A 57515-nucleotide genomic window follows, 5' to 3' on the forward strand; every position below is an offset into this window, starting at 1 on the left:
AAACAGTGGAACACCACTTTCTCCGGGGCACCTTCTTCTTCCAGCACGCGCACCACGTCCTCGTGCGCATCCCGGTCATGGATCTGCAGGGCCAGGCCCAGCCGCTTGGCAATGTCAATGTGCCGCCGGAAGGAATACTGCTGGCGTTCGACGCCGTCGGAACCGGTGCGGAAATAGTCCAGTCCCGTTTCCCCGATGCCCCGCACCCTCGGATGCCGGGCCAGCTCTTCGATTTCCGCCAGGGCCGCGTCCAGTGTTCCTTCGGCGGCCAGGACCGGAGCGTCATTGGGATGGATGGCCACCGCTCCCAGCAGCCGCGGCTCCTCGTCCAGGATCCGCACGGTAAAACGGGAGGACTCAAGGTCGGTCCCCACCTGGACGGCACCGCGCACCCCCGCAGCCTGGGCGGCGTCCATCGCGGCCCGGACTCCTGCAGTGCCGGCCTTGCCCGGAGCGAAGTCCAGATGTGTATGGTTGTCGATCACGGGCACCGGAAGCGGCTCAGGACCCGGGGGGTAAGGCTTCCCGCTCTCCGATCCAAAGTCCAGATAAGCCGCAGGGATATCGCCCGGAACATAAGCACTGTCATTACACATGTCTTTAACCCTAAGTGAGCTTGTAACCTGTATTCACGTGAGGCCGCTGCCCAACGGGGCGGAAGGCCGTCATGTCGCACCACGGGTCCCTGACCACCGGGTTCGGGGCTGCGATTCACCGAGGCTTGGAAGGTATCCATGGACGCTCGAAATCCAGCTGCAGCCGCCGCCCCCTTTGAGACGGATTCCCCCGGCGCCGCGGCACCCGTATCACCGGTTTCCTGGGCTCGTGCTCCCGGAGCAGTGCAGGATGCGGAAGCCTTCCATGAGGCAGCCTCGGGCATTCTTTCCGCTGTCAGCACGGTGATTGACGGCAAGAAAGAAGCGGCCATGCTGGTGCTGACCGTCCTCCTCGCCCAGGGCCATGTGCTGCTGGAAGACGTGCCCGGCGTGGGAAAAACCCTGCTCGCCAAGACCCTTGCCCGGACCATCGACTGTTCCGTCAGCCGGATCCAGTTCACCCCTGACCTGCTGCCCTCCGACGTCACGGGCGTCTCCATCTACAACCAGGACGCCCACCGGTTCGAATTCCGCCAGGGCCCCATTTTCGCAAACATCGTGATCGGCGATGAGATCAACCGGGCCTCTGCAAAGACGCAGTCGGCCCTGCTCGAATGCATGGAGGAACGGCAGGTCACCGTGGACGGCGGCACCTACCGGCTGGCCGAGCCGTTCATGGTGGTGGCCACCCAGAATCCGATTGAAATGGAAGGCACGTACCCGCTTCCCGAGGCCCAGCGCGACCGCTTCATGGCCCGCATCTCCATGGGCTACCCGGACACGGCATCGGAAATAGAGATGCTGGAGACCCATCAGTCCACGTCGCCCCTGGACAAGGTGGGCGCCGTCGTCGACGTCCGTGACGTTGCCGCCATGACTGCCCGGGTGCGGGACATCTTTGTGTCCTCCGCAGTGAAGGAATACACGGTGGCCATTGGCCAGGCCACCCGCGAACACGCGCATCTGCGCCTGGGAGCCAGCCCCCGCGCACTGCTGCAGCTGCTGCGCGCGGCGAAGGCGCACGCAGCCCTGGCCGGCCGCGACTTTGTCCTGCCCGATGACATTTCGCATCTGGCTGACCCGGTCCTGACCCACCGCCTGATCCTGGACCGCAAGGCAGCCAGCTCCGGTGACACGCCCTCGGACCTGCTGGCCCACCTGCTGTCCCGGGTGCCCGTTCCGCGCAGTCCCGCCGGGGAACGAATGCGGCGCTAACCGGCAGTTCGGCCCGCACCACCCGGCACGACCCTTCGGGAAGGCTCCATGGACTTCGCTACTACCGCCCGGCTGCTGACTCCGCGCGGCTGGGGCCTTATTCTGGCCGGCGTCGCCGCGCTGCTGACCGCCCAGATCATGGGGCGCCGCGACATACTGGTGCTCGCCGTCTTCCTCCTGGCCCTGCCGCTGCTTTCCGCGCTGGCACTGCGGATGGTCAAGCCGGTCATCGACGTGGAGCGCACGTTCCATCCGGTCACGGTGGAGACGGGCGTTCCCGTCCGGGTTCTCCTCTCGCTGCGGCCGCCGCGTCCGGTGCGGCAGAGCGCCGCCATGCGCGAAGGGCTGCCGCTCCGCTTTGGCGAGAGCCCGGTGTTCCGCTTTCCGGCGCGCAACCCGGACGCCGACGGCGCCAGCACCTATGAGTACCAGCTGCGGTCAGCGCGACGCGGCATGTTTGTCATTGGCCCGGTGACCGCCGAGTTCACCGATTTGTTTGGCCTCTCCCGGCGGCTGCACACTCTGGGCTCCACACATCCCCTGGTGGTTTCCCCGGCGCCCCGGGAACTGCCCGCCTCCGTGCTGGGCGGACCGCGCGGTGCGGAGGGCTCCGTTTTCAGTCCGCTCCGGGGCAGCCCGAGCGAGGACGACGTGTCCACCCGCGAATACCGGGCCGGAGATCCGATGCGGCGGGTGCACTGGGCGGCCACCGCCCGGCACGGAGAACTGATGGTCCGGCAGGAAGAGCCCGTCACCTCCCCCAGCGCCACCCTTCTGCTGGATGCCCGGGAGTCCTGCTATGCGGGCCGCTATGGTTCCTCGGTGTGGATGGAACCGGCCGGCGGCAACGGACTGTCCACCTCGGAGTCCTTCGAATGGGCCGTGACTGCTGCCGTCTCCGAGGCCGCGTATCTGGTGGACCAGGGTTATTCGCTGCACCTTGTGGACGCGTATGCCCGTCCGGGGCTGTCCCGCTCGCCGTCCGCCCGCAACCCCGCGCAGCGCGATTTCAGCGGACCTGCCGGGCTGCAGGACCTCGCGGACGGGCTCGCCGCGCTGGAGCTGGAGTCCGGCTCCCCGGATCGCCAGAACGACGCCGACGACGCAGTCCGCGCCCGGCGCCGTGCGCGGACTGGAACGCCGGGCCCGGCCCCCATGCCTGAAGACCGCGGAGCCTTTGGCACCGCCCTCCTGGATTCACTGGCCCAGCGCCGGCGCGGTCCCCTGTTGGCAGTTCTGGGAAGATTGAGCCCCGACGACGCCGCCCGGCTGGCACCCGCCGCCGACTACGCCACCCGGGCGTGCGCCGTCCTGGTAGTGGACCGGCTGCAGGATGCGGCGCAGGCCATGGCCATCCTGCGTTCCGGCGGCTGGGAAGCAGTGGCTGCAACACCCCAATCGGATCTGGCACAAACGTGGGCCGCCTTTTCCTCCGCTCCCGTTATGCCTGTTCCTGCAACCCGCACGCGGGAGGATCGTCCGTGACCGCAATGCTCTCCCGTCCCTCACCCAGCGTTCCGCCCCCTCCGCCGCCCGCAGCCCGGTCCCCCCGGCCCCGGGCGCCCTGGGACTGGCCGTCTGCCGGAGCAAGCATCATTGCAGTCCTGCTCTGCACCATCAGCCTGCACGGGGTCTTTGACGGCTGGTCCTGGCTCCCGCCAATGGCCCTCACCACTGCCGTTGTGGTTTCGGCCATGGCAGCGGCACGCCGGTTCCGGTTCCCCACTGCCCTGGTGCCGGCCGCGGGCCTTGCAGCGCTCGTCGTCGTGCTGACCTGGCTGTTCGCAGCCTCCACCGCTTTCCTTGGCCTGCTGCCCACCGGCGGATCGCTGGACCGGGTCAACCAGCTGATCACCGAAGCCCAGGCCACCATCATGAACCAGGTGCCTCCCGTGCTGTCCGATCCCGGGATCGTGTTCATCGCTTGTCTTGGCACCGGCCTTATTGCCCTGCTGGTGGACACGCTGGCCACCACGCTGCGCATGCCGGCGGCGAGCGGACTGGGGCTGCTGTCCCTGCTGATTGCTCCGGCCGTGCTCAAGCCCGAGAGTGTTGGCGTGGTTCCCTTTCTCCTGGCTGCCGCCGGCTACCTGATTCTCCTGGCCGCCGGTACCTGGCAGGAGCGGCCGCGCAGCGGAAACGACGCAGTCCTCTCCCCGCCGCGAAGCCAGGTGGGTACGGCGGCGGGAATCGGTGCAGCCGCCCTCATGGTTGCTCTGGTCCTGCCCGCAGCGCTCCCGGGGTTCACCCAAGGCTCGTTTCCGCAGGGCTCCCGGTTGAACATCTGGACAGGCCAGTCCGGGCTGAACCCGGTGGTGGCCCTGGGCGCGGACCTGCGCCAGCCCTCCGCCGGGGGCCGGATCCGGTACGCCACCGATTCCAAGCAGCCGGTCTACCTGCGGTCCACCACGCTGGAAGATTTCTCCGGCCGGCGCTGGGCGCCTGATCTGCGCGAGGACAGCAGGCGGGGCGGGTTGCAGGACATGGTCCCGGCGGAGGGCAGCACTTCACCGGCGGGAGCCTCCGTCTACACCACGCGGGTCAGCTCCACGTCATACGCCAGCCCGTGGCTGCTGGCCCCGTATGCACCGCTGCAGGTGTCCGGGGCGAACGGAAAGTACAGCTGGGATCCGAAGACCATGACGGTCATCGCCGAGGAAAACAAGAGCACGCCCAGCCTGAACTACGAGGTGCAGAGCTCCGCCCTCAACGTGTCCACGGCTTCCCTGCAGGCGGTAAGGCCGGCGCCCAAAGATGCGGTGGACCCGATGTTCACGTCCCTGCCGGATGACCTGCCGGCCAGCATCCGGGATGCGTCGGCGGAGGCCACCAAGGGCGCCGTGGGCCCGTATGCGCAGGCCATGGCCATCCAGGCCTTCCTGCGCGGGAACCAGTTCAGCTACTCCCTGGACGCACCGGTGGATGGCGGCTATGACGGCAACGGCATTGACGTCCTGGACCGGTTCCTGCAGGAAAAGTCCGGCTACTGTGTGCACTTTGCCGCCGCCATGGCCGTCATGGCGCGGGAAGCAGGCATTCCCAGCCGCATGGCCCTGGGCTTTGCGCCGGGGCGGTCCACCGGGGAATCCGTCACCGGTGAGCAAGGGCAGGAGCTGCGGGAGTACGAGGTCGATTCCCGCGACGCCCATGCCTGGCCGGAACTGTATTTCGACGGCGTGGGCTGGGTGCGGTTTGAGCCCACTCCCTCGCGCGGTTCGGTCCCCTCCTACGCGCTGGCGCCGCTGCCCAGTCTTGCCCAGACGCGCGACGACGACGACGATCTCCGCAGCGTGAATCCGGCGGTCCCGGGATCCACACCCCAGCGTTCCACCGAGGCAGCTGCCCCGGCGGCCCCTGCCGCCGCACCGGCTCAGCCTGAGCAGACAGAGGCCGGCCGGTATGCCGGAGTGGGCCTGGGGCTGGCCGTCGCCGCTGCCGCCCTTCTGAGCCCCTGGATGCTGCGCCGGCGCAGGCACAGCCTCCGCCGCCGCGCAGTGGTTACCGCCGGGACGGGCCCGGGAAGTTTGGGAAGTTTGGGAACTCCGCAGAGCCGCGGCGGCGCCGGATATCCGAGCGGTGCGCCCGCTGCGCTGGCGTGGGATGAAGCAGCAGACACCGGCGTGGACTACGGCTATGTGCCGCAGAAGTCGGAGTCTCCGCGTGCGTATGCGCAGCGGCTGGCGGCCGAGGCAGGGCTTTCGGCAAGCGCCGCCGGTGCCTTGGATAACCTTCGGGCTGCGTACGAACGCGCTGTGTATGCCGCGCCCAGCGCCGGGGCGCGGGACGGCGTTTCCTTGGGCACTGTTCCCTTGGATTCCGTTTCCTCGGACACCGCGTCCTCACCCGCCGGATCCGGGCTCTCCCGCCCGGCAGCACCCTCCGCCGGCCCCGCAGACGAGCAGCGGGACCGGCTCTGGAGGGACGTTGAAGCAGTCCGGGCCGGGCTTGGTGCTTCGGCGTCCAGAGGCGCCCGGCTGCGGGCGCGCTTCTTCCCTGCATCGCTCGCATCCAGGTTCCGCCGCTAGCCGGGAGCGGCCGGCGGCGGAACCTCCCTCATCCGCGGACCTGACTCGGTCCGGACCTGACTCGGTCCGAACCTGATGAGGTCTGCGGACCTGCCCGGTCCGCGAACCTGCTAGTCCGCGGTGGGGTCGGCGATGCCGATGTACTGCGTGTAGAGGTATTCCTCGATGCCTTCGGCGCCGCCTTCACGCCCCAGACCGGACTGCTTCACGCCGCCGAACGGTGCTGCAGCGTTGGAAACGACACCGGCGTTGAGGCCGAGCATGCCGGTTTCCAGCTTCTCGCCAATCCGCAGGCCCCGGTTCAGGTCCTCCGTGAAGACATACGCAACCAGGCCGTATTCGGTGTTGTTGGCCAGGGCCACGGCTTCCTCCTCTGTGGAGAAAGTGACAATCGGGGCTACCGGGCCAAAGATTTCCTCTTTGAGGATCCGGGCGTCGGCAGCCACATTCTTCAGCACAGTGGGCTGGTAGAAGTAGCCCGGACCGTCCACCGGTGCGCCGCCCACCACTGCCTCGGCACCGCCGTCGACCGCGTCCGAAACCAGGGAGTGCACCTTGTCGCGGGACTTGGCGTCGATCAGCGGGCCGATCTTGGACTCGTCCTCGGTGCCGCGCGCCGTGGTCATGGCCCCCACCTTGGCCGCGAACTTCTCGGCGAACTCATCGGCAACGGACTCGTGCACAATGAAGCGGTTCGCGGCGGTGCAGGCCTCGCCCATGTTCCGCAGCTTGGCAGCCATGGCACCGGTGACGGCCTTGTCCATGTCAGCGTCCTCGAAGACCACAAACGGAGCGTTGCCGCCGAGCTCCATGGAGGTGCGCAGCACCCGGTCCGCGGCGTCACGGATCAAGCCCTGGCCCACGGGGGTGGAGCCGGTGAAGGAGACCTTGCGCAGGCGCTCGTCCTTCATGATCGGACCGGTGACATCACCGGCGGAAGTGGTGGACACCACGTTCAGGACGCCGGCCGGCAATCCGGCTTCGAGCATCACGGCGGCAAAAAGCTGGGAGGTCAGCGGGGTGAGCTTGGCCGGCTTGAGCACCATGGTGCAGCCCGCGGCCACAGCGGGGGCAATCTTGCGGGTGGCCATGGCCAGCGGGAAGTTCCACGGGGTGATCAGCAGGCAGGGTCCCACCGGCTTCTTGTTCACCATCAGCCGGGACTTGCCGTCCGGGGAGGTGCCGTAGCGGCCGGAAATCCGGACGGCTTCCTCGGAGAACCAGCGCAGGAATTCGGCGCCGTAGGTGACTTCGCCCCGGGCCTCGGCCAGCGGCTTGCCCATTTCCAGGGTCATCAGCAGGGCAAAGTCTTCCGCCCGTTCGGTGACCAGTTCAAAGGCGCGGCGCAGGATTTCCCCGCGCTCCCGCGGTGCGGTCTTGGCCCAGGAGTCCTGTGCAGCGGCGGCAGCGTCCATGGCCAGGGCGCCGTCTTCGGCACTGGCGTCGGCGATGCTCAGCAGCACCTTGCCGGTGGCGGGGTCTTCGACATCAAATGTCTTGCCGCCGGCAGCATCCCTCCACTCGCCGTTGATCAACAGGCCGGTGGGAACGCGGGCCAGCAGTTCGGCTTCGCGGTCAGCGGTAATACCCATGGGATGCCTCCAAGATTGACGTCATTGCCCGGGCCGGAAAGGCCCGTTATCTGTGTTCACCGTATGCGCGTTCTGTTGGGGCTGTAAATACGGAACTGCACCACGGGAACGGGCTTCCGCTGTGCAGTTGGCCAAAAGGAAAGGCCCGGGTTGAGCTATGCCCGGGCGGCCAGCACCGCCGAATAGAGTTCACGCTTGCTGATCCGGGCATCCTCGGCCACGGTGGCCACGGCATCCTTGAGGCGTGCGCCCTGGGCAACCAGTCCGTTCACTGCGGCCACATGGTCTTCGGGCAGTTCCGGTGCGGCTTCACCGGCGCCGGCCACGACGACGGCGATCTCGCCGCGGATTTCGGCCGCCTCGGCCCATTCCAGCAGTTCGCGCAGCGGGGCGCGGAGCACCTGTTCGTGCAGCTTGGTCAGCTCGCGGGCGACGGCGGCCCGGCGGTCCCCGCCGAACGCAGCGTCCAGCGCACGCAGCATGGGCTCCAGGCGGTGCGGAGCCTCGAAGAACACCATGGTGCGCTGCTCCCCGGCCAGTTCCGCCAGCCGGGCACTGCGCTCACCGGCCTTGCGGGGCAAGAAGCCCTCAAAGCAGAAACGGTCGGTCGGCAGCCCGGACAGCGCCAGTGCGGTCAAGACTGCCGACGGACCCGGAGCCGCGGTGACGGTTAGGCCTTCCTTGGCAGCCGCCTCCACCAGCCGGAAGCCGGGATCGGAGACTGCCGGCATACCGGCGTCGGTCACCATCAGCAAGGTGGCGCCGCCGCGCACCATCTCCAGCAGATCCGCAGTGCGGGTTGCCTCATTGTGCTCGTGGTAGCTGATGATTTTGCCGGTGGTGGTGATCTTCAGGGCCGAGACCAGGCGGTGGAGGCGGCGGGTGTCCTCGGCGGCAATGACGTCGGCGGTCTCCAGCAGCGCGATCAGACGGTTGGTGGCGTCCCCCATGTTGCCGATGGGCGTGGCGGCCAGGACAATCTGTCCGCCGCCGGTGCCGGCGGCAGCGCCGGTCTTGCCGCCGTCGTGCTGGGTGCTTTTGGAGGTGTCCGGGCCGGGAGTCTGCTTGCTGGAATTCACCATCTAACCCTACGCGAGTTGGGGACGCCGCACGCCCGGCGGCCCCGATAGAGTGGGCGGGTGAACCCGACCGTGAGCGAGACTCCAGCCGCCGGAGCAGCACCGCTGGTGCAGGATCCTCGGAGCGCCTTCAGCGTCGGCCAGCTGCGCAACAGGCTGCTGGGCTGGGCGCCGGGCACCACCCTGACGCTGGGCGTGTGGGGCTGGCTCCTGCCGCTGATCTCTGCCGTGATTGGCGCAGTGCTGCGTTTTGTCCGGCTGGGGGAACCCCGCTCGCTGGTCTTTGACGAGACGTACTACGTCAAGGACGCCTACTCCTATCTGGTCTCCGGCTACGAACGGCAGTGGCCCGAAAACGCGAACGATTCCTTCAACTCGGGCATCCCCGACGTGTTGCTTACCGACCCCGAATACGTGGTGCATCCGCCGGTCGGAAAGTGGATGATCGCCGCGGGGATGGCACTGTTCGGCTCGGACAACAGTTTCGGCTGGCGCTTCTCCGCCGCGCTGACGGGCGCCCTCACCGTCCTGCTGGTGGGCCTGATTGCCGTCCGGCTGTTCCGCTCCCCGCTGCTGGGCGGGGTGGCCGGGTTGCTCCTGGCTGTCGACGGCCACCACCTGGTGCTCTCGCGTGCCTCGCTGCTGGATGTTTTCCTGACCTTCTGGCTGGTGGCCGCCTTCGGCGCCCTGCTGCTGGACCGCGACGACGGCCGGCGACGGCTGGCTCGCGCCCTCGCCGCCGGGCCGGGGGGCGGCCGCGGAGACGGCCCGCCGTCGTCGGACGCCCTGGTGTACGGACCGTGGCTGCTCTGGCGCCCCTGGCGCCTGGCCGCAGGAATCTGCCTGGGCCTGGCGGTGGGAACCAAATGGTCCGCGCTGGCCTTCGTGGCAGTCTTTGGCCTGATGACCGTGCTGTGGGACGTCAACGCCCGCCGCGTCGCGGGCATCCGGTCATGGCCCGTGGCCGGACTGTTCAAAGACGGGGTGCCGGCGTTCTTCACCGTCATCCCCGCAGCGGCATTGACCTACCTGGCCTCCTGGACCGGATGGCTGCGCTCCGCTGACGCGTACGGACGGAACTGGGCTCAGGACCACCCGTCCGATACCTGGGGCTGGCTGCCGGACTCGCTGCGGTCACTCGCGGAGTACCACCGCAGCGCGTACGCCTTCCACAACGGGCTCAGTTCCGACCACGACTACGAAGCCAGCCCCTGGACCTGGCTGGTCATGGGCCGCCCCACGTCCTTCTTCTACGAATCCGCCACCAACGGCGTCAGCGGGTGCACGGTGGACAGCTGCTCCACGGCCATCACCTCGGTGGGCAATCCGCTGATCTGGTGGTCCGCCGCCGTGTCCCTGCTGGTTCTGCTCTTCTGCTGGCTGGGCCGCCGTGACTGGCGGGCCGGGGCCCTTCTCGCCGGAATCGCGGCGGGCTATCTTCCCTGGTTCGCGTATCCGGAACGCACCACGTTCTTCTTCTACGCCGTTTCTTTTGAGCCGTTCCTGATTCTTGCCCTGACCTATGTGCTGGGGCTGATTCTGGGCCCGGATTCCGCCCCGGTAGTGCGCAAATGGACCGGTGCGGCAGTGGTTGCACTCTTCATCCTGGCGGCCGTTTTAGTGTCCGCATTCTTCCTTCCGGTCTGGACGGCCGAAACAATCCCGTATTCTGACTGGCGGCTCCGCATGTGGATGCGCAGCTGGATTTAGTCTCATTACCCATGTGCCCTGCACAGAAAGAGAGGCCAACGGTGCGCGAATCCGCCACTGATTTACTGGTCCATCTCCCCGAGAAGTCGAACATCACTGACATCCTGGTGGGACTGCATGCAAAGACCCCCAACCATCCCCTGTTCTCGCTGAAGAGTGACAGCGGCTGGAAAGACATCACTGCCGATGACTTCCTGACGTCCGTGAGTGCACTGGCCAAGGGCCTGATCGGCCTCGGGGTGAAGCCCGGTGACAGCGTGGCTGTCATGTCCAAGACCTGCTACGAGTGGACCCTGGTGGACCTCGCCGTATGGTTTGCCGGCGCCGTCACAGTGCCCATATACGAAACCTCATCCCCCTCGCAGGTGGAGTGGATCCTGGAAGACTCCGGCGCAGCCCATGTCTTTGTCCAGGATGCCCGCAAAGCCGCGATTGTTTCGGCTGCTGCGGATTCCGGAGATTTTGACGTCTCGCTGTGGATGATGAAGGCCGACGGAGCAGAAGCCTCCTTTGCCGAGCTCATCGCTGCGGGCTCAGATGTTGATGATGACCGCCTCGAAGCGGCACGGACCGCGGCCGGACTTCAGACCGTGGCCTCCATGGTCTACACCTCCGGAACCACGGGACGGCCCAAGGGCTGCGAAATCACGCACGGCAACTTTGCCCTGTTTGGCGTGAACATTGTGCAGTTCCTTCCGGAAATGCTTAAGGCCAAGGACGTCAGCACGCTGATGTTCCTGCCGCTGGCCCATGTGCTGGCACGCGCCGTCCAGGTGGGCTGCCTGGCAGCAGGAGTGCGGGTGGGCCACTCCGGCAGCGCCGCAGACCTGATGGGCGACCTGAAGAGCTTCCAGCCGACCTTCCTGCTGGCCGTGCCCCGGATCTTCGAGAAGATCTACGCCGGAGCCCAGCAGTCCGCGGAAGCCGCCGGCAAGGGCAAGCTGTTCACCGCTGCCGCGGACACCGCCGTCGCATACTCAACGGCCCTTGATTCCGCAGCCCGCGGGGGCAAGGGACCTTCCCTGGCCCTGAAGGCGCGCCACGCCTTCTTCGACAAAACGCTCTATCCCAAGGTCCGCAACGCGTTCGGCGGCAAGGCGGCCTTTGCGATCAGCGGCGCCTCTGCCCTGAGCCCGCAGCTCTCGCACTTCTTCCGGGGTGCGGGCGTCATGGTCCTGGAAGGTTACGGCCTGACCGAAACCACGGCGCCGGCAACGGTAAACACCGTCCCGCTGGCCCGCGTGGGCTCGGTGGGACTGCCGCTGCCCGGCAGCCGGATCCGCATTGCCGACGACGGCGAGGTCCTGATCGGCGGCGCCGGCGTCTTCAAGGGATACCACAACAACCCTGAAGCCAACGCTGCCGCTTTCAGCGGCGAGTGGTTCCATTCCGGTGATGTCGGTTCCCTGGACGACGACGGTTTCCTGACCATCACCGGCCGGAAAAAGGACATCCTGGTCACCGCCGGCGGCAAGAACGTTGCCCCGGGTCCGCTGGAGGAGAAAATCCGTGAGCACCGCCTGGTGTCCCAGGTGGTGGTGGTGGGCGAAGGGCGCCCGTTTGTGACGGCGCTGCTGACCCTGGATGAAGACGCACTGGCAGCGTGGGGACGGGAAAACGGCTCATCGACGACGCCCGCGTCCGCCGGAGACGATCCCCGGATCCGCGCCGCACTGCAGGAAGCCGTGGATGCAGCCAACGCCACGGTTTCCCAGGCGGAGCAGATCCGGAAGTTCGCCGTCCTGCCGAAGGACTTCTCGCTGGAGTCCGGCCATCTGACGGCAACCCTGAAGCTGCGCCGCAATGCTGTTATTGCCGATTACTCCGCTGAGGTGGAAAAGCTCTACCTCAAGTAGGAGTTCCGGCCGCACAAAAAAACTGCACGTCCCCCAAGCGGGAACGTGCAGTTTTTTGTTGTGCGGGGTGCTTTTTTGTTGTGCGGAGTGCTGCGGGTGTGTCGCCTAGACCGCTTCGAGCGAGTCGAGGTACCGGCGGCGGGCTTCTTCCTGCTTCCGGCGTGAGCGTTCGCGGCGGGCCTTGGTGGGCCAGGCGGCGATCATCACGACGATGCAGACCACGAGCACCAGCGCGGCAATGACAATCCCCGCGTCCATCCAGAACTGGGCCGGGAAGAGCCGGATGAGGGTGTCATCCATGCGGAAGGTCCAGTTGCCGTTGGCGAAGAAGATCGAGTGGACCTGGGTGAAGAAGCTTTCCCAGCCCATGACGGCCAGGACAATCAGTCCGCCCACCAGCACCAGGGTCACCACGGATCCGGAGAAGAGTGCACGCCGGATTCCGCCCGGCCTGCGCTTCGCCAGGTAAAGGCACCCGAGCAGGCTCAGCACCGCCATGACCAGTGCGGTCACAAAGACAACGGTCAGAACCGTCTTGACGTCCGCCATATGGCTGACTTCGCTCTCCAGGTACAGCGGTTCGCCGCCCGCCGTCACCAGATCGCCCAGGTAGCGGGCGCCGGAGAAGTTCAGCAGGTAGTCCACCGCGTAGGACCCATAGGTCACCCGGTCATCCGTGGTGAACCCGTAGCTGTCCGCCGGGAAGCCCGGACGGTGGTACTCGGCCCACAGGAACAGCGGAGTGGCCACCGCCCGGATGGCGGCAGCCAGCAGCATGACCGGGAAGAAGACGGCGATCATGACCTGCAGGATACGGGCCAGCACGGGCTTGGTGGTGCCAGCCCGCTCACGCTCCTCGGCGCGGCGGCGGATTTCCTCTTCGGAAATGTCGTCATCGGCAGGCCGGAGACGGGCTGCGGCCGGGATTTCCGCTGCAGCCGCTTTGTCGGTCTTTACGGCCTTGGGAGCTTCAGCCCGCCCAGCGGCAGCTGTGCGAACTTCAGCGTCACGAACGTCAGCGGTTTTTCCTGCTTCGGAATTGCCCGGGCGGCGGGAATCCGAGACCGGTGCGGTGCTGAAAGGTGCAGTGCTGATGGGCGCAGTCCGGGGCGAAGCAGCCGAAGCTGCGGACACGGGTGCTGCCACGGAAGCCGAAACGGGTGCTGCCGGTGCTGCATCAGTTTTGCGTGCTTCGCCGTTCTTGCGTGCGGCGTCCGTGGTGGGTGCTGCTGTGTTAGGCGCGGCCTCCGTTTCAGAGGCAGGCTCGGTTTCAGGGGCAGGCTCCGTTTGAGGTGCACCGTCAACCTTGGTCACCCGGGGTGCGGCCGCCGCCTTGGGCACGGGGAGCGCCTCGGTATCCGTGTGCTCCGCTGCGGCGGCCCCCGCCGGCTTTGATGCGGAGATGGTGTCACCGGGATCAGTGTTCCCGGCCCCGTTCCGCTCGTCTTCGGGGAGGTCCTCATACTCGCTGAAGCTGGGCAGGGTACCGGCGCTGCGCATCGGCAGCGCACTGCTCTGAGCGGAGGCGGGATGGTCTGCGGGAACCTCGGCATGAGCTGAGCGTCCGGCTGAGGATGCGCCCTGCTGGCCAGCTTCGGGAACCGTTCCGGCTCCGGCGAAGGCCGCATCCCAGTCATCATGTTCCAGGTTCTTGTTGCGGGTTTCCGCCGCGGAACCGTCCTTGTCAGCGGAAGCTCCGGAAACGCCGTCGGCTGCTTCGGAACCGGAGCCTTCGGCGTGGTCCCCGCTCACAATGGTTTCGCTCGCATCGCTGAGCTCGCGGCCGGCGCCGGCGCCCTGCTCCGGCCGGTCCTGCCCGGGTTCGGCGGAGCCTTTGGGCGTGGGGTGTTGCTGGGGGGTATCGTCCTGGCTTGCCACTACTTCCTCTTTCACTTACCTGGCCTGTGCATCATGGCCTGTTTGCGGATACCGATGGGCTTTTGCGGTTCCATTCACCTTCGAGCCTACCGGGAGAGGCATCGCCCAAGCCGTCGCCACCCCGCATCACCGGCACAGTGATTGGACCCGGCGATCTTTTGCGGTGTCTTCGGCTGGTGCTGTCCCCGGTTGTGCGTTCGGCGTTCACGCAGTGCGCAGAGCATCTGAGCTGTCGCGGCGGGACAGGTCACCGCGGTGGCCGGCAAGGTACGCCCGCCTGCCCAGGATGAGGGTGTACGCCCAGTAGGCACCGAGCAGGGCCGCTCCGATCCCGATCCGCAGCCAGGCCGGCAGGGGCGAGGCGGTGACGAAGCCTTCCACCAGGCCGGAGAGGAACAAGACGATCACGAGTCCCAGGGCCACCGTGAACAGCGACCGTCCCTCCGCGGCAACTGACACGCTTCGCGTCCGCCGGCCCGGCGCCACCCAGGCCCAGAAAATCCGCAGACCGGCAGCCACGGCAATGAACACTGCCGTCAGTTCCATGAGGCCGTGCGGCAGGATGTAGCTGAAAAAGACATCCAGCTGGCCGTACGCCGCCATGGTGCCGCCGGCCACGCCCACGTTGAGGGCATTTTGGTAGAGGACGTACGGACCCCAGATGCCGCTGATCCCAAAGGCGACTGCCTGCAGCGCAATCCAGGCGTTGTTGGTCCACACCTGTCCGGCGAAGGACGCCGCCGGATTCTCCGTGTAATAGCCGGCAAAACCGCTCTGCACATACTGTGCCACCTGCTCGTCCGAGCCCAGGGCGGCGGAAATGACACCGGGGGTGGTCGCTGCCCAGAGACCGAAGAGCCAGGCGGCCAGGATGAAGGCTGCGCCCACGGCCACGGTCAGCCAGCGGATGCGGTAGAAGGCGGCCGGCAGCGCAAAGACAAAGAAGTTCGCCAGATCTTCGGCAAAGTTGGAACGGGCACCCGTAAAACGGGTGCGTGCGCGGGAGAGCCGCATGGACAGCGCAGCGGACAGTGCCCCTTCCGGTGCCACCGACCGGACCATGGACAAATGGGCCGAGGCGCGCTGGTACAGGGTCAGCAGCTCGTCCGCTTCTTCTCCGCTCAGACGGCGGCGGGCGGCGAGTTCATCGAGCCGTTTCCAGTCCGGGGCGTGCACGGCACTGAACGCATCCATATCCACGGTTACACCCTAGCGCTGGGTACAGTGGAGTTCCCATCACCAACTGCCGGCCAGCAGGAGGACTTTTGAGTTCCATCGTCACCGGAGAGGCGGTTGTCCTGGAGCTGCGCCCGGCATCATTTGCCGCCCGTGCGCTGAGTTCCATCATCGACGTCGCTGCCCAGGCGGTGGTGCTCCTCGGGCTGCTGCTGCTTCTGGGACAGACGCTGGGCGAGTCGGTTGATCCCGCCCTGGCCCAGGCCCTGATTCTGACCCTCGTTGTCCTCGTCCTGGTGGGGGTTCCGGCAGCGGTGGAGACGGTGACCCGCGGCAAGTCGCTGGGCCGCCTGGCCATGGGACTGCGCATAGTGCGCGACGACGGCGGCGCCGTGCGCTTCCGCCACTGCCTCATCCGCAGCATGACGGCCGTGCTGGAGATCTACCTGACGGCGGGCTCCGTCGCGTTTATCGTGGCCCTGTTCAATGACAAGTCCAAGCGGGTGGGAGACCTGATGGCCGGCACCTACGCGCTCCGGGAGCGGGTCACAGCTCCCCCGCCGCAGCAGGTTTCCATGCCCCCGTGGCTGCGGGGCTGGGCAGGTCTTGCGGACATGGGCAGGTTCCCGGATGCCCTGGCCCGGCGGGTGTCCCGGTTCCTGGTGCAGGCGCCCCGGCTCTCGCCGCAGGCACGCACCGCCCGTGCTGCCGAACTCGCCGCGGAGGTCTCGGCCATCGTGTCGCCGCAGCCGCCTCCCGGAACCGCGGCCGAGGACTTCCTCAGTGCCGTGGTGTCCGAACGCCGGGACCGGGATTACGCCCGGATGGCCCGGCAGCGGCAGCACTCCGAACAGGTGGGACAGCGCCTGCACCGGCTGCCGTTCGATCAGTAGGAAGTACTCACGCAGCAGGGGCTACTGCTTGGGCTGGCTGATCCATTCCGACCACGGCACGTTCCAATCACCGAAGCCGTCCCATACGAACATGGGACCGTAGCCGGTGTTCAGCACCTGGACCACGTCTCCGGCGTCGAAATTGTCGTAGATGTACTTGGCGCCTTCGGGGCTCATTCCAATGCAGCCGTGGGAAACGTTGGCGCGGCCAAGCACCGGTTGCGCGGAGGGCAGCGCCTCGTGGATAAACGCCCCGCCAAGGGAAAGTCGGGAGGCGCTGTGCGCCGTGACCGGCTCGTAATAGTGTTCGTCGCCGGGCTTGAGCCCGATCGATTCCGCCCGGAACGGGATGGACTCGTGCTGGTCCATGATCACGTGGTAGCCCGTGGTGGACGGCCAGTCTTCAGTGCCCAGGGTGACGGGGAAGGTCTCGGTGAGTACGCCGTCGATATACACGCGCATCATCTTGTCCGCGTTGTCCACCACGGCCAGCCGGTTGTTGTGGGTGGTGAAGCTGGAGGTCTGGTTGAAGTTCCCGATCATTCCGTTGCCGAAGTCCACGCCCAGAAGCTTCATGTCCACGGTAATGGTGCTCTGCGGCGCCCAGAATTCCTCGGCCCGGTACCGCACCTTGGTGTCGCTGATCCAGTAGAACGCGCCCGTCTGGCCCGAGGAGGACGTAACGGTAATGGCCTTCTCCACGGCTTCCTTGTTCAGGACGGGTTCGCTGAAGGTCAGCTCCAGAGGCTGCCCGGTTCCCACCGTGGACCCAGGCGAGGGATACATCACGGCATTTGCCTCGTTGGCGGTGGAGACGGTGCTGAACTTCCGGGTCTGCGAGGTGGTGTCACCGTTCGCATCGGCCAGTGAATACGTGAGGGTGTACGGCGTGTTGAACTCAAGCGCACCCGTGGCGGTCCAGACCGTCCCTCCCGCGCTCAGCTCACCGGGAACCGGCTCTCCGCCGGCGGTGGGTACCAGCTTGGCTTCCTTCAGGGTCCCCTGCCGCACGGTGATGGCCGGAACCGTTGTCGGGTTCACTTCCAGGGCGTCCGCTTCCGGTGTGACAACGGCTACCGGTTCGGGCACGGCGGGTTTGGACGCCGTGGGCTTTGCCGAAGACGTCGCCGCTGAGCCGGAATCTCCGGAGTTCTCCGCAACAACGGAACACGACGTGAGGGCGCCGCCGCCCAGAAGAACAGATCCTGCAAGCACGGAACTGATGAGCCAGCTCCTGCGCCAGTTTGTAGCCTTTGCCATAACCGCTAACCAATGCTTCCCGGGTGCTCTCGACAGATGTGGAGCGACCATAAGCTCCCCTTGCGAAATTTTACGTCATGGCGTCCGGAATGGAGTCCGCCGTGCCACTGCCCGCAGGCGTGTTCCAAGTAGTGCCCAAACTAGTACCGGTAATGCTCCGCCTTGTAGGGTCCGGCCACATCCACGCCCAGATATTCGGCCTGTTCCTTGGTCAGTTCGGTGAGTTCCACGCCGAGGGCATCCAGATGAAGGCGGGCAACCTTTTCATCGAGGATCTTCGGCAGGACGTACACCTGATGGGCGTAGCCGCCGTCGTCAACGGACGTGCCGTGCTTGGTGAACAGCTCGATCTGCGCGATGGTCTGATTCGCAAAGGAGTTGCTCATGACGAAGGACGGGTGGCCGGTGGCATTGCCCAGGTTCAGCAGCCTGCCTTCGGACAGCACAATGATGCTGCGCCGGGCGTCGGTGCCTTCGTCGAAGATCCACTCGTGCACCTGCGGTTTGATTTCCACCTTGCGGATTCCCGGGATCGCGGCGAGGCCGGCCATGTCAATTTCGTTGTCGAAATGACCGACGTTGCCCACGATTGCCTGGTGCTTCATCCGGGCCATGTGATGGGCTCCGATGATGTCCTTATTGCCGGTGGCAGTGATGAAGATGTCACCGGTTGCCAGGACTGATTCCAGTTTGGCTACCTGGTACCCGTCCATTGCCGCCTGCAGCGCGCAGATCGGATCGATTTCGGTGACGATCACCCGCGCCCCCTGCCCCCGCAGTGCCTCGGCGGCACCCTTGCCGACGTCCCCGTACCCGCAGACCACTGCCACTTTCCCGCCGATCAGCGTGTCAGTGGCGCGGTTCAGGCCGTCCGGAAGGGAATGGCGGATGCCGTATCTGTTGTCGAACTTTGATTTGGTGACCGAGTCATTGACGTTGATCGCCGGGAAAAGGAGCTTGCCCGCGGCGGCCAGCTGGTACAGCCGCAGCACTCCGGTGGTGGTTTCCTCCGTGACGCCGCGAATGTTCCTGGCGATTTCCGTCCACTTACCCGGTTCCTGCTCCAGGGAGCGGCGCAGCACGTCAAGGATTACGGTGTATTCGTAGGAGTAACCGGGGTCCCCCTCCACGGGGTTCTCCGGAACGCCGCCGGCAGCCTCGAACTCCACTCCCTTGTGCAGCAGCATGGTCGCGTCGCCGCCGTCGTCCAGGATCATGTTCGGTCCCCCGGAGCCCTCCGGCCAGGTGAGGATCTGCCGGGCGGTCCACCAGTATTCTTCGAGGGACTCGTTTTTCCAGGCGAACACGGGAACACCGGCCGGCGCCTCGGGGGTACCGCTGCCGACGACGACGGCTGCGGCTGCCTCGTCCTGGGTGGAGAAAATGTTGCAGGAGGCCCACCGCACCTCGGCTCCCAGCGCAGTAAGGGTTTCAATGAGCACCGCCGTCTGCACTGTCATGTGCAGGGAGCCGGCGATCCGTGCGCCGCTCAGCGGCTGGGACGGCCCGTATTCGCGGCGGAGCGCCATCAGTCCGGGCATCTCATGCTCCGCCAGACGGATCTGGTGGCGTCCGGCTTCAGCCAGGGACAGGTCAGCTACCTTGAAATCGATGCCCACGCGCGTACTCCTCAGGTTGGAGTGTCAGAACCCTAGGCCGTTGACGCTACTCCAGGTGCCAGCAATACGGGGATGCCTTCCACCAAAACGTAATGGACCAGGTTGCCGTTGGCATCAGGGGCGGTCGAGACCAGTCCGCCGTCTTCCTGCCGGAGCGCGGAACCGGTGACCGGACAGCGTAAAACCGCCATGATGTTGGCAGTGAGTTTAGCCATGGATTGCAGCACTTCCTTGGATACGTTGAAGCCGCGCAGTAAGGCACGGCGCTGTCCCCCAGACTATCCCTTCCGCAGGGATCCGGTGCGGCTCTCAGCCCTCTTCGCGGAGCAGCCGCAAGTGGGAGCGCCGGGCCCCCGGAGTTTCTGCGGGCGGTTCCAGGGGCTGTTTGCCGTTGCGTTTGGGTGCATCGTCTGCCGAATGCTCACCGGCTTCCCGTACGGCATCGACTATCGCCGACAGCTCATCGCTGGTGGGAATGCGGGGCTGGCCGTCAAGGTCCAGCCGGACGACTTCCCATCCCAGCGGCACCGTCAGGCGGTCGGCATGGGCGTGGCACAAGTCGTAGCAATGGGGTTCGGCGTACGTTGCCAGGGGCCCCAACACCGCCGTGGAATCGGCATATACGTAGGTGAGGGTGGCTGCAGCAGCCTCTCGGCACGCTGACCTGGAGCACAATCTTAAGGATTCCACGGAGGATCACTTTACCTGCAGCAGGCATCCGCCCCGGTCAGGCACGCCGGAGGAATGGACTGCTTAAAACCGGTGCCCCAGGACGGGTTTCAGCGGTTACAGTTCTTATATGTCCACCGGACCAACTCTCAGGGTGTATCTCGGCCCCGGCGAAGAGCCGTCCGAGTCCGATCCCGTGTCAGCGGGGCGTCCCTTCCGGCTCCGCCGCCGCAACCGGCACGGCCGCGGCCTGCGCGGGGAGCTCATTCCCGCTCACCTGGCCGGTTTCCGCTCACGTTCGGAGCGTTTTGACACGTGGGTGCTTGAATCCGCCCAGCGGCTGGAACGGCTCTGGGGCGAGGACATTCAGTCCTACCAGTTTGTGGTGCAGGATATTCCGCCCGGGCTTGAGGAGCTGGCTGCATCCGGCGGGAATATCCCCTTCGGCGCGGGTTCTCCGGCATCCGGTCCCAAACCCGCCGTCATTACGGTGTACCGGCATCCGGTGGAGTCTGCAGCGCGCGGACTGGTGCCGGTCAGCGAACTGATTCACGACGTCGTAGTGGAACAGCTGGCCACGCTGCTGGGGATGGACCCGGAAACCGTTGACCCGACGTACGGACGGTTCCGTCCGCTGTAGGCCCCGCCGGTCTTAGTAGCCCAGTCCCACCGGGACGCTGGTGCCGCCTACGCTCCCCTTCGGCAGCGGCAGCACGGAGAGCCCGTCGCCCTTGGAGGCGGTCAGGACCTGCGCACCGTACACCGCGTCGCCGGTGGCATTAATCAGCACAGCGGCAAGACCCGGGCCGACGCCGGCAGCAGGCACGGTGACAGTGGTTCCCGCAGCAACACTGATGATTTGCTCGGCCCCGAGGCTGCCGTCCGCGGCAACTCCGGTCAGGCGCACTTCGGCGGCACCGGCGGGAGCCGAAAAGCTCAGGTCAGACACGGAATCCGGGGGCAGGACTGCCAGATGATCACTGCCCAGCCGCTCTCCGGCCGGTGCTACGGCAAGGTCAACCGGTGCGTCAGCTTTGCTGCCGCGGCTGGTCACGGTGTCGGCGGTCACTGACACGTCCGCGGTAACCTCCACGGCGTAGGTCCCTTCGGGCAGGGCATCCAGGGGCAGCTGGCCTACGCTCCCGGCAGGAACAGTGAAGACGCCGCCGCCGGGAAGCGGGACCTCCCCGCCCGTGCCCAGGACCCTCACCGAAACCACCGCGTTGGTGCTGCCGGGTACGGCCACCTGGACAACCGGCGCAGCTGATTCATAGCCGCGTTCTGCGATTAGCTTCTTGGTGGCCGCCGGATCCTGGATGCGCACCCCGGTTATCACCTGCTGGGGAGCCGCAGCGGCCGCCGGCTGAATGAGTTCCACTCCTCCGGGCGTCAGGCCGCGGAGGATGCTTTGCTGCACCAACGCAGTTACCGGACCGCCCGAGCTGCGCACCCGGACAGCCAGGGCCGGTTCGTTTGCCGCAAGGCCTGCCAGCACAATGGATTTGGTCTGCCCCGGCGGTATCAGGATTCCGCGGGTACCGGTTCCTTCCACGCGGCCCTTCGAACCGTAAAGTTCCAGGTCAACCGTGGCGGCGCTCTCCGATGCGTTGGTCAGGCGCAGCACTGCGGTGGCCCCCACCGTCGTCCGAGCGCCCATGATCCACATATCGTTGCCCGGGGTCTGGCAGTTTGCTGCGGCAAGACCGGCAAGATCCCCGTCCCCGGCGGAGAAGCCCACCACGGCATTGGCAGTTGCCTGCAGTGTCCCGGACGGTTCGGCGCTGAGGACAGAGACCTCACCAACAGGGAAGTTGCCCAGAATGCCTGCGCTTCGTACGCCTGCCAGCGGCTCGGCATCCGGGGCGTCCCCGGCGATTGTTTTCAGTTCAGTGCTGCCGTCCGCCTTCAGCAGCGAAGAGGTCGGAACGGGGGTGCCTGCACCGCTGAGAACGACGGCGCTGAGCGAGGTTTTGGCAGATCCGGACACCGGATTGAACTGGGGATCCGTTCCGGCCACGCTGCCGGCCAGCAGGCGCAGCGGTTCAGGGCAGACGGCAGTCAGCGGTGCGGCAGGAACATCGGCGGCAGGAATCTGCACGGATTTGCCCGCGCTGCCGGGATCGACCGCGAGGGACCCGCCCACTACGGCAGCACCTGCAGCTAAAACCAGGAAAGCAGCCGCGGCGGTGCCGGCCTGCTGCCGGCGACGCTTCCGACGGACGAGCAGCTCCACCCGGCGCTCCGGAGAATCTTTCTTCGCTGCAGCTTTTTCCTTGACTGCAGGCCGCTCCTTAGCCGCGGCCTTTTCCTCAGCCGCAGTATTTTTGATCGGCGCAGTCTCTTCGAGCGGCGAAGTCTTGCCGGTCTCCTCATGGGATCCGTTGGTCTTTGCGGCGTCTTCCGCAGTCTGGTCGGCTCCGGCGCTCTCCGCGGATTCATTCTCCGGTCCGTTGTCAGGTACTGACGCTTCGTTCACTGCTCCGCCGGCGTCCGGCCGCTCATCCGGCGCTGCTTCACTGTCCGGCAACGCTTCACTGTTCGGCACCGCTTCGCTAGCCGGTGCGGCCTCGCCGTCCGGTACTGCCTCACTCTGCGGCGCAGGCGATGCACTCGTCTGCTTCCGGGCCCGGCGTCCGCTGGATTTATCTTTGCGGCTCATCAGCGCTGTCCTTCCGTTGCGCCGGAGTTTCCGGATGCATTGACTTTCTCAGCCCCGCCGCCAGCGGAAACCGTTACTGCTTCTTCTGCGCCAACGGGAACAGCCTGTTCGGGTTCCGGCTCAACGGCAGCCGCCCCGGCTGCCCCGGATTCGTCGGTCGGGGTGCCGGCTTCCGCGGCGGCTTCCGGTTCGCTGCGCACGGGCCCCTGCAGTCCGGGCAGCCGAACGGCACCGCTGTGTGCACGGATCGGCACAGCCAGGAGCACCGTGAGGGCCAGGAACAGGATCTGGGCGGCCTCAAGCCAGGGCTCCCACACGACGGCGTACTCGATATCCAGCTCGCCGCCTTCGGCAGGAAGCTCCCATGCCTGGGTCCAGTCTTCCGCTGTCACCTTTAACGGCACCCCGTTCAGTGTGGCTTCCCAGCCGGGATCGGCGCGTTCGGCCAGGACCAGCATCCGGCCCTCGGATCCGGCAGGGATGGAAGTCCTGACAGCGGTTCGTTCGGACGGAACCACCGCTTCAACGGTGCCGTCAGCGGCAAGGATGCGGACTCTGCCCGTCTGACCGGACAGCGCCTCGGTGCCCTGCTCGTCGAGCTGGCCGACAACCCGCCACAGCCAGCCGGAGCCGGTCTGCCCCACCGATGCCAGGCCCGGAACGGAATCCATCTTGTCCGCCAGCAGTTCGGCAGACGTGTCGGATTCCTGCAGGACCACGTACCCAACCCCCAGACGGGACAACTCCGCACGGGGGTCGGAGCCGGCACCTGCCGTGATGACTGCCACTGCACGGCGCAGATCCGCTGCAGCAGCGTCATCGCTGATAAGTTCTTCGCCGTTGACCGGGCCCGTGATGGAACGCGCGGCGTAAACGGTGGACAGGCTGTCCAGGGTGGTCCCGCCGTCGCGCATCAGGGCCGCTGTGACGTCATCGTTGTCGTCGGTTTGCAGCAGCAGGGTACGGGTGCGCTCGTCGCTGCTGCCCCGGTCCGCAGCGGTGGCAGGAAGCGTCCGTTCGGCGGCCGGGGACACCAGCGGTTCAGCCCCAAGGGCGCCGCCAATGCCCTGTGCCGTTGCGGTACCGGTGGCCAGTGGACCGCTGAACAGGACCATCCCTGCAACGGGGCCCAGCGCAAGCACGACCCCCAGCAGGACTGCTGCGGGACGCACGCCCCGTATCTTGCCCGACGCGCTGATCTTCCGCTTCGCACCGGCGCGAAGAAGCGCATCGCCGGCCAACAGGGCCGCGCACAGTTGGAGGAAAACGACGGCGGAGACCAGCGGGCCGGGGAAAGGCGTCACCAGCTCGCCCGGGGCGGCACCGGTGGCAACAAACGCGGACAGCCAGCTCAGGGCAAGGGCGGTGAGACTGAGGATCCAGGCCAGCCGGGCAAATCGTGCCCGGGCACCGGAAAACAGTGCAGCAGCCGAAAGGAACAGCACCGGAGCGCCGATCACCAACGCAACCACCAACGGCCAGGGTCCGGCCGTATCCATCAGCGGCAGGGTGCCGTGAACATCAAAGGCCAGGGGGAAACCCAGGAGCTGCTGCCACAGCGCGGCGGCGTCAAAACCCAGCGGCGTCCCGGGATCCGCGGCAAGGGCACGGGGGTTATCCAGCGTGGACACGGCAACCGGAAGCAGGAGGACCGCTGACGGGATCAGGGCCCACCACAGCGTGCGCGCCCGTCGTCCCAGGCGCACGGACAACAGCAGCACCGCAACCGCGGCAACCACGAGCAATACGGGTGCGGAGGCACTTACGGCGGCCAGCAGGAGCCCGGCGGCACCGGCGGCCGCCCAGCTGGGCTGCTTGCCGGTGCCGGGGCGCGGCCCCAGGCCCCGGCGGGGCTCGTTTCGTTCCGCACTCCGGGCAGCGCCGACAGCACGGATCACAGCCAGCACCAGCAGTGGCATCAGAATGTGGGCAATCAGCGCTCCGAGCCGGCCCTCCCCCAGAGCAACCTGCAGAGCAGGCGCTCCGCCCCAGAGCAGTGCAGCCCAGAAGCGCAGGCCCCGCCGGCCGGTCAGTGCTCCGGCGGCAATCCAGGCGGTGAGTCCGGCCAGAGGCATGGCGGTCAGCAGGAGAATGACGACGGCGGTGTTGGTGTTTCCGAGTCCGGCCGCCCCGAGCAGCCAGAGAACATAGTCAAAGGGATCCCCGTGCCCCGGGAAGCCGGAGCCGAGTTCAATCCACCATCCCGAGGCGTTGGACCAGATGTCTCCGAGGCTGCCGGAGAGCGGCAGCAGTGCGCCTCCCGCCACAGCGGATGCCCCGATCAGGCGGTACAGGCCAACCAGCGAGGCGGCCAGCAATATCAGCACAGCAGCTACGGCGCCGGTTCCTGTCCAGGACCGGGCCGGTGCCAGGGAGACGAAATCATCATGGAGATCACCGGTGGGCTCCAGCGAAGCGGGATCCAGGCTGGAAGCACCGGGAAGCAAAGGCTCGGCAGGCGGCGGCGCGGGCACCGCTCCCGGCGCCGAAAACGGAGCGGCCGAAGATTCGAAGAGTGAGCGGTGGTGTTCACGCACCTCGCGCCTGCGGGCCCGCAGGGAACGGACCGCCTTGCGCGGCCGGATCCGGGTAGCTGCTGCGCAGCGGCGGGAGCGGTACAGGTCAATGGGGCGCAGCACCGCACCGACGCTGGCGGCAAGGGAACCGAAGGCGTAGCCGGGGTCCTTGGCCAGCATGCCCAGGAAGAGCCTGCCGAAACCGCCCAGCACCGCTCCGGCAGCCAGGAACGGAACCTGCCACAGCGGCGCGTGCTTGAGCCGCAGGAAAATCTCGGCCCGCCGGGACACCCGGGCTGAGGCCGCGGTATTGGGTCGGCTGCCGGCGTGGCGCACCTTCGCGGCCGGAACAACGACGACGCGGTTCCCGGCCAGGCGGTTCCGCCAACAGAGGTCAACGTCGTCACCGGAGCCGGGCAGTGCGGGGTCGAATCCTCCCAGCGCTTCCCAGACGTCACGGCGCACCAGCATGCCGGCGGAGTTTACGGCGAAGACGTCGCTGCGCCCGTCGTACTGGCCCTGGTCCAGCTCATCGGCGTCGATCAGGGTGAGGCGTTCCGCCCACCGGCTGATCGACAGCCCCACGTCCACCAGCAGGCGGTCGTTGTTCCAGTCAACCTGCTTGGTGCCGGCGATCGTCACCGACGGTGCCCGTTCCACAGCCAGGAGCAGCTCTTCAAGTGCCTGGGGGGCGGGGGCTGAATCATCATGGAGAAGCCAGAGCCAGTCCACGGTTCCCGCGGCCGGATCCGGCGCTGAAAGCTCGGCCAGTCCGGCCCGGACAGCGGCCCCGAATCCGGCACCCGGAGGGGCGGCTGCAACGGGACTGCCGGCCGGCAGCCCGCGGCGAAGCAGGGCAGCGGAATTGTCGGTGGAACCGGCGTCGACGCCTACGTACAGCTGAGCGGGCCGGGTTTGTCCGGCCAGCGCCTCAAGCGTGGTGGGGAGGTAGTGCGCGCCGTTGTGGGCAACCACAACGGCACAAACGCGGAAGTGCGAAGGAATTAGACTGCCTGCTTCCGGAGCCGGCGGCGTTCCCGTTCGGAAAGCCCGCCCCAGATGCCAAACCGCTCGTCATTGGCCAGCGCGTATTCCAGGCACTGGGACCGCACGTTGCAGGCGGCGCAAACCTTTTTCGCGTCGCGGGTGGAGCCGCCCTTTTCCGGAAAAAAGGCTTCGGGATCTGTTTGGGCGCAGAGCGCATCCGACTGCCATCCCAGTTCGCCGTCGTCGTAATCGCTGAGGCCGGGCAGGCCAATCCAGACCGGCCGGGTGTCCTTCTCCGCAGGGGTGGAGAACAGTGCCACGGGCGGATCCAGCAGATCGGCTTCCTCCGTGTCCGGAGCCAGGGCTTCATGGGCGGCCAGGAAGGCAGTGGCCTGGTCTTCCAGCCCTGCGCTGTCCCGGCGGTAACGCTCTGCTGCTCCCGGGTCCGCGGGGTCCACATACCAGTCCACGGGCACGCCTCGAGAGCCGTAGCTGGCGGATGCCTGCGCGGCGATGGACTGGTCGTGTGTGTATTCTGCCTGCCCCATGGAAGTCCTCCCGGTGTTATTGTCCCTGCAGCGGATCTTTGAGCCCTGCCAGGCACAATCAGCCTGCGTGGAATGCATATTGTGGTGGATTGCTGGAACAAATCCGATACCTAATTACACGCGTGTAATACGATGCCGTCAAGCTGTTTCGGCATCTTATAGAGTCGAGACCTCAGAACCCGGGCACGCCACGCCCGGATTACCGCCCTTTTTACCGGCGCGTCGCGGCTGGCGCCCTCACGTCACAATTCGGTGCGGGGCGGCCAAGCGCCCGCTTCCCTCACATGGAGGGCAGCATTCCACCCTAATCATCACAGAAAAGAGCCCCCATGACCGGCAAAAAAACCGTTCCCGCCATCTTGTCCACACTGCGCACCCATCAGGCAACCTCCCCTGCACTCATTTGGTACGGTCCGAATTCTGAGCGGATTGAGCTCTCCGGCAAGGTGCTGGACAACTGGGTGGCCAAGACATCAAACCTGCTGGTGGATGAACTCGACGCGGAACCGGGCATCCGGATCCGGCTGGACCTTCCGGTGCACTGGAAAACCCTGGTGTGGGCCCTGGCCTCGTGGCAGACAGGTTGCACGGTGGTTCTCAGTGACGAGCCCGCCGGCACAGCTGCCGCGGACGTTACGGTCACGGACTCGCAGCAGGTGCTGGACGCAGCCGAGGGGACGGTTGTGGCAGTGGCACCGGGAGCGCTGGAGCTGCGCTGGTCCGGGGAACTTCCCGCCGCTGCGGTGGATTACGCGGCCGAAGTCCGCAGCTACGCAGACACTTATACGGGCGGGGACGACGCCGAAGATGGATACACTGCCCTGCACAGTTCGCTGGGCACCGGCACAACCCTGACTTACGCGCAGCTGGCCGAAACAGCCGACGGCGGCACCGCACAGACGCTGCTGGTTTCCGCGGCGGCGGACCTGCCGGAGGTATTGTCGGCGGCGCTCCGCGTATGGGCTGCCGGCGGAACGGTGGTGCTCGCGGGGGCCGGCGTCGAACTGACGGACCGCCTGCTGGCTGCCGAAAAGGTTACGGCGCAGCTGGAGGCGTAGATTCGCTCTCCAGGCGGGGCTCACCGGATGCGCGGCCTGCGGTGCGGTTGGCAGCGCCGCCGGTTCCGGCCTGCTTCGGTGAGTCTTCGTCCAGCAGCTCGTAGTCGTTCCGGAATCCGGGCTCTTCATCCAGCTCGGCGTTGAACACCCAGAAACGGTATGCGAAGAACCGCAGGATGGTGGCCACGCCAATACCCACGATGCCGGCGAAACCAAGCCATTTCGCGTCGGTGATGCCCATCGGGTACTGGGCCACCCAGGTGAAACCACTGGATATGACAATGCCTACGCCGTTAATAATGAGGAACAGCACCAGTTCGCGGCTCACATTGTTCTGGCGGCGGCGCCGGAAAGTCCAGAAGCGGTTTGCCACCCACGAGAACAAAGTTGCCACAACGGCGCTGATGATGCGCGCCTTGGTGGCACTGCCTTCCAGGGGTCCGTGGTAGAGGAGCCACCACAGCCCGTTGTCCACAACAAAGGCGAAAGCTCCCACGGTCCCAAACTTGGCTACTTCCCGCCAAAACAGCGAGGCCAAGCCCCTGATACGCGCAGACAGTGATGAAAACATGATCCTCCGAGGCCGTTGGTGCGCCGCCGGCCGGGATTGCCGAAGCTGGACACAGTAATCCGCTGCGTAGGGACAGGCAGACGGTAAGAACCAATATTACTCCCGTATTTTGGGAGTTCCCTGAACACGCAGGAGGGACCCCTCCGGCCAAAAGAGGTTTGCGGTAACTTTTCGGTAACCTAATGCTGTGACCTTTCCTATAATTGGCGTCGTCGGCGGTGGCCAGCTGGCCCGGATGATGGCCCCCGCAGCAGTGGCCCTTGGTTTCGAACTTCGAGTTTTGGCCGAGGGCCCTGACGTGTCCGCCGTGCCCGCCGTCGCCTCCTCCACGGTTGGTGACTACACCGATTTGGAAACGCTGCGCGAATTCGCAGCTGGCGTGGATGTGCTCACGTTCGACCACGAGCACGTGCCCGGAGCACACCTGCGCGTCCTGGCCGGCGAAGGAGTGAACGTGCAGCCCTCACCGGAGGCCCTGGTCCATGCCCAGGACAAGCTGGTCATGCGGGCGGCCGTTGACCGGCTGGGCCTTCCCAATCCGCGCTGGGCAGCGGTGTCCAGCGTCGGGGACCTGATGGACTTCGCCAAGGCCGCGGAATGGCCCGTGGTCCTGAAAACCCCGCGCGGAGGTTACGACGGCAAGGGCGTGCGGATCATTGCCGACGCTGATGAAGCAGCCCAAGCGGCCGACTGGTTCACGGGTGAACCGCTTCTGGCCGAAGAAAAAGTGCCTTTCAGCCGCGAACTTTCCGCCCTGGTTGCCCGAACCCCCGGGGGCACCGCGCTTCCCTGGCCGGTGGTGCATTCCATTCAGGTGAACGGTGTCTGCGATGAAGTCATTGCCCCGGCCCAGGAGCTGGACCCGCAGGTGGCGGAGGCCGCCCAGCAGGCCGCCCTGCGGATCGCCGCGGAGCTTGGCGTCACCGGCGTGATGGCCGTTGAGCTGTTCGAAACACCCGGACGGGGCGAGGGATTCCTCATTAACGAGTTGGCGATGCGCCCCCACAACTCCGGCCACTGGACCATGGACGGTTCCGTCACGGGCCAGTTTGAGCAGCATCTGCGGGCCGTCCTGGACCTTCCGCTGGGCGCAACCGATGTCCTGGGCGGCGTCGTCGTCATGAAGAACTACCTTGGCGGCGCAAATTCGGATCTGTTCAGCAGCTATGCTTCTGCACTGGCTGCCGAGCCGGCCGCCAAAATCCATAATTACGGTAAATCGGTCCGACCGGGCCGCAAGATCGGGCATGTCAACGTGGTGGGCCGCAGCGCTGCGGACCTGCCCCGGGTGCGGAGCAGCGCTGATCGCGCAGCTTCCATCCTCCGTGACGGTTCCGATACCCAGAAGGAGAATTCATGAGCATCCGCGACACCCCCCTGGTAGGACTCGTCATGGGCTCAGACTCCGACTGGCCCGTCATGGACGCCGCTGCCGCGGCCCTGGCCGAGTTTGGCATCCCGTATGAGGCCGACGTCGTGTCCGCCCACCGGATGCCCACGGAGATGATCGACTACGGCCAGCGCGCCCACCAGCGCGGCCTGCGGGTGATTATTGCCGGCGCCGGCGGCGCCGCGCACCTGCCCGGGATGCTGGCAGCGGTCACTCCCCTGCCCGTCATCGGTGTTCCGGTTCCCCTCAAGCACCTGGACGGCATGGATTCGCTGCTGTCGATCGTGCAGATGCCCGCCGGCATTCCCGTGGCTACCGTTTCCATTGGCGGGGCACGCAACGCGGGACTGCTGGCAGTGCGGATGCTGGCCGCCGGCACCGACCCGCTGGCGGCCAAACTTCAGCAGCAGCTGCTCGACTTTGCCTCCGGGCTGCGCCAGACGGCGCTGGCCAAGGGCGCCAAGCTGCGCACCTCCGTTACGGTCAGCGACTAGGGCCTTCCATGGACCCGAGGAACAACACCGACGCCATGCTGACGGACCCGGTCCGGAATCCGCAGTCGGCACCGCCGCGCACACGCACCAAACGGGCCTTCATCCTTCTCCTGCTGACACTGGTACTGCCCGGCGCAGCCCAGGTTGTGGCCGGCAACCGCAAACTCGGCCGCCGCACCCTGCAGGTAACCTTCACGGTCTGGGCGCTTGCCGCAGCTGCACTGGTGCTGGCCCTGACCAACCGCGCCATGCTGGTGAACCTTCTCACCAACGGCTGGTCCTCATTCCTGCTCATGGTGATCCTGGCCCTGCTGGCGGTGGGCTGGGCCTTCCTGTTCCTCAATACCCTTCGCATCATCCGGCCGCCCCTGCTGGAGAGACGGGTGCGTCCCCTGATCGCCGGCATGCTGGCGGTGCTGGTGGTGTGCACCAGCGGCGGCCTGGCCTACGGCGCCTACATGCTCAATGTCAGCCGCAACGCTTTCGGCAGCATCTTCTCCTCCGGCCCCTCCTTTGACCCGGTGGACGGCCGCTACAACTTCATGCTGATGGGCGGCGACGCCGGCGAGGACCGCACCGGGCTGCGCCCGGACAGCATGTCCGTCATCAGCGTTGATGCCAAGACCGGCAAGTCCATTACCTTCAGCCTTCCGCGCAACTTCCAGAACGCTCCGTTCCCGGAGGATTCCCCCCTGGCGGAGGTCTACCCGGACGGCTACAACTGCGGCGACGACTGCATCCTGAACAGCCTCTACCAGAACGTGATGGAGAACCATCAGGATCTGTACCCGGACTCGGCCGATCCCGGCGCCGAGGCGATGATGGACGCCGCGTCCGGCATCCTGGACCTGGATGTTCAGGCCTATGTGATTGTGGACATGGAAGGTTTCTCCAAACTCATCGATGCCATGGGCGGCGTCACCGTCAACGCCGGCGGGTGGGTTCCCATCACGGCCGGCGAAATCCCCGGAACCAACCGGCACTACCCGCCGGACGGCTGGATCGCCCCGGGCACGCAGAAGATGGACGGCTATACGGCCCTCTGGTATGCCCGCTCGCGGGAGTTCGTCACCGACTACCACCGCATCGCCCGCCAGCAGTGCGTCCAGCAGGCCATGGTGGCGCAGCTGGACCCCGCTACGCTCCTGACCCGCTTCCAGGCCATTGCTTCGGCCGGACAGCAGATCGTCAAGACGGACATCCCGCAGGACCAGCTCGGCAGCTTCCTTGACCTGGCTCTGAAGGCGAAGTCGCAGCAGATGGAGCGCCTAACCATCGGCCCGCCGGACTTCGGCACCGCAGAGGACAACTTTGTGACCTATCCGGACTTCGATCAAATCCGGACCCGTGTGGCCGCGATGATTGCCGGTCAGGAAGCAGAGCCCGCCAAAAAGCCCGCCGAGGAACCCGCCAAAGCTCCGGCCGAAGCTCCGGCCGAAGCTCCCGACGCAGAAGACGGCGGCGCAGCACCGGAGACTGCGCCTGAACCGGAAACGGACAGCACCGACATCGGGACGGAAACCGGACAGATCGCTGACCCGGCGCCGTCGGCGCCCGGACAGGAGGAAATTACTCAGGAATACCTGCAGTACCTCGCGGAGATTCAGGACGACGCCACGCTGGCAACCCTGCTGAACAACAACGGAGACTGCACCCCCGGCTAAGCGGACCAGCCCCTGATCCGCAGCCGTCGCCCGGACGGTCCCACGCAGTCCCACAACCTGTTGAAAAGAGAGCCATGTACTTGCTGAACAACACCCTCCGGCCCTACGCCTGGGGTTCGCTCACTGCCATGGCGGAACTTTTCGGCCGGGAGCCCTCCGGCTCGCCCGAGGCGGAGCTGTGGATCGGCGCCCACCCGGGAGCGCCGTCGGCCCTGGTACCCCCGGTGCCGGACGCGCAAACACTGGATGAGCTCATTGCGGCGGATCCGCAGCAGATGCTCGGCCGGGAGACCGCTGAAACCTACGGCGGGGTCCTGCCCTTCCTCGCCAAGGTCCTGGCAGCCGGTTCTCCGCTGTCCCTGCAGGTCCATCCCAGCCAGGAGCAGGCCCGTGCCGGCTTCGCCGCCGAGGAAGCCGCGGGCCTTGACCGCAGCGCGGCGGACCGCAATTACAAGGACGAGAACCACAAGCCGGAAATGATCTTTGCCCTGACGCCTTTCGAGGCGCTCTGCGGCTTCCGGGAACCGGACCAGGCGGCGGAGATCTTCCGGACTGCCGTGCGTGCCGTTTCAGCCGGCGGAACGGACGTTCCCGCGCTGCTGTCCTGGGCCGTGGACGAGCTGTCCAGCGGGCATCCCGCTCCGGACCGGCTCCAGAGCGTATTCCGCACGCTGATCAGCGGCGGCGACGACGTCCGTGAAGCAGTTGAGGTCACCGCCGGGGCGCTGGAGGAGGCCGCGGCCGACCTGCTGGAACCGTATGCCAAGGAGCTGGCCACAGCAGTGGAGCTCAATGCCTACTACCCCGGGGATCCCGGGGTGCTGCTCTCCCTGCTGCTGAACCGAGCCTCCCTGCAGCCCGGCGAGGCCGTGTACCTGCCCGCGGGCAACGTCCATGCCTACCTGAGCGGGTTGGGCATCGAGGTCATGGCCTCTTCCGACAACGTGCTGCGCGGCGGACTCACGCCCAAGCACGTTGATGTTCCGGAGCTGCTCAAGACGGTGGATTTCCGTCCCATGGGTGTCCCGTCTCTGAAGCCGGTCTTCACGCAGATGGGGCAAGAGCTGTACCGGCCGCCGTTCAGCGAGTTCGCCCTGCAGCGGATCGAACTGGAACAGCGGGCCTCGGACCTGGGCGAGGGCTACTCCCCCACCGCTTCCATGTCAGGCTCCGACGTGTCGGTGCTGCAGAACGGACCCACTGTGGTCATCGTGGTGCGCGGCACCGTCGTCCTGGACTCCCCGAAGGGCGACCTGGTGCTGGAGACGGGCCAGAGCGCCTTCATTCCGTCCGCCGAGGCGCCGGTAATTGCCAAGCTTTCGGCCCATTCCGCCCAGCACGACGACGGCGCACTGGCTTTCGCGGTGACGGTCGGCTCCGCTGATGCCGAATTGGCGGATCCCGCGGAACCCCGTCTGGACATCTAGCGGCTCAGGCTGATCCTTCGTACAGATCACGGGCTCTCATGAGGTGAGCAGTTACGGCAGGCCGACCGCCGACCGCACCCATTGCGGACAACCCTCCGCCCGGAACTGTCCCCACCCGCCCTGAATTGCCCCCACCCGCCCGCCGAGTGTCGGGACGACGCCGTAATACACGCTCTATTCCGGCACGAACGCGACAGTCGAAGGAACCAAACCGCCCGAACGCAGCAATCGGTGCAGCACGCTAGCGGCGGATCTTGGCCTTGACCGCTCCCGCGAGGCCGCGTGCCTTCCGCAGCCCCTTCTTGGCCACCGGCAGCGCCGTGGTGAAGACCGGATACAGCGGCGACAGCGGCTTGTCCCAGGTGCCTGCGAGCTGGTTTTCGTGCTTGGCCCAGCCCATCTTGAACTTGGACACTCCGTCATTGAGCAGTCCGTTGAAGTCGTAGCGGGTGATTCCGCGTTCCTTCATGTCCTGAATGGCGTGCCACTTCAGCGCATAGTTGGCGCGCAGGTGCTCGCCCTCTTCGGTCATGCCGCCGTAGAGCTCAAACGAGGTGTAGGCGCTGGTGGACAGCCACAGGAAGGCAACGACGTCGTCCCCGCTGAAAGCTGCGTACACGGGCGAGTCCTCGCCCAGGTTGTCGAAGATGTCCAGGTAGTAGCCGTCTTCGTGGATGCCGAACCCGGCGCGCTCGGCCGTCTGCTTGTACACGGCCAGGCACTTGGAAATCTCGTCCCGCGTCACGCGGCGGTACTCCAGCGCCTCGCGCCCGGACTTGCGGATGTACTGGCGGTGTTTTTTGGACATGTCCGCAAGCAGTTCGTCCTCGGTCCGGGAAAGATCCAGGATCAGGGTGCGGCCAATCAGGATGGTGTTGGGGGAAGCCTTGAACCCGGCGCCCGGCAGACCGGCGGCAATCTCGCCGTCGGCGTCCCAGTCAGGCTCAATGCTCAGCGCCACCGGGCCGTGGGCTTTCTTGACATAGTCGCTGACCGCGCCGAGGACCTCGAGCTCGCGGCCGGGGACTGACTGCGGGCCGCGCGGGATGTAGGCGAGCGCCTTGAAGGGGAACGGCAGACGGCGCAGCAGCACCTGGGCCGAGCCCACGGTCTTGCCGTCCTCGTCAGCAACCAGCAGACGGTCCACACTCCAGTTGTGTTCTGCTTTGGTCTTGCCCCAGCCCCACAACTGCTGCGGATGTCCGTTGAAACCATTGACGGTTTCATTCCAGCGGGCGGAATCGGAACAGGGTGTAACGCGCAGTGTCATGCTTTCCAGCCTACCGGGGGTTCACGGACCTGCCGTTGCGCCTCCCCTGTGGTCCCGGCCACTTGTTACCCTCGACTATGACTCCTTCAACCCCCGGCACCCGCTCCGCGGTCTCCGGTCCCCGAAGTTCGGACCTGTCCCGGCAGCTCACGGTCACCGTCTGCTTTGTGATCTGCATTGTTGGCTCAATGATTGGCGTCGGCGTCTTCGGCGGCACTCCCATTGCAGAGGCGGCCGGCGGTGCGTTGAATGCCGACGCCACTTATCTGGCCCCGGCCAGCGGCGCCTTCTCCATCTGGTCGGTGATCTACACCGGACTCGGCACCTACACGATCTGGCAGTGGCTTCCCTCCCAACGAAGCTCCGAACGCCAGCGGTCCCTCGGCTGGCTGGTTGCGGCGTCGCTGCTCCTGAACGCGGCCTGGATTTTGAGCGTCCAGGCGGGTTGGGTGGCCGTCAGCGTCCTTGTGATCGCTGCCCTGCTCGTGGTCCTCGCGGCATGCTTTGCACGGTATTCCCGCACCCCCGCCGCCAACTGGATTGAAGCGGTGGTGGTGGACGGCACGCTGGGCCTGTACCTGGGCTGGGTGTCCGTGGCCACCTGCGCCAACACGGCAGCTGCACTGACCGACGCCGGCTTCGACGGCTTCGGCCTCGCCCCGGAGGTCTGGTCCATCGCCATCCTGGCAGTGGTAGCGGCGCTGGGCGTGGCACTGGCCGCCTACGGCCGGGGACGCCTGGCCCCTGCGGCGGCGCTCGCCTGGGGGCTGTCCTGGATTGCCGTGTCCCGCCTCAACGGCGAGCTGCTCTCCACGGGTACGGCCGTTGCGGCGGTGGCTGCGGCCGCCGTCGTTGCCCTGGCCGCCGTCGCCTATCGGATTGTCGGCCGCAACCGGATCCGCTCGGAAGCCCCCGCCCTCGCCTAGCGCCGGACAACCCCTTGCGCCGGACAACCCCTGGCCGCAACAACACAGAAGCCCCGGAACCTGCTGGTTCCGGGGCTTCTTCTGCTTGTTGCGGTACGGCCTACTTCAGGCGGGCGTAGGACTCCCACTTGTGCGACTGGTGCTCGCCGTCCACCACGCGGATGGTTCCGGACTTGGAACGCATGACGATGGACTGGGTCAGCACGCGGTCCTTCTTGTAGCGCACGCCGCGGACCAGGTCGCCGTCGGTGATGCCGGTGGCGGCGAAGTAGCAGTTGTCGCTGGTCACCAGGTCATTGGTGGTCATGACGCGGTCCAGGTCATGGCCGGCGTCGATTGCCTTCTGCTTCTCATCATCGGAGGTGGGCCACAGCCGGCCCTGGATGACGCCGCCGAGGGTCTTGATGGCACAGGCCGTGATGATGCCTTCGGGGGTGCCGCCGATTCCCATCAGGGCGTCGACGTCGGTTCCCTCGCGGGCAGCGGCGATGCCGCCGGCAACGTCGCCGTCCATCAGCATCCGGGTGCGGGCACCGGCGTCGCGGATTTCCTGCACCAGAGGCTTATGGCGGTCACGGTCCAGGATCATGACGTTGAGCTGGTTGATCTTCTTGCCCTTGGCCTTGGCAATGAGGTGCAGGTTCTGCTTGACCGGCAGGCGCAGATCCACCATGTCGGCAGCTTCGGGTCCGGTGATCAGCTTTTCCATGTAGAACACGGCGGAGGGATCAAACATGGTGCCGCGTTCGGCCACGGCCAGCACGGCGAGGGCGTTGTTGATGCCCAGGGCGGTCAGGCGGGTGCCGTCGATCGGATCCACGGCGACGTCGCACAGTGCGCCGGTGCCGTCACCCACGTGCTCACCGTTGTAGAGCATGGGAGCTTCGTCTTTTTCACCTTCACCAATGACCACGACGCCGTTGAAGTGCACCGTGGAAATCAGGGAGCGCATGGCGTCGACGGCGGCGCCGTCTGCCGAGTTCTTATCACCGAAACCCACCCAGTGGCCGCCGGCAATGGCAGCAGCTTCGGTGACCCGGACCAGTTCGAGGGCCAGGTTCCGGTCCGGCTCGTCGTCACCGACTGCCAGGGCGGGGGAAAGGGTGGAGTACTGAGCGCCTTTGGACACGTCTAACCTCATCTTTGAAATTTCGATGCGAACCGTTTGCCAATTATGAGAAACGGATGATCCTTGCTCCGATCATAGTCTGAGTGGTCCGCGCCACCGCCAGCGCCGCCGCAATGAAGATGAGGCAGTTACCGGCCCAACTAGGAGTTGGAGGCCCGGATAAGCGATCATGGAAAGGTGAGTGAGCAGCAGCAGGACCAAGAGACGCCCGTAACCCCGGTACTGACCGCCAAGCAGGCCAAACGTGCCAATGCCACAGTGATTGGGATGCTGATTGCCACCGGCATTACCGTGCTGCTGGTGCTGGTTCCGGTGCTGCTGAACCCCGCCCCCAAAATGCAGACCCTCAACGTGGACGTCCCGGCGATCGCCAATCAGGCAGCCGGCGACGCCGGTTATGCTCCCCTGGCGCCCGAACTTCCCGAGGGCTGGAGCTCAAACTACGCCCGCTGGGAAGCATCCAACAGCAGCGGCGTTCCGGTCTGGGAAGTGGGTTATCTCACGCCCGAAACCGCCTTTATCCGCCTCTCGGAGACCAACGCGGGCAATCCCACCTGGATCGCACAGGTTTCCGGCGATGCGAGCGTCGCCGGGGAGCGCACCGCCGGGGGCCAGACCTGGGAGCTGCGGGACTCCCCCGAAGGCGAAGCCAGCATGGTGCTGGAGAAGGACGGCCTGACCGTGGTCCTGACCGGAAAAGCCGACCTCGCCGAGTTTGATGTTCTTGCCGAAGCAGTGGTCCGGGACCTCGGTAAAGAATAAGCACCGCCTGCAGCACGGGGGTTATGGTAAAGATTGTGAATGAACCCACTGCTACCGCAATAACCACCCCGGCCCAGGCATGGCAGACGCTGCATGAAGGCAATGCCCGCTTTGTTGCCGGCACGTCCTCCCATCCCAATCAGGATGCCAACAGGCGCAGTTCGCTCGTGCACGAGCAGAACCCGTTTGCCGTCATCTTCGGCTGCTCGGATTCACGGCTCGCCGCTGAAATCATCTTTGACCTTGGCCTCGGTGACGCTTTTGTCATCCGCACGGCCGGCCAGGTGATCGACGACGCCGTCCTGGGCTCCCTGGAATACAGCATCGCCAAGCTCGGCGTCCCGCTGATCGTGGTCCTCGGCCATGACAGCTGCGGGGCCGTGACCGAAGCCAAGCGCACCGTGGACACCGGCGAAATGCCCGGCGGACACCTGCGCAACCTCGTAGAGCGCATCACGCCCTCGGTCCTGGCTGCCCAGCGCAACGGGCTCACCGAGGTCAACGACATGGTGGTGGAGCACACCAAGCAGACTGCTGAGCGCCTGGTGGAGAGCTCCTCGATCATCGCCGCAGCCGTCGAAGAAGGCCGCACCGCCGTCGTCGGCGTGTCCTACCGGCTGGCCGAAGGCGCAGCGGATCTCGTGTCCGGCTACGGCGCGCTCACCCACCCCGCCGTCGTACGCTCCCGCATCTCCTAGGTTCCCGGCCCCCAGTCCCAAGTCCCGAATCCCGGCGCCGGGGCTCCGCCCCGCTCCCCGCGTGACGGCGCGTTTCTGCCCCGGCGCTGCGGATACTAGGCTTGGGACCATGACTTCTGACACTCCTGAATACCGCATCGAACATGACACCATGGGCGAGGTCCGGGTCCCGGTCAACGCCCTGTACCGCGCACAGACCCAGCGCGCCGTCGAAAACTTCCCCATCTCGGGCAAGCCGCTGGACAGCGCCCACATCGAGGCACTGGCCCGGATCAAGAAGGCCGCAGCCACTGCGAACGCCGAGTTGGGAGTGCTCGACGCCGAGCGCGCCCGGGCAATCGAGAAGGCCGCCGACCTGGTCGCAAGCGGAATCCACGATCACCACTTCCCGATCGACGTGTTCCAGACCGGTTCCGGTACGTCCTCGAACATGAACACCAACGAGGTCCTGGCCGAACTGGCGACCCGCGCCCTGGCGGAAGCCGGCAGCGAGACCACGGTCCACCCGAATGACCACGTCAACGCCTCCCAGTCCTCCAACGACGTTTTCCCGACGTCCGTTCACGTTGCTGCAACGTCGGCCCTGATGAACAACCTCATTCCCGCCCTCGATTACCTGGCCGCTTCGCTGGAGCGCAAGGCCGTGGAATTCAAGGACGTCGTCAAGTCCGGCCGCACGCACCTGATGGACGCCACCCCGGTGACCCTGGGCCAGGAATTCGGCGGTTACGCAGCGCAGGTCCGTTACGGCATCGAGCGTGTGCAGGCATCCCTGCCCCGTGTTGCCGAGGTTCCGCTGGGCGGCACCGCCGTCGGCACCGGCATCAACACCCCCGCCGGCTTCCCGCAGCGCGTCATCGCGATCCTCGCCGAGGACACCGGCCTGCCCCTGACCGAAGCACGCGACCACTTCGAGGCGCAGGCCAACCGCGACGCCCTCGTTGAGGTTTCCGGCATGCTCCGCACCATCGCCGTCTCCTTCTCCAAGATCGCCAATGACCTGCGCTGGATGGGGTCGGGCCCCAACACCGGCCTGGGCGAAATTGCGATTCCCGACCTGCAGCCGGGCTCCTCGATCATGCCGGGCAAGGTCAACCCGGTCATCTCCGAGGCTGTCATGCAGGTTGCCGCACAGGTGGTGGGCAACGACGCCGCCATCGCCTGGGCGGGCACCTTCGGTTACTTCGAGCTCAACGTCGGCATCCCCGTCATTGCCTCGAACCTGCTCGAATCCATCCGCCTGCTCGCCAATTCCTCCCGGATCATGGCGGACAAGATGATTGACGGCATTGAGGCCAACGTGGAGCGCGCCCGCTACCTGGCCGAGGCTTCCCCGTCCATCGTGACTCCGCTGAACAAGTACATCGGCTACGAGAACGCCGCCAAGATCGCCAAGTACGCGGTCAAGGAAGGCAAGACCATCCGCCAGGCCGTCGAGGAACTCGGCTACGTGGAGCGCGGCGAACTGACCGTGGAGCAGCTGGACACAGCCCTGGATGTGCTGTCGATGACGAAGCCCCCGCAGGCCTAGTTCCGCAGCATCTCTCCAGCATCACCGCACGTCTTCCGCCTTCACGGCGGGACGGCATCAGCAGGGCATCCGGCCGGTGGGCCGGGTGCCCTGCTGCGTTGCGGCAACTCCGCCGTGAATTGCACTTCAGTCTTCAGGGTGCAAAACTTTACTCTGTGACTGATAGTGCATGTACCGACAGCGGCGGCCTCCGTGAACGAAAACGCAGCGCCACCAAGCTGGCCATCATCACCGCGGCCCGTATCCTGACCGCGGAACGCGGTTTTTCCGGATACACGGTGGAGGAACTCTGCGAGGAAGTCGGCATCTCCCGGCGTACGTTCTTCAACTATTTCCCGGCCAAGGAAGATGCCGTCCTCGGCTCCCCGGCAGATGAAATCCCGGCTGATCTGGCCGAGGAGTTCATTGCCCGCGGTGCCGGCTCCGACCCGGGCCGGATATCTTCCTCCCTGCTGTCCGACTTTGTGGATTTCGCCGCAGAGATGATGGACCGGATGGTCATGTCCCGGGACCAGATGGTGCAGCTCAAGCTGGCCGTTGCCGCGGAGCCGCGTCTCCTGGAGAGAGTCATGTACGGGACGCAGGAAGCCGAGCAAACCTTCGCGGCCATCCTGTCAGCCCGGGAGGGCCTGCCGCCCTCCGACCCGAGGATCCAGGCCGCCATGGCCCTGGTCATTACGCTGGGCCAGCGCGCCGGACCGGCCTTCTTCGCGCCGGGAAACACACGTCCGTACCGCCAGATACTTACTGAAGCCGTAAACGCCATGCACGAGGTGTTCACCTCCGCATCCCCCCTGACCGATCCCTCTTCCAAGGACCCTTCATGACCGCCACCGCCACGCAGGGCTCCCAGCCGCTGCTGCTGACCCAGAGACGCATCTGGATCATCTTCTCCGCGCTGATCGCAGGCATGCTGCTTTCCAGCCTTGACCAAACCATCGTGTCCACCGCCATGCCCACCATCGTGGGCGAGTTGGGCGGCGTCGAGCACCAGACCTGGATCACCACTGCCTATCTGCTGGCCACCACCATCGTGATGCCGATCTACGGCAAATTCGGCGACGTGCTGGGCCGGCGCAACCTCTTCCTGTTCGCCATTGCCCTGTTTACGCTGGCATCGGTGGGCTGTGCCTTTGCCACCGATTTCTGGGGCTTCGTCATTTTCCGCGCCATCCAGGGCCTGGGCGGCGGCGGCTTGATGATCCTCTCCCAGGCCGTCATCGCCGACGTCGTCCCGGCCAACGAGCGCGGCAAGTACCTCGGCCCGCTCGGCGGCATCTTCGGCCTCTCCGCCGTCGCCGGCCCCCTGCTCGGCGGCTTCTTCGTGGATCACCTGACCTGGCAGTGGGCGTTCTACATCAACATCCCGATCGGCATCATCGCCTTCCTGGTTGCGTTCTTCACCCTCACGCTGCCGACCAAGAAGGCCACCAAGCGCATTGACGTGGGCGGCGTCGTTTCCCTTTCCATCGCCACCACGTGCCTGATCTTCTTCACCGACTTCGGCGGCCGCGACGACCACGGCTGGACGGATCCGCTGACCCTGGCGTTCGGCGCCGGCCTGCTGGCTGCCGCCTTCACCTTTGTGATGATCGAGCGCCGGGTCGAAGATCCGATCATTCCGCTGAGCCTGTTCAAGAACCCGATCTTTGTGAACGCCACCGCCATCGGCTTCACCCTGGGTATGGGCATGTTCGCTGCCCTGGCCTTTGTGCCGACGTTCCTGCAGATGTCCACCGGCACCTCCGCCGCCGTGTCCGGGCTGCTGATGCTTCCGATGATGGTGGGCCTGATGGGCACCTCGATCTACTCCGGTCTGGCCATCACCAAAACCGGAAAGTACAAGAAGTACCCGATCATGGGCGCCGTGCTGGTGATCGCCGCCATGCTGTGGATGACCACCCTGTCCGCCGATACCCCGGTCTGGGTCATCTGCGCCCAGCTGTTCGTGTTCGGTGCCGGCCTGGGCTACATCATGCAGGTGGTGGTGCTGGTGGTGCAGAACTCCGTGCCCGTGGACCAGATCGGCACGGCAACCTCCAGCAACAACTACTTCCGTGAAGTGGGAGCGTCCCTGGGCGTAGCTATCTTCGGCGCGATGTTCACCTCCCGGCTGTCCGAGAACCTGCTGGAGGTCTTCAGCAAGGCAGGATTCGATCCGGCCGCCGCAGGCCAGGCCACCGCCACGCTCGAGCCGTCGTCGCTGGATGCCCTTCCGGAGCCTGTCCGGGACGGCATCGTCACCGCGTACGCGGATTCGCTGGCACCGGTGTTCTGGTACCTCATCCCGTTCCTGGTGATCGCCCTGGTGCTGGCCCTGTTCCTGAAGCAGATTCCGCTCTCCGATGTGGCCGGCATGGTGGCCCGCGGCGAGGCAGTGGGCGGCGCCGAGGCGGACCGGCTGGAGGCCGAACGCCTGGCAGCCCTGCAGGGCGGAGCTCCCGGAACCGGCAAGGCTTCCGCTGCGGCGGACACGGATTCGGGCATCCCGTCCGAGTCCGGTACCGGCTCCGCCTCAGGCATCGGGTCCATCTCAGGGACCGGCCGCCCCGACGCGGACCAGCACTAACCACCGGCTGTTCCCGAGCCGGATCCCGTCGGCCCCGTTCTCCGCTCCAGGAGGACGGGGCCGACGGCGTATAAGGTCCGAGTCGTTAGCGCGCGAAGGCGGGGACGCCGTCGGCCTTCAGCGCCAGGTCCAACAGCCAGCGGTGCCGTTCGCTCAGTTCAGGCAGGTTGTCCGGGGCAAACCAGCCGACGTCGGTGGACTCGTCATCGTTCACCCTCGCCTCGCCGCTGAGGTAGCGGCAGCGGAACCCCACATTCAGGAACGAGCACCGGTCTCCGTTGGGGAAGGTGATGGGCCCGTGTGAACCAACGTGGATCAGGTGCTCGATTTCGGCGGTGACGCCGGTTTCCTCCTGGATTTCGCGCAGCGTTCCGGCCGCGGGTTCTTCACCCGGATCCAACATTCCGGTGACCAGGGTCCAGCGGCCGTCGTCGGAACGCCGCACCAGCAGCACCTGTCCCGCATCGTTGAAGACGACGCCGGTAATCCCCGGCAGCCACAGCAGCTCGTGGCCGATTTTCTTCCGCAGGGACAGGACAAAATCTGGCGTAGGCATTGTTCTACTGTAGGCCAGGCAGCCCCATGGCCAACGCGGCACCGGCCAGCATGAACGGACCAAAGGCAATGGCCGTCTTAGCCGTTCCGCGTTTGGAGAGGATCAGCCACATCCCCCACGCTCCGCCCAGGAGGAAGGCGGCAAAGGTGCCTGCCAGAACATGCCCCCAGCCCAGAAATCCCAGCCACAGGCCCAGGACTCCGGCCAGTTTTACGTCCCCGAATCCCAGGCCCGAGGGGTTGCTGAACCGCAGCAGGAAGTAGGCGCTCCACAGAACGATGCCGGCCACCAGCATCCCGGCAATCCGGAACATATCCCCTGCCGCGAGCGCGGCGGCGCCGAGCAGCACCACGGACACCGGGTAGGCCGGCAGCAGGATCCGGTTGGGCAGGCGGTGAGTCGCAGCATCCGCAGCCGACAGCCTCACAGCCAGCACCACAAAGTAAGCGGCGGCAGCGCACAGCACCCAGAAGGCTGCGCCGCCCAGCGACCGGTACTCCTCCAAAATCCCCACCATGGGCCTCACGGTACGCCATGGCGTCCGCTTCTTCCCGCCCTGGCGCGGTTGTGGAAAACACCCTCTGGGAAAAGCACCTCCGGGGAGAAAAAGGGGGCGAGATGCCCCGAAGACTGCTGCGGAATACACTGGCGGCATGAGCATTGGCCGGCAGCACCACATCCACAGCCGACCCGGAGATCAGGCAGACACAGCCCCGCCGGAAAGCAACGCCTCCGGAACGCCGCCGGAAATCCCGTCGGAGAACACCGCCCCGTCGGAGAGCACCGCCGCGTCGCTGGAACGCGCGTCCAACAGCGACAGCCTGAATGTGCTGGCCCGCGCCGGCTTTGCCGTCATGGCGCTGCTGCACATCCTGATCGGTTCGGTGGCCCTGCGCCTGGTGCTGGGCGGGTACGGCGACGCGGACACCAGCGGTGCTCTGCGTCCGCTGGCCGCTTCCGCCGCAGGGCCGCTCCTGATGTGGGGAGGATTCGCCGCCTGCGCGGCGCTGGCCCTGTGGCAGCTGGGGGAAGCCACGGTCCGGGTCCGCCGGGAATCAGCCGGGAAGCGGTTGTCCAAGGCGGTCTCTTCGGGCGCACTGGTTCTGATCTACGGCAGTGTTGCCCTGACTTTCGCCGCCTTTGCCCGCGGCCGGGGCGGGGACTCAGGCGACTCAACGGCACAGTTCAGCACCACCGTCCTTGCCTCGCCGGCAGGCATGCCGGCGCTGACCGCCGTCGGCCTGCTCATCTTCGGCATCGGAATCTATTTCATCTACAAGGGCAGCCGGCGCAAGTTCCGCAGCGAACTGCGGCACTTCGAAGGCACCAAACGCGGCCGCGTCATTGACCTGCTCGGACTCACCGGCCACATCGCCAAGGGCATTTCCCTGATCCTCGCCGGCGGACTGTTTATCCTCGCCGCCGCCCAGAACAGCCCCGGCCAGTCCACCGGCCTCGACGGCAGCCTCAAACGCCTCCTGGACACACCCGCCGGACCGCCCGTCGTGACGGTGATTGCCGCCGGCCTGATCTTCTACGGACTCTTTGCCCTGGTGCGGGCCCGCTACGGGCGGATGTAACGGGGCCCTGCCCGCGTTTCAGCCGATCTGTCCCTCTTCCAGCAGTTCGGTCACCAGGGCAGCGATCGGCGAGCGTTCGGACCGGGTCAGGGTGATGTGCCCGAACAACGGATGCCCCTTGAGCGTTTCAACGACGGCGGCCACCCCGTCATGGCGTCCCACCCGCAGATTGTCGCGCTGGACGACGTCGTGGGTGAGGACCACGCGTGAGTTCTGCCCGATCCGGGACAGCACGGTCAGCAGCACATTCTTCTCGAGCGACTGCGCCTCATCCACGATCACGAACGAGTCGTGCAGGGACCGGCCCCGGATATGGGTCAGCGGCAGGACCTCCAGCATGCCCCGGTCCAGGACTTCCTCCAGCACTTCCTTGGAAACCAGGGCCTCGAGCGTGTCGAAGACTGCCTGCCCCCACGGCCCCATTTTTTCCGCCTCGGTGCCGGGCAGGTAGCCCAGCTCCTGGCCGCCGACGGCATAGAGCGGACGGAAGACCACCACCTTGCGGTGTTCGCGGCGCTCCAGCACCGCTTCCAGTCCCGCGCAGAGGGCCAGTGCGGACTTGCCGGTGCCGGCCCGGCCGCCCAGTGAGACGATGCCCACCTCGGGGTCCATCAGCAGATCTATGGCCAGCCGCTGTTCCGCTGAGCGCCCGTGCAGGCCGAACACGTCGCGGTCGCCGCGCACCAGCCGCACCTGTTTGTCGGCTCCCACCCGGCCGAGGGCCGATCCCCGGCTGGAGAGCAGGACGACGCCGGTGTTCACCGGCTGCTCGGCGGCTGCCGGAATGAACACCGGATGATGCTCGTACAGTCCGTCAATGTCGGCTTCGGCCACGTCCAGTTCGACGACGCCGGTCCAGCCGCTGTCACGGACCAGGTCGCTGCGGTATTCGTCGGCGTTCAAACCCACGGCCGATGCTTTGACCCGCATCGGCAGATCCTTGGAAACAACGGTGATGTTCCGTCCCTCATCCGCCAGGTTCCGTGCGACGGCGAGGATCCGGCTGTCGTTGTCGGTGCCCCGGATGCCCGCCGGCAGGACGTCCACTGACACATGGTTCAGTTCCACGCGCAGGGTTCCGCCGGAGGCGCCCAGGGGAATGGGGACGCTCAGCCCGCCGTGCTCAATCCGCAGGTCGTCCAGCAGGCGCAGGGCCGCCCGGGCAAAATACCCCAGTTCCGGATCGTGGCGTTTCTTCTCCAATTCGGTAATCACCACCAGCGGCAGGATGACCTCGTGTTCGGCAAACCGCAGGATGGCCTTCGGGTCCGAGAGGAGCACCGAGGTGTCCAGCACGTAGCCTGCCGGTCCGCTGCCGGCACCGGGCACTGCTGCTGCGGCCGCCGCCGGAGCGGCAGAGGAAGAGGAAGAGGAAGAGGAAGAGGAAGAGGTTCGCGGGGAGGAGGACATGGCCACGGGAAACTCCAGTCAGGGGCGGTGCCCCGGATCGCTGGGCGGGGAGATCAGCGGGTCGCTGATCAATAGCACCAAGGTACGCCGGAGGCGCCCGGCGCCGCAGCAGGACACGGCCCTGTTTCGGCGTCTTTGCGGCGAGTTTGCCTGCCGTTCATCCGCCGGTTTCAGGAACCGAAGCGGCGCTGCCTGCTCGCGTAATCACGCAGTGCCCGCAGGAAATCCACCCGGCGGAAGTCCGGCCAGAGTGCTTCACAGAAGTAGAACTCGCTGTACGCGCTCTGCCACATCAGGAATCCGGAGAGCCGCTGTTCACCCGAGGTGCGGATCACCAGCTCCGGATCCGGCTGGCCGCGGGTGTAGAGGTATTCGGAGATCTGCGTGTCGCACAGTTCCTCGGTAATTTCCGCCACGGACTTGCCCTGCGCGGTGGCGTCGCTGAGGAGTTCCTTGACGGCGTCCACAATCTCCCGGCGTCCCCCGTAACCGATGGCGACGTTGACGTGCAGGCCTTCGGCATCCTTGGTGCTTTCACCCAGGGCGTTGAGCTTGTCGGCAAGGTTTGTGGGAAGGATGTCCAGGGCACCAACGGCGTTGACCCGCAGGTCGCCCTTCTCGCCCAGCCGGTCCAGGGTGTTGCCGATGATGTCCAGCAGCGGGTCGAGCTCATCCGGATCCCGGTTGAGGTTGTCCGTGGAGAGCATGTACAGGGTCACCCGGCGCACGCCCACCTCCTGGCACCAGCCGAGGAATTCGAGGATCTTGTCCGCCCCTGCCTGATGGCCGTCGCTGGTGGGTGCTCCGGCCAGCTTCGCCCACCGGCGGTTGCCGTCCACCATGACGCCGATGTGCGCGGGAATGCGGTCAGGGCTGAGGCTGCGGCGCAGCTTGCGCTCGTAGTAGGCATATACAACGCCCGGGAACCTCATGCGGAGCCGCACCTGCCTGTCCTTGATGGCGGAATGAAACGTCTCCGCTGCAGCGGGAGGCGCACTAAAAAGTGTATTCCCAAAAAGGACCGCATACTTCCGATCGGTTCCGGCGAAGCGCGCGGCGGCGTCTGACCCGAACCTACCGACCCGTAACTTACCTGCTCGTAGGTTAGGATTTTTCCATGGCATCGTCATCGTCGTCCGCTCCCCCGGAGCAGAATCCCAGTTCGCGAAAAGCTCCCGGCCCGGTGGAATCCGCGGTCGAGCAGGTAGCAGACATCCTGGAGATCAAGCCGAAATTCCGGGGCTGGCTGCACGCCGGCGCAACACCGTTTGCTCTGGCAGGGGGCATTCTCCTGATCGTCCTGGCTCCCACCACCGGCACGCGCATCGCCTCCGCCGTGTATGCGTTCACGGGGGTCCTGCTGTTCGGAGTGTCTGCGGTCTATCACCGCGGAAACTGGACGCCGAAGGTCAAAAGGATCCTCAAACGCCTGGACCACACCAACATCGTGCTGGTCATCGCCGGGTCCTACACTCCGCTGGCCTGGTCCCTGCTGCCGCCGGAGAAGGCGAAAGTCCTGCTCTGGTTTATCTGGTGCGGCGCCCTGGCCGGAGTTCTGTTCCGGCTGCTCTGGCTGAATGCGCCGCGCTGGCTTTACACGCCCGTTTACATTGCCCTGGGGTTGGCGGCCCTGATCTACATTCCCGATTTCTTCGCGGTGAATCCCCCGGCCGCCGTCCTGGTCTGCGTGGGCGGGGCCTTCTATATTGCCGGCGCCGTGATCTACGCCCTGAAGAAGCCCAATCCGTCCCTGGACTGGTTTGGGTTCCACGAAGTCTTCCATGCCTTTACGCTGGTCGGATTCGCCTGCCATTACGGGGCGATCCTGATGGCCGTACTTTCGGTCAGCGCTTCCTAGCCCGGCCTCCGGCCCGCCTTAGGCCACCCACCGGCACCTCGTCCGTCCCTGCCCGGTCACTGCCCGGCGATCAGGTCCCGAAGTTCCGCCGCGGTGCTGACGGGCCTCAGACACACCATGCCACGGCACAGGTAGGCCACCGCAGGTTTGGAACCCGGCTCCCGTCCCTCCAACAGGGGCACCCGGGTTTCACCGGCAGGGCCCCCGGCTGTGTCCGTTCCGATCCGCGCGGCCACCACGAGCCCCGGCCCGCCGGCGTCGCGGGCCGCCCGCAGGAGCTCGCCGACCGCTTCAGGGTCCGTGCCGGTCACGGCCAGCTCACGTGGTCCCTCGAGCAGGAACTGCAGCACGGACATGGCCCACCCCGCGGCCTGCGGTGCCTGGGCACCCACCACCTGCACATACTTCAGCAGGGACTGTGCCAGGGCCCGGTGCCTCAGCGATCCCGAATACGCGGAATACGTCAGCAGGACCCCGGCAAAAAGTGCAGCGCCGCTGGGAGTCGGTCCGTCCAGCGGATCAGCGGCAGCCTGCGCTCCCTGGGCGTTCACCAGCTGGTTGGGCCGGAGGGCCGTGTCCTGCAGGACACCGCCCGCCAGAAAACGGCTCTCTGCGGCGAGAACCAGGGACTCGGCCGCCGCATACCATTCCTCATTGCCCGTGGCGGCATAGAGAGTGAACAGCCCCTCGGCTACCCCGGCGTAGTCCTCCAGCAGGCCTTCAATGCCCTGTGCGACGCCGTTGAACGAAACCCGGCGCAGCGTGGCTCCGGTCCGGTGAACGCGCAGCAGATAGGCTGCCGCGTCTTCGGCCGCGCTCAGGATGCGCCGCGCGTCCTCCTGCTCCGCGGCATCCTTCTGTCCAGCGGCATCGTTCTGTTCCGTGTCAGAGAGCACGACGGCGGCCGAAGCCAGCGCGGCCACCGCCAGCCCGTTCCATCCGGCCACCACCTTGTCATCGCGCTCGGGCTGCGGGCGCAGGTTCCGGGCCGCCAGCAGCGCCGGCCGGTGCCGCAGCCACAGTTCTTCCTCTGCTTCGCTCAGGGCCCGTCCAAAATGCAGCGTGCTGGCGCTGCCGCCGTCATCGTCCGGGGTTCCGCCGTGGGGTGCCATGTTTCCGGAGACCAGGTCCAGCAGGGCCATGACGGCGGAGGCGTCCGCGGGTCCCAGAACGTCGGTCAGCTGCTTCGGCGTCCAGACGTACGTGCCGCCTTCCACGCGGCGGCCCTCCATCAGCGTGTCCGCGTCCAGCGAGGAGGCAAATCCGCCCTCCTGAACACGCAGCCGGTGAATCATCCACTCCGCCGTCTCGCGGGTCACCCGCAGGGCAAGCCGGCGCTCCGCCGGATCAACGGCCGTCCGGACCCTTTGCGCGTACAGCGCCAGCAGCTGGACGTTGTCATAAAGCATTTTTTCGAAGTGCGGGACGGCCCAGCGGCGGTCCACGGTATACCGGGCGAAACCGCCCTCGAGCTGGTCATAGAGTGCGCTGCGCGCCATCGCATCAAGGGTCCGGCCAGCCAGCGCTGCGGCTTCCTGCGCGGTTGAGCTTTCGCTGCCGGCGTGGGCCAGCAGGAACCGCAGCACCGTGGAAGGCGGAAACTTCGGTGCACCGCCAAAACCGCCGAATTGGCGGTCTTCCAGTCCGGCCAGCGTTTCCACAGCTGCAGACAGTGTCCGGCCGGACTCGGCGGCAAACTCTGCGGCATCTTCGCTTCCGGCCTCGGGACCTGCGGAACTCCGGAGCGGTCCCAGCAGGCGCCGGTTTCCGTCCTGGGCCGAGGCAAGATGCGCGGCCAGCTGGGCGGCGCTCTGCCGGACTTCCTCCGGCCGCTCCTCCCAGGCAGAGGTGACCGCAGCCAGGACGTCCCGAAAGGCGGGCATGCCCTGCACCGGCAGCGGAGGGAAGTACGTGCCGGCGTAGAAGGTGCGTCCGTCGGGCAGGGCGAAAACGCTCATGGGCCAGCCGCCCTGGCCCGTCATGGCCTGGGTGGCGGCCATGTAGACGGCATCCACGTCCGGGCGTTCTTCGCGGTCCACCTTGATGGAGACGAAGTGCTCGTTCAGGTAGTCCGCCGTCACCGGATCTTCGAAGGACTCGTGCGCCATGACGTGGCACCAGTGGCAGGCGGCGTATCCCACCGAGATGAAAACCGGGACGTTGCGCCGCCGGGCCTCGGCGAACGCCTCGTCCCCGAACGGCCACCAGTCCACGGGATTGCCGGCATGCTGGCGCAAATAGGCCGACGCCTCGTTCAGCAGTCTGCCGGCCATGACTTCTCCTTAGCCGCGCTTGTAGTAACCCGGAGTAGTGTCCCCGCCGTCCGAAGCTTTCGCAGCGGGCTGCGCATCAGCGGCTCCCGCTGCGGATTCGGCGCTGGGAATGAAGACGTCGGAGCCGACGCCGGTGCGGGCCTGCTCGCGGTAACGGACCCGGCGGATGCGCTTGACCATGTCCCTGATGAGGAAGAACACGACGATCACCATGAAGAGGGTCACCAGGAAGCCCAGCAGTCCCGGAGTGACATCCGCGATGCTCAGGCCGGTTTTCAGCTCGTCATCCTCGGCGCCGGGGGAAACGGTCAGGGGCAGGCTGTACAGGAAGTTCACGGTGTTTCTCTCTCTTGGCAGCGGGCAGCTTTACGCCGTCCCTGACCTCTATCGTATGCCAGCGAACAGGTCCGTCTCAGGCAGCTCGCTCTCCACTTTGGACTGGATCAGCGAATAATCTTCCCAGGGCCAAACCTTCCGCTGGGTGTCGGCGTCCACGGCAAAAAAGAATCCCTCCGGATCCACCTGCGTGCGGTGGCTCTTCAGTGCCCGGTCCCGCGCTTCGAAGAAATCTCCGCACTGAATCTGTGTGGTGGTGGGATGTGTGGGAGCGGGAGGCTGGTGTCCCTCCGTGTCGGCTTCCTGCCAGGCGGCAATGCGCTCCGCGTACGGTGAGTCCATGCCCGCGTCCACCAGTGCGTGATGCAGTGCGGTGAACCGTTCGGGGTTGAAAGCGCGGTCGTAGTACAGCTTCAGCGGCTCCCAGGGTTCTCCGGTCCCGGGGTAGCGTTCAGGGTCCCCCGCGGCGTTGAAGGCTTCAACCGCCACCTTGTGGGCCATGATGTGATCCGGATGCGGGTAACCGCCGTTTTCGTCGTAGCTGATGATCACGTGCGGGCGGAACTCACGCACGAGCTTCACCAAGGGCGCAGCGGCGTGCTCCAGGGGCTCCAGGGCGAAGCAGCCAAAGGGCAGGTCAGGCAGCGGATCCCCCTCCGGCAGGCCGGAGTCCATGAATCCCAGCCAGCGGTGCTCAATACCCAGCTCTCGGCGGGCGTTGGCCATTTCCGAGCGGCGAAGCCCGGCGAGGTCCCGCTTGGCGGCGGCATTGGATTCCATGGCGGGATTCAGCACGCTGCCGCGCTCGCCGCCGGTGCAGGTTGCCACCATCACTTCTACGCCCTGAGCGGCGTAGGAAGCCATCATCGCCGCACCCTTGCTGGCTTCGTCGTCCGGATGGGCGTGCACGGCCAGCAGCCGCAGCGGTTCCTGACGGCGGGAAGTATTCGATGAGGCGGTCGACACGTTGCAGCTCCTGAGATGGTCAGCGGAAATCAGACGGGGAAACTCGGATAAAATGGAGCGGTGAGCACTGAGGAAGGTCCTGACAAGCAGCCAGCCCCCGGGCAGGCCCCCGATAGTTTTCCGTCCGAAACAAGATTAGCCAATCGGTACGGAGCTCCCAAGCCGGGTCTGTCGCGCCGCGCCAAGGCTACCGCCGTCGGCGCTGCCCTTGTGCTTGGATGCGGTGCCGCGGCCTACATGGCGATGCCCTCCCCCGGCGGGGAAGTGAGCTTCAAGGACGTGGGGTTCAGCATCACCGATGCCGGAAACGCCACGGTTGACTTCCAGGTCACCAAAGATCCGGAGGACACCGCGTCCTGCGCCGTTCAGGTACTGAATGACAGCTACGCCGTGGTGGGTTGGAAGCAGGTCACCATCGGTCCGGCTGAGGAAGCCACCACCAACCAGCACCTTGATATCCGTACTGATTCCCTGGGCGTTACCGGCGGAGTCAATGCCTGCTGGCTGCTGGGCGACGACGCCTGACTTTCCGCCCAGGCCGTCCCGCGGCGGCCACCCTCCGGGAAGCGGGTTTTTCCGGTTCTTGGGTTATTCGGTTTGGCTGACTAGTATGGACCCTACGTTATGCCCCGCTTAGGTGATCAACCGCATTACCGGTCACCGTCCGGCGGGGTCTTTGCTTGTCAGGCCACTGGGCTTCGAGCAAAATCAGCCTGCCGGACCGGTTTTTGTGGTCCGGTCGTCACTAAAAGGAGAGATCCGTGTCTACCAACAGCGCACCTGCCGCTTGGCTCACTCAGGAGTCTTACGACCGCCTGAAGGCTGAACTGGAGCACCTGTCCGGTCCCGGCCGCACGGAAATTGTTGCCCGCATTGAGCAGGCCCGGTCCGAGGGCGACTTGAAGGAAAACGGCGGGTACCACGCTGCCAAGGAAGAGCAGGGCAAGGCTGAGGCCCGTATTCGCCAGCTCACTCAACTGCTGGAGACCGCGCACGTGGGTGAAGCCCCGGCCGATGACGGCGTGGTGGAACCCGGCATGCTCGTTGAGGCGAAGGTTGCCGGTGACGTTGAGACCTTCCTGCTGGGAAGCCGCGAAATTGCCGGCGACTCGGACATCAACGTCTACAGCGAAAAGTCGCCGCTGGGCGCTGCCATCCAGGGCATGAAGGCCGGCGACACCGCCACCTACACCGCCCCGAACGGCAAGGACATCTCCGTGGAGATCATTTCCGCGAAGCCCTACGCGGGCTAATATCCTCTGAACTACTGCGGGCCTTCCCATCGGGAGGGCCCGCTTTTGCTTGTCCGCCGGCCCTGCCGGTTCCGGCGCAGCAGCACCGCTGCCAGCACCCCGCCGGCAGCGCCGAACAGGTGCGCCTGCCAGGAAACGCCGATGTTCACCGGCAGGACTCCCCACAGCAGGGATCCGTAGATCAGGAACAGGACACCGGCCAGCAGCAGCTGCACAATGTCCCGGTTGTAGATTCCCCGGACCATCAGATAGGCGAACAATCCAAAAACGACGCCGGAAATTCCCACCGTCAGGCCGCCGCCGAAGAGCCACACTCCCAGGCCCGATGCCAGCCAGGACGAGGCAAGCACCACAAAAAAGCGGCGCACGCCTTCCAGCAGGGTCAGGAAGGAAAAGACCACCAGCGGCAGGGTATTGCCCAGCAGGTGGTTGACGCCGGCATGCAGGAGCGGGGCCATCAGGATCCCGTCCAGCCCGTCCACCCGCCGCGGCAGGATGCCAAACTCCCGCAGCGAGGCAGGACCCACGGCCAGGGCCAGGAAATAGCAGAGCCATATCAGGGCGGCGAGTCCGAGTGAAACAACAAGGGCGGTCCTGGCCCGCTTGGCTAGCACCGGTTACCCGTGCAGCACGATCGGCTGGAAGCCTTCGGCGCGCAGGTTGTTCAGCACCAGCTCACAGTGTTCATGTCCCTTGGTCTCCATGTTGATGGTGATGGCCACGTCCCCCATGCTGATGGAGCCGCCAACCCGGGTGTGGTCCACGCCGGTGACGTTGGCGTCGGATTCGGCAATGATCCGGGAAATGGTGGCCAGCGAGCCGGGCCGGTCATCCAGCAGCATCCGCACCACCAGGTACCGTCCCGCGGCGGCGAGGCCGCGCTGGATCACCTTGAGCATCAGCATCGGATCAATGTTTCCTCCGGAGAGGACGACGGCGGTGTTCCCCGGGTTGGTGATTTTGCCTTCCATGAGGGCAGCCACCCCTACGGCACCGGCCGGTTCAACCACCATCTTTGAGCGCTCGAGCAGGAAAATCAGCGCCCTGGCCAGCGCATCCTCGCTGACGGTCACCACGTCATCCACCAGCTCCCTGATGATGGAGAAGGGCAGCTGACCGGGCCGGCCCACGGCGATGCCGTCGGCAATCGTGGACACCTTGGTCAGCGGCACCAGGGCGTCCGCGGCCAGCGACGGCGGATAGGCGGCGGCGTTTTCGGCCTGCACGCCGATGATCCGCACTTCGCGGCCCAGTTCCCGGGCCCGGGTCTTGATGGCAACGGCAACCCCGGCCAGCAGCCCGCCGCCGCCCACTCCGATCAGGACGGTGTCCAGGTCCGGGATCTGGTCGAGCAGTTCCAGGCCGATTGTTCCCTGCCCGGCCACCACGTCCACGTTGTCGAACGGGTGGACGAACACGGCACCGGTCTCGTCCGAATAGCGCTGGGCTTCCGCGAGAGCCTCGTCCACGTTGTGTCCGTGCAGCACCACTTCGGCTCCGTGGCCGCGGGTGGCGGCGAGCTTCGGCAGCGCCACTCCCAGCGGCATGAAGATCCGGGCTTTGATGCCCAGTCGTGCAGCGGCAACCGCCACGCCCTGCGCATGGTTTCCGGCGGAGGCAGCCACCACTCCCCGGTCCCGCTCAGACGGCGTGAGCTTGGCCATCCTCACGTAGGCTCCGCGGACCTTGAAGGACCCGGCGCGCTGAAGGTTTTCGCACTTGAAGTACACATTGGAGCCGGTTTGGCGGCCCAGTGCCCGGGACACTTCGATGGGCGTGCGTTCAACGACGCCGTCCAGCAGCTTGGCCGCTGCCTCGATGTCATCCAGGGTCACGGGCAGCTCGGGGAAATCAGTCACGGTTGCTTCTCTTCGTAGGCGTCATCTTCGGAGTCGTCCCCGGGTTCATCGGTGCGCGGAGCCACTCCGCCCAGCGCCGCGAAGACCGGGTCCCGGGCCAGCGCCGGGTCGTGCTCCCATCCCCGGGCGGCGATGTAGCGCACCACGGTGTTCAGGATGGCCAGCAGCGGCACGGAGAACAGCGCACCCGGGATCCCGGCGGCCAGGGTGCCGCCGGTGACGGCCAGGATGACTGCCAGGGGATGCAGCGCAACGGCCCGTCCCATGATCAGCGGCTGCAGGATGTGGGACTCCAGCTGCTGGACCAGCAGCACGATGCCGAGCATGATCAGCGCGTTGACCCAGCCGTTGGCAACCAGGGCCAGGAGCACGGCAACAAACCCGGTGACAAAGGCGCCCACCAGCGGCACAAAGGAGCCCAGGAACACCAGGACCGACAGCGGCAGTGCCAGCGGAACTCCGATGATGGCGGCACCGGCACCAATTCCGACGGCATCGATAAACGCCACCAGCAGTTGCACCCGGACGTAGTTGACCATGGAATCCCAGCCGTGCATTCCTGCGCCGTAGCCACCGGCACGGGCACGCCGCGGCAGCAGCCCGGCGGTGAACCGCCAGATTCGGTGGCCGTCCAGCAGGAAGAACACCAGGGCGAACAGGGTCAGCAGGACTCCTGCGGCAAAGTGCCCGGCGCCGGTGCCCACTGACAAGGCACCGGAAAGGATATTGCCGGAATTCGACTGCAGGGCGTTCGTCGCTTCCTGCACCAGGTTGTCCATCTGGCTGTTGGTAATCTGCAGCGGCCCGGAGGCAAGCCAGTCCTGAACCTGCGCCACCCCGGACAGTGTCTCGCCCCAGAGGTCCCGGAAGCCCAGGGCCAGCTGCCGGCCCACCAGTGTCAGGGCGGCCACGATCACGCCCAGGAAGGTGACGATGGTGACGGCCACTGCCAGTCCGCCGGGTACCTTGTTGCGTCGCAGCCAGGTGGTGACAGGAGAGAGCAGACCGGCCAGCAGTGCGGCAATCATCAGCGGGATGATCAGCAGCGAGAAGTTCCGCAGAATCCAGACCAGTCCGGCGGCAACAATCAGCACCACGCCCAGGCGCCAGGCCCAGGCTGCGCTGACGCGCAGCGCAAAGGGGACGTCGTCGTTGCTCCGGCTGGAGCGGACGGCCGCAGCCTGCACCGCTTTGGGCGCAACAATGCGGCGCGCATGAGGTCTCATGGGCTCATCTTTCCACACTCGATGGCTGCAGTTTCCATCTTTACGTCCGGCTCTCAGCCGGGGAATCCGGGCCGGATTCCCCACTCCGCGGCGAAGGTTTTTTCCGGCTCGAGCCAGCGCAGGCCTTCCCCGGAGTTCAGGGCGTTGGCCGGTGCCGTCATGGGTTCCAGTGCCACTGCACGGCTGCGGCCAGGGATTTTGTCGGTGAGGAAGACGTGGACATAACCGAACTCGGGACCGCCCCACAGCATGACGGTCCTGCCGTCCGGAGCAGCCAGCCGGTGCCGGTATTCCCCGTCTTCGAGCGTAAGGCCGGTGTAGGCGCTGTCCAGGTCCCGGTTCCCGATGGGGCGGCCGGTCCTGAAGTCGAAGTCCCCGGACACCGGCTCGCTTCCCACCGGAATCAGCCGTTCGTTGGACGTCAGCCGGGCGTCGCCGGAGACGGTCAGTGTCAGTTCCTCCGCCGGAACCGATCCGATCCGCAGGAAGGGATGTGCACCTAGGGCAAACGGGGCCCGGCTCTCCCCCACGTTGGTGAGGCTTTGGCGCACGCGGAGGCCGCCGTCGTCGTCCAGGCTGTAGGCGGCCTCGTGGAGAAGGTGGAACGGATACCCGTGCTGGGGAAAGATTTCGGCGCGAAGCGTCACGCTGCTGCCGAGCTCGCCGTCGTCAATGCGCTGGTAGCCGGTGTTGCGGAGCAGCCCGTGGCTCGCGTTGCCGGTGGCCGGCTCCGTGATGTTCAGCTGCTGGAGCTTTCCGTCCAGTGTCCATTTGCCGTCCGCCACCCGGTTGGGCCAGGGCGCCAGCAGAATACCGCAGGCCGACGGCGGCAGCGAGGCGTCCGGGTAGGTCTCCACGTACTCGGTTCCGGCCACCGAATAGCTGCGGAGGGCGCCGGCCAGGGAGGCGATGCCGGCTTCCGCCCTGCCGCGGGACGTGGAACGCGTGATCTGATACTGGCTGCCGGTGGCGGGGTGGGTTCCCGGGACCGCGGGTGTAGCGCTCATCACTCCAGCCTACAGCCGCTCACTCTTCGAAATGCGTGCTGACCCGGTCCGAGACAACCGCCACCACACCGGCGGCGACATCGCGGACCTTGACGTTGCGGCTGTTGGAAACGTTGCGCAGGATATCCACGGCACTCTGCTGGCTGCAGTTGTTCTGGCCCATGATGATGCCCGCTGCAAGGTCCACCACGGTCCGCGATTCCAGCGCAGCCTGCAGGTTGGCAGCCCGGTGTGCCTGCGCATCTGTCCGGAGGGCAAGTGTCAGGGAGGCGGCAGCATCCCGCGCCGCCCGCTCCACCGCGCGCACGGCTTCCGGGTCAAAGGCTCCCGGACGGGGCGAATACACGCTGAGCACCGCTCCTGCCGGTTTTTCGATCGGCACCGGAACGGAGGCGAAGGCGGCCGTGCGGTCCGGCAGCAGGGGGTTCGCGCCGCCTGCCCGTGCAGAACGGGGGTCGAGATGGCGCACCACCACGGGCAGGCCGGTGGCCAGTACGCCGAACGCCGGTTCCAGCTCGGTCTGCCGGGGAACCGATGCCGCGAAGCGGGGTTCACTGCCCGCGTGAACCACCTGCCGACGCGGACGGACCACGGTAAGGGTGGCTCCGGCAACGTGCCACCGGGCAAGGTAGTCAGCAAACTCGCCGGCCAGCGCCGCCAGGAACTCATCCAGGTCCCGGTGCTCCAGCAGCAGCTCCTGCAGGCGGACCGGTGACAGCTCTGACCAGTATGGTTCCGTTCCCGGCTCCCCCAACGTGCGCCCCCTTCGTCTGCCGAATGATTCAGCTCCGCCAGATCGTACGGGCCGGCGCCCGGGGTGCACAGAGTGATCGCCCCCTTTCCTCCCGGTCGGGACGAAAGGGGGCGGATCCACAAAAAAGAAGCCAGCAGGCACGAATGCCTGCTGGCCTCTTTGGGGGTTGCATCCGGAAGAACCCGGAGCAGCCGAAGTTAGTCGTCGCCGCGGAGAATTGCCAGAATCCGCAGGATTTCCACGTACAGCCAGACCAGGGTCACGGTCAGGCCGAATGCGGCCGTCCAGGAATAGCGCACCGGTGCGCCGGCCTGCACGCCCTGCTCGATGGACGTGAAGTCCACGATCAGGGAGAAGGCGGCCAGGCCCACGGCGAGCAGTCCAATAAGGACACCCAGCGGAATGCCCATGATCGTGACCGAGTCGCGCATGCCGAACATGGTGTCAGTTGCGCCGAAGATCATCATGCCCACATTGACGAGCGAGAAGACCGCGTAGCCGATCATGGCGATCATGAAGAACCGCATGGCCTTGGGAGTCGCGCGGACCTTGCCGCTCCTAAAGAGCACCAGGGTGACGGCAAAGACCGAGAGCGTACCCAGGACTGCCTGGAGGCCAATTCCCGGGTACAGGTTGTCCAGCACCAGGGTCAGGCCGCCGAGGAACAATC

General features: G+C 66.2%; 50 protein-coding genes (2 of these 50 running past the window's edge). 22 read left to right on the plus strand and 28 right to left on the minus strand.

Going from position 1 to position 57515, the window contains the following annotated elements:
* Positions 1-596 carry the 5' portion of a TatD family hydrolase gene (locus AC4D2Q_RS07820; RefSeq protein WP_490945940.1) on the minus strand. It extends 307 nt beyond the left edge of the window, so only the first 596 of its 903 coding nucleotides appear in the window; the start codon lies at positions 594-596; the stop codon falls past the left edge of the window.
* 138 nt (positions 597-734) lie between these two features.
* Here AC4D2Q_RS07820 and AC4D2Q_RS07825 point away from each other — a divergent pair, with 138 nt between their 5' ends.
* From AC4D2Q_RS07825 to AC4D2Q_RS07835, 3 genes are read left to right on the plus strand one after another with little or no spacing between them, the layout of a single operon-like run.
* Positions 735-1811: an AAA family ATPase gene (locus AC4D2Q_RS07825; protein WP_490945941.1), complete on the plus strand. Its 1077-nt coding sequence runs from the start codon at positions 735-737 to the stop codon at positions 1809-1811.
* A 48-nt stretch (positions 1812-1859) separates the two neighbouring features.
* The gene (locus AC4D2Q_RS07830; protein ID WP_490945942.1) at positions 1860-3296 is read left to right on the plus strand and encodes a DUF58 domain-containing protein; all 1437 of its coding nucleotides are present in this window, start codon (positions 1860-1862) and stop codon (positions 3294-3296) included.
* Positions 3297-3301: 5 nt separating this feature from the next.
* The gene (locus AC4D2Q_RS07835; protein ID WP_490946215.1) at positions 3302-5836 is read left to right on the plus strand and encodes a transglutaminase TgpA family protein; all 2535 of its coding nucleotides are present in this window, start codon (positions 3302-3304) and stop codon (positions 5834-5836) included.
* 110 nt (positions 5837-5946) lie between these two features.
* On the opposite strand, the gene AC4D2Q_RS07840 is transcribed toward AC4D2Q_RS07835, so the two are convergent.
* Both AC4D2Q_RS07840 and rsmI read right to left on the minus strand, forming a co-directional pair.
* Entirely contained in the window at positions 5947-7428 is a 1482-nt protein-coding gene (locus tag AC4D2Q_RS07840; protein ID WP_490945943.1) for an NAD-dependent succinate-semialdehyde dehydrogenase, read from the minus strand.
* Positions 7429-7583: 155 nt separating this feature from the next.
* Positions 7584-8510: a 16S rRNA (cytidine(1402)-2'-O)-methyltransferase gene (rsmI, locus tag AC4D2Q_RS07845; protein WP_490945944.1), complete on the minus strand. Its 927-nt coding sequence runs from the start codon at positions 8508-8510 to the stop codon at positions 7584-7586.
* A gap of 57 nt (positions 8511-8567) precedes the next feature.
* Here rsmI and AC4D2Q_RS07850 point away from each other — a divergent pair, with 57 nt between their 5' ends.
* Positions 8568-10217: a dolichyl-phosphate-mannose--protein mannosyltransferase gene (locus AC4D2Q_RS07850; protein ID WP_490945945.1), complete on the plus strand. Its 1650-nt coding sequence runs from the start codon at positions 8568-8570 to the stop codon at positions 10215-10217.
* A gap of 41 nt (positions 10218-10258) precedes the next feature.
* Positions 10259-12073: an AMP-dependent synthetase/ligase gene (locus AC4D2Q_RS07855; RefSeq protein ID WP_490945946.1), complete on the plus strand. Its 1815-nt coding sequence runs from the start codon at positions 10259-10261 to the stop codon at positions 12071-12073.
* A 105-nt stretch (positions 12074-12178) separates the two neighbouring features.
* Here the strand turns inward: AC4D2Q_RS07855 and AC4D2Q_RS07860 are convergent, their stop codons facing one another.
* The gene (locus AC4D2Q_RS07860) at positions 12179-13951 is read right to left on the minus strand and encodes a TIGR01906 family membrane protein (protein ID WP_490945947.1); all 1773 of its coding nucleotides are present in this window, start codon (positions 13949-13951) and stop codon (positions 12179-12181) included.
* A 204-nt stretch (positions 13952-14155) separates the two neighbouring features.
* Positions 14156-15151 carry a stage II sporulation protein M gene (locus AC4D2Q_RS07865; protein WP_490927124.1) on the minus strand — a complete coding sequence of 332 codons (996 nt, stop codon included), beginning with the start codon at positions 15149-15151 and terminating at the stop codon, positions 14156-14158.
* 65 nt (positions 15152-15216) lie between these two features.
* Between AC4D2Q_RS07865 and AC4D2Q_RS07870 the strand changes: the two genes are divergently transcribed.
* Entirely contained in the window at positions 15217-16020 is an 804-nt protein-coding gene (locus AC4D2Q_RS07870; protein ID WP_490945948.1) for an RDD family protein, read from the plus strand.
* 21 nt (positions 16021-16041) lie between these two features.
* Here the strand turns inward: AC4D2Q_RS07870 and AC4D2Q_RS07875 are convergent, their stop codons facing one another.
* The 4 genes from AC4D2Q_RS07875 to AC4D2Q_RS07890 all read right to left on the minus strand — a co-directional run bounded on the left by AC4D2Q_RS07875 (position 16042) and on the right by AC4D2Q_RS07890 (position 19589).
* Positions 16042-17280, minus strand: coding sequence for a L,D-transpeptidase (locus tag AC4D2Q_RS07875; RefSeq protein WP_490945949.1), 1239 nt, complete (start codon positions 17278-17280; stop codon positions 16042-16044).
* A 140-nt stretch (positions 17281-17420) separates the two neighbouring features.
* The gene (ahcY, locus tag AC4D2Q_RS07880) at positions 17421-18899 is read right to left on the minus strand and encodes an adenosylhomocysteinase (protein WP_490945950.1); all 1479 of its coding nucleotides are present in this window, start codon (positions 18897-18899) and stop codon (positions 17421-17423) included.
* 32 nt (positions 18900-18931) lie between these two features.
* Positions 18932-19114 carry a hypothetical protein gene (locus tag AC4D2Q_RS07885; protein WP_490945951.1) on the minus strand — a complete coding sequence of 61 codons (183 nt, stop codon included), beginning with the start codon at positions 19112-19114 and terminating at the stop codon, positions 18932-18934.
* Between the two features lie 94 nt (positions 19115-19208).
* Complete coding sequence (locus AC4D2Q_RS07890; RefSeq protein WP_490945952.1) at positions 19209-19589, minus strand: DUF3499 domain-containing protein; 381 nt, start codon at positions 19587-19589, stop codon at positions 19209-19211.
* A gap of 109 nt (positions 19590-19698) precedes the next feature.
* Here AC4D2Q_RS07890 and AC4D2Q_RS07895 point away from each other — a divergent pair, with 109 nt between their 5' ends.
* A complete protein-coding gene (locus AC4D2Q_RS07895; RefSeq protein WP_490945953.1) occupies positions 19699-20208 on the plus strand; it encodes a metallopeptidase family protein in 510 nt (169 codons plus the stop codon).
* A gap of 12 nt (positions 20209-20220) precedes the next feature.
* Here the strand turns inward: AC4D2Q_RS07895 and AC4D2Q_RS07900 are convergent, their stop codons facing one another.
* From AC4D2Q_RS07900 to AC4D2Q_RS07910, 3 genes are read right to left on the minus strand one after another with little or no spacing between them, the layout of a single operon-like run.
* Entirely contained in the window at positions 20221-22227 is a 2007-nt protein-coding gene (locus AC4D2Q_RS07900; protein WP_490945954.1) for a DUF5719 family protein, read from the minus strand.
* Positions 22227-25718, minus strand: coding sequence for a glycosyltransferase family 2 protein (locus AC4D2Q_RS07905; protein ID WP_490945955.1), 3492 nt, complete (start codon positions 25716-25718; stop codon positions 22227-22229). Before AC4D2Q_RS07905 ends, AC4D2Q_RS07900 begins: the two co-directional genes overlap by 1 nt.
* Before the next feature lie 29 nt (positions 25719-25747).
* Positions 25748-26278, minus strand: coding sequence for a WhiB family transcriptional regulator (locus tag AC4D2Q_RS07910; RefSeq protein WP_490927115.1), 531 nt, complete (start codon positions 26276-26278; stop codon positions 25748-25750).
* 329 nt (positions 26279-26607) lie between these two features.
* Here AC4D2Q_RS07910 and AC4D2Q_RS07915 point away from each other — a divergent pair, with 329 nt between their 5' ends.
* Positions 26608-27336 carry a TIGR03089 family protein gene (locus tag AC4D2Q_RS07915; protein WP_490945956.1) on the plus strand — a complete coding sequence of 243 codons (729 nt, stop codon included), beginning with the start codon at positions 26608-26610 and terminating at the stop codon, positions 27334-27336.
* Here AC4D2Q_RS07915 and AC4D2Q_RS07920 read toward each other — a convergent pair.
* On the minus strand, positions 27314-27907 hold the full coding sequence (locus AC4D2Q_RS07920; protein ID WP_490945957.1) for a GtrA family protein: 594 nt from the start codon (positions 27905-27907) through the stop codon (positions 27314-27316). The two genes, AC4D2Q_RS07915 and AC4D2Q_RS07920, sit on opposite strands and share 23 nt — an antisense overlap.
* 187 nt (positions 27908-28094) lie before the next feature.
* Between AC4D2Q_RS07920 and AC4D2Q_RS07925 the strand changes: the two genes are divergently transcribed.
* The 4 genes from AC4D2Q_RS07925 (at position 28095) to manA (ending at position 32882) form a co-directional block, all read left to right on the plus strand.
* Positions 28095-29267, plus strand: a complete 1173-nt coding sequence (locus AC4D2Q_RS07925) for a 5-(carboxyamino)imidazole ribonucleotide synthase (protein WP_490945958.1) — start codon at positions 28095-28097, stop codon at positions 29265-29267.
* Positions 29264-29791, plus strand: a complete 528-nt coding sequence (gene purE, locus AC4D2Q_RS07930) for a 5-(carboxyamino)imidazole ribonucleotide mutase (protein ID WP_490927111.1) — start codon at positions 29264-29266, stop codon at positions 29789-29791. The genes AC4D2Q_RS07925 and purE overlap by 4 nt, the downstream gene beginning before the upstream one ends.
* A gap of 8 nt (positions 29792-29799) precedes the next feature.
* A complete protein-coding gene (locus AC4D2Q_RS07935; RefSeq protein WP_490945959.1) occupies positions 29800-31455 on the plus strand; it encodes an LCP family protein in 1656 nt (551 codons plus the stop codon).
* A 74-nt stretch (positions 31456-31529) separates the two neighbouring features.
* Positions 31530-32882, plus strand: a complete 1353-nt coding sequence (manA, locus tag AC4D2Q_RS07940) for a mannose-6-phosphate isomerase, class I (RefSeq protein WP_490945960.1) — start codon at positions 31530-31532, stop codon at positions 32880-32882.
* A 241-nt stretch (positions 32883-33123) separates the two neighbouring features.
* Here the strand turns inward: manA and AC4D2Q_RS07945 are convergent, their stop codons facing one another.
* Positions 33124-34152: a lipid II:glycine glycyltransferase FemX gene (locus tag AC4D2Q_RS07945; protein WP_490945961.1), complete on the minus strand. Its 1029-nt coding sequence runs from the start codon at positions 34150-34152 to the stop codon at positions 33124-33126.
* Between the two features lie 77 nt (positions 34153-34229).
* Between AC4D2Q_RS07945 and AC4D2Q_RS07950 the strand changes: the two genes are divergently transcribed.
* Complete coding sequence (locus AC4D2Q_RS07950) at positions 34230-35078, plus strand: TspO/MBR family protein (RefSeq protein ID WP_490945962.1); 849 nt, start codon at positions 34230-34232, stop codon at positions 35076-35078.
* 100 nt (positions 35079-35178) lie between these two features.
* On the opposite strand, the gene glpX is transcribed toward AC4D2Q_RS07950, so the two are convergent.
* Positions 35179-36219: a class II fructose-bisphosphatase gene (gene glpX / locus AC4D2Q_RS07955; RefSeq protein ID WP_490927104.1), complete on the minus strand. Its 1041-nt coding sequence runs from the start codon at positions 36217-36219 to the stop codon at positions 35179-35181.
* 165 nt (positions 36220-36384) lie between these two features.
* On the opposite strand from glpX, the gene AC4D2Q_RS07960 reads away from it, so the two are divergent.
* From AC4D2Q_RS07960 to AC4D2Q_RS07980, 5 genes are all read left to right on the plus strand, one after another.
* Positions 36385-36969, plus strand: a complete 585-nt coding sequence (locus AC4D2Q_RS07960) for a DUF4245 domain-containing protein (protein WP_490927103.1) — start codon at positions 36385-36387, stop codon at positions 36967-36969.
* A 35-nt stretch (positions 36970-37004) separates the two neighbouring features.
* Positions 37005-37667 (plus strand): carbonic anhydrase, encoded by a 663-nt coding sequence (locus AC4D2Q_RS07965; RefSeq protein ID WP_400926614.1) that lies wholly within the window; start codon positions 37005-37007, stop codon positions 37665-37667.
* A 109-nt stretch (positions 37668-37776) separates the two neighbouring features.
* Entirely contained in the window at positions 37777-39198 is a 1422-nt protein-coding gene (locus tag AC4D2Q_RS07970) for a class II fumarate hydratase (RefSeq protein WP_490945963.1), read from the plus strand.
* 155 nt (positions 39199-39353) lie between these two features.
* Complete coding sequence (locus tag AC4D2Q_RS07975) at positions 39354-40025, plus strand: TetR/AcrR family transcriptional regulator (protein WP_490945964.1); 672 nt, start codon at positions 39354-39356, stop codon at positions 40023-40025.
* A complete protein-coding gene (locus tag AC4D2Q_RS07980) occupies positions 40022-41767 on the plus strand; it encodes an MDR family MFS transporter (RefSeq protein ID WP_490945965.1) in 1746 nt (581 codons plus the stop codon). The genes AC4D2Q_RS07975 and AC4D2Q_RS07980 overlap by 4 nt, the downstream gene beginning before the upstream one ends.
* 85 nt (positions 41768-41852) lie before the next feature.
* Here the strand turns inward: AC4D2Q_RS07980 and AC4D2Q_RS07985 are convergent, their stop codons facing one another.
* Positions 41853-42323 carry an NUDIX hydrolase gene (locus tag AC4D2Q_RS07985; protein ID WP_490927098.1) on the minus strand — a complete coding sequence of 157 codons (471 nt, stop codon included), beginning with the start codon at positions 42321-42323 and terminating at the stop codon, positions 41853-41855.
* 4 nt (positions 42324-42327) lie between these two features.
* Complete coding sequence (locus tag AC4D2Q_RS07990; protein WP_490945966.1) at positions 42328-42840, minus strand: prepilin peptidase; 513 nt, start codon at positions 42838-42840, stop codon at positions 42328-42330.
* A gap of 136 nt (positions 42841-42976) precedes the next feature.
* Between AC4D2Q_RS07990 and AC4D2Q_RS07995 the strand changes: the two genes are divergently transcribed.
* Positions 42977-43903, plus strand: a complete 927-nt coding sequence (locus tag AC4D2Q_RS07995; RefSeq protein WP_490945967.1) for a DUF1206 domain-containing protein — start codon at positions 42977-42979, stop codon at positions 43901-43903.
* Between the two features lie 18 nt (positions 43904-43921).
* Here the strand turns inward: AC4D2Q_RS07995 and phoH2 are convergent, their stop codons facing one another.
* Complete coding sequence (gene phoH2, locus AC4D2Q_RS08000; RefSeq protein WP_490945968.1) at positions 43922-45313, minus strand: RNA 5'-3' helicase PhoH2; 1392 nt, start codon at positions 45311-45313, stop codon at positions 43922-43924.
* A gap of 170 nt (positions 45314-45483) precedes the next feature.
* Complete coding sequence (locus AC4D2Q_RS08005; RefSeq protein ID WP_490927095.1) at positions 45484-46245, minus strand: isoprenyl transferase; 762 nt, start codon at positions 46243-46245, stop codon at positions 45484-45486.
* A gap of 185 nt (positions 46246-46430) precedes the next feature.
* On the opposite strand from AC4D2Q_RS08005, the gene trhA reads away from it, so the two are divergent.
* A complete protein-coding gene (trhA, locus tag AC4D2Q_RS08010) occupies positions 46431-47171 on the plus strand; it encodes a PAQR family membrane homeostasis protein TrhA (RefSeq protein WP_490945969.1) in 741 nt (246 codons plus the stop codon).
* Between the two features lie 56 nt (positions 47172-47227).
* Here trhA and AC4D2Q_RS08015 read toward each other — a convergent pair whose 3' ends face one another.
* From AC4D2Q_RS08015 to mca, 3 genes are read right to left on the minus strand one after another with little or no spacing between them, the layout of a single operon-like run.
* Positions 47228-49444: a thioredoxin domain-containing protein gene (locus AC4D2Q_RS08015; protein WP_490945970.1), complete on the minus strand. Its 2217-nt coding sequence runs from the start codon at positions 49442-49444 to the stop codon at positions 47228-47230.
* A 9-nt stretch (positions 49445-49453) separates the two neighbouring features.
* Complete coding sequence (locus AC4D2Q_RS08020; protein WP_490945971.1) at positions 49454-49780, minus strand: hypothetical protein; 327 nt, start codon at positions 49778-49780, stop codon at positions 49454-49456.
* A 48-nt stretch (positions 49781-49828) separates the two neighbouring features.
* Entirely contained in the window at positions 49829-50746 is a 918-nt protein-coding gene (mca, locus tag AC4D2Q_RS08025; RefSeq protein ID WP_490945972.1) for a mycothiol conjugate amidase Mca, read from the minus strand.
* A 60-nt stretch (positions 50747-50806) separates the two neighbouring features.
* Between mca and AC4D2Q_RS08030 the strand changes: the two genes are divergently transcribed.
* Together AC4D2Q_RS08030 and greA are read left to right on the plus strand one after the other, a co-directional pair.
* The gene (locus AC4D2Q_RS08030) at positions 50807-51271 is read left to right on the plus strand and encodes a DUF4307 domain-containing protein (RefSeq protein WP_490927090.1); all 465 of its coding nucleotides are present in this window, start codon (positions 50807-50809) and stop codon (positions 51269-51271) included.
* 236 nt (positions 51272-51507) lie between these two features.
* Positions 51508-51999 (plus strand): transcription elongation factor GreA, encoded by a 492-nt coding sequence (gene greA / locus AC4D2Q_RS08035; protein ID WP_490927089.1) that lies wholly within the window; start codon positions 51508-51510, stop codon positions 51997-51999.
* A gap of 11 nt (positions 52000-52010) precedes the next feature.
* Here the strand turns inward: greA and AC4D2Q_RS08040 are convergent, their stop codons facing one another.
* The 6 genes from AC4D2Q_RS08040 to AC4D2Q_RS08065 form a co-directional block, all read right to left on the minus strand.
* Positions 52011-52613 (minus strand): rhomboid family intramembrane serine protease, encoded by a 603-nt coding sequence (locus AC4D2Q_RS08040; RefSeq protein ID WP_490927088.1) that lies wholly within the window; start codon positions 52611-52613, stop codon positions 52011-52013.
* Positions 52614-52616: 3 nt separating this feature from the next.
* On the minus strand, positions 52617-53858 hold the full coding sequence (gene ilvA, locus AC4D2Q_RS08045; RefSeq protein ID WP_490927087.1) for a threonine ammonia-lyase: 1242 nt from the start codon (positions 53856-53858) through the stop codon (positions 52617-52619).
* Positions 53855-55084 carry an AI-2E family transporter gene (locus AC4D2Q_RS08050; RefSeq protein ID WP_490945973.1) on the minus strand — a complete coding sequence of 410 codons (1230 nt, stop codon included), beginning with the start codon at positions 55082-55084 and terminating at the stop codon, positions 53855-53857. The genes ilvA and AC4D2Q_RS08050 overlap by 4 nt, the downstream gene beginning before the upstream one ends.
* A gap of 53 nt (positions 55085-55137) precedes the next feature.
* A complete protein-coding gene (locus tag AC4D2Q_RS08055; RefSeq protein WP_490945974.1) occupies positions 55138-56091 on the minus strand; it encodes an aldose 1-epimerase family protein in 954 nt (317 codons plus the stop codon).
* A gap of 19 nt (positions 56092-56110) precedes the next feature.
* Positions 56111-56845: a GAF and ANTAR domain-containing protein gene (locus tag AC4D2Q_RS08060; protein WP_490945975.1), complete on the minus strand. Its 735-nt coding sequence runs from the start codon at positions 56843-56845 to the stop codon at positions 56111-56113.
* A gap of 197 nt (positions 56846-57042) precedes the next feature.
* Positions 57043-57515 carry the 3' portion of a Bax inhibitor-1/YccA family protein gene (locus AC4D2Q_RS08065; protein WP_490927083.1) on the minus strand. 376 nt of this gene lie beyond the right edge of the window, so only the last 473 of its 849 coding nucleotides appear in the window; its start codon lies off the right edge, out of view; its stop codon occupies positions 57043-57045.

It is taken from the genome of Arthrobacter sp. TJ-178 (assembly GCF_058269275.1).

Excerpts from the sequence above, each read along its gene's own strand:
- AC4D2Q_RS07895 (WP_490945953.1), top strand. The coding sequence starts at position 19,699 with ATGTCCACCGGACCAACTCTCAGGGTGTATCTCGGCCCCGGCGAAGAG.
- AC4D2Q_RS07835 (WP_490946215.1), top strand. The coding sequence starts at position 3,302 with ATGCTCTCCCGTCCCTCACCCAGCGTTCCGCCCCCTCCGCCGCCCGCA.
- AC4D2Q_RS08050 (WP_490945973.1), bottom strand. The coding sequence starts at position 55,084 with ATGAGACCTCATGCGCGCCGCATTGTTGCGCCCAAAGCGGTGCAGGCT.
- AC4D2Q_RS07995 (WP_490945967.1), top strand. The coding sequence starts at position 42,977 with ATGAGCATTGGCCGGCAGCACCACATCCACAGCCGACCCGGAGATCAG.
- AC4D2Q_RS07900 (WP_490945954.1), bottom strand. The coding sequence starts at position 22,227 with ATGAGCCGCAAAGATAAATCCAGCGGACGCCGGGCCCGGAAGCAGACG.
- AC4D2Q_RS08015 (WP_490945970.1), bottom strand. The coding sequence starts at position 49,444 with ATGGCCGGCAGACTGCTGAACGAGGCGTCGGCCTATTTGCGCCAGCAT.
- trhA (WP_490945969.1), top strand. The coding sequence starts at position 46,431 with ATGGCATCGTCATCGTCGTCCGCTCCCCCGGAGCAGAATCCCAGTTCG.
- AC4D2Q_RS07840 (WP_490945943.1), bottom strand. The coding sequence starts at position 7,428 with ATGGGTATTACCGCTGACCGCGAAGCCGAACTGCTGGCCCGCGTTCCC.
- AC4D2Q_RS07875 (WP_490945949.1), bottom strand. The coding sequence starts at position 17,280 with ATGGCAAAGGCTACAAACTGGCGCAGGAGCTGGCTCATCAGTTCCGTG.
- AC4D2Q_RS07970 (WP_490945963.1), top strand. The coding sequence starts at position 37,777 with ATGACTTCTGACACTCCTGAATACCGCATCGAACATGACACCATGGGC.
- glpX (WP_490927104.1), bottom strand. The coding sequence starts at position 36,219 with ATGAGGTTAGACGTGTCCAAAGGCGCTCAGTACTCCACCCTTTCCCCC.
- AC4D2Q_RS07915 (WP_490945956.1), top strand. The coding sequence starts at position 26,608 with ATGACCGGCAAAAAAACCGTTCCCGCCATCTTGTCCACACTGCGCACC.
- AC4D2Q_RS07910 (WP_490927115.1), bottom strand. The coding sequence starts at position 26,278 with ATGGGGCAGGCAGAATACACACACGACCAGTCCATCGCCGCGCAGGCA.
- AC4D2Q_RS07885 (WP_490945951.1), bottom strand. The coding sequence starts at position 19,114 with ATGGCTAAACTCACTGCCAACATCATGGCGGTTTTACGCTGTCCGGTC.
- purE (WP_490927111.1), top strand. The coding sequence starts at position 29,264 with ATGAGCATCCGCGACACCCCCCTGGTAGGACTCGTCATGGGCTCAGAC.
- AC4D2Q_RS07985 (WP_490927098.1), bottom strand. The coding sequence starts at position 42,323 with ATGCCTACGCCAGATTTTGTCCTGTCCCTGCGGAAGAAAATCGGCCAC.
- AC4D2Q_RS08005 (WP_490927095.1), bottom strand. The coding sequence starts at position 46,245 with ATGAGGTTCCCGGGCGTTGTATATGCCTACTACGAGCGCAAGCTGCGC.
- phoH2 (WP_490945968.1), bottom strand. The coding sequence starts at position 45,313 with ATGTCCTCCTCCCCGCGAACCTCTTCCTCTTCCTCTTCCTCTTCCTCT.
- AC4D2Q_RS08055 (WP_490945974.1), bottom strand. The coding sequence starts at position 56,091 with ATGAGCGCTACACCCGCGGTCCCGGGAACCCACCCCGCCACCGGCAGC.
- AC4D2Q_RS07830 (WP_490945942.1), top strand. The coding sequence starts at position 1,860 with ATGGACTTCGCTACTACCGCCCGGCTGCTGACTCCGCGCGGCTGGGGC.
- AC4D2Q_RS07825 (WP_490945941.1), top strand. The coding sequence starts at position 735 with ATGGACGCTCGAAATCCAGCTGCAGCCGCCGCCCCCTTTGAGACGGAT.
- AC4D2Q_RS07935 (WP_490945959.1), top strand. The coding sequence starts at position 29,800 with ATGGACCCGAGGAACAACACCGACGCCATGCTGACGGACCCGGTCCGG.
- AC4D2Q_RS07920 (WP_490945957.1), bottom strand. The coding sequence starts at position 27,907 with ATGTTTTCATCACTGTCTGCGCGTATCAGGGGCTTGGCCTCGCTGTTT.
- rsmI (WP_490945944.1), bottom strand. The coding sequence starts at position 8,510 with ATGGTGAATTCCAGCAAGCAGACTCCCGGCCCGGACACCTCCAAAAGC.
- AC4D2Q_RS07990 (WP_490945966.1), bottom strand. The coding sequence starts at position 42,840 with ATGGTGGGGATTTTGGAGGAGTACCGGTCGCTGGGCGGCGCAGCCTTC.
- AC4D2Q_RS07950 (WP_490945962.1), top strand. The coding sequence starts at position 34,230 with ATGACTCCTTCAACCCCCGGCACCCGCTCCGCGGTCTCCGGTCCCCGA.
- AC4D2Q_RS07980 (WP_490945965.1), top strand. The coding sequence starts at position 40,022 with ATGACCGCCACCGCCACGCAGGGCTCCCAGCCGCTGCTGCTGACCCAG.
- AC4D2Q_RS07945 (WP_490945961.1), bottom strand. The coding sequence starts at position 34,152 with ATGACACTGCGCGTTACACCCTGTTCCGATTCCGCCCGCTGGAATGAA.
- manA (WP_490945960.1), top strand. The coding sequence starts at position 31,530 with ATGTACTTGCTGAACAACACCCTCCGGCCCTACGCCTGGGGTTCGCTC.